Here is a 55,204-nt window from a genome sequence, read left to right as displayed (position 1 = left end):
CGGCTGGAGACCGAGTTCATGGTCGACACTCCGCGGCGGGCCCTGCTCGGCGCCGCCCACGGCGCGGCGCTGCTGGTCATGGGCGCGCGCGGGATCGGCGCCGGACCCCAGACGCTCCTGGGCCCGGTCACCCAGGCCGCGCTGCAGGAAGCGCCCTGCCCGGTGGCGGTGGTGCCCGCGCAGGGCACCGGACGCGGCAGGACGCCCGAGGCCGCGGGCGCTTCGGCGCGCGGCGGGACGGTCTGAAGAGCCCGGACGCGCGTCACGCGGGCCGGGCGATGAGGACCGGGCGGCCGCACCGGTGGATCACCGTGTAGGCGACCGATCCCAGCGGCATGAGCGGGTCCCTGTGGTCATGGGGGCCGACCACGACGAGCTGGGCGCCGGCCGAGACCTGGAGCAGGGCCTTCCTGGGGCTGTCGTTGACCACCTCGGCGGTGACCTGGACCTCGGGGAACCGGGTCCGCCAGTCGGCCAGCGCCTCCTCGATCCGCCGCTCCGCCGCCTGCCGGTGGTGCCGCAGGAGCGCGGCGAGCTCGGCGGAGTGCACCGGATCGGGGACTTGGAAGAACCGGAAGGCGTGGACGACCCGCAGCGGCGCCCGCCAGAGCGCCGCCTCCCGGAAGGCCTCGGCCAGCACCGCCCCGGTGGACGGCCCGTCCACGCCGGCGACGATCTCGGCATGGCCGGTGGTCGGCTCGCGCAGGGCCGGCGCGAGCGCCACCGAGACCGGCGCGTGCGCCGCCACCTTGAAGGCCACGGAGCCGAGGACGAGCCCGGCGAGGCCGCCGCTGCCACGCGTGCCGACGACCACCAGCCCCGCGTCCCGGGCACGCGCGACCAGCGCGCTCGCCGCGTCGTCGACGACCAGTTCGCTCGACGTCTCGACGCCCTCCATCCGCCTGCGCACCCGCTCCTCGGCCTCGTCCAGCAGCCGCCGCGCCGCACCCCACTCGGGCCCCTGCTCGATGTCGGGAGCCGTGCCGCCGCGGACCTGCGGGAGGGCGTGCAGGAGGCGGAGGGCGACCCTGCGGACCCTGGCCTCGGCGGCCGCCCAGTCCAGCGCCCGGGTGCCGGTCTCGGACCCGTCCACCCCCACCAAGATCGGACCGTTCACAACAATCCCCCCAACCGCGGGTCCGCGCCCCGTACCTGCGAGGACACCGCCTCAACGAGATGCTGCCCCGTTCCGCCCCCCGGAAAAGGACCGCGCTCCCCGCGGGCGGGTCGGCCCGCCCCGGCGTGCCGGGGCGGGCTCATGCCGTGTGCTCGGCCGCCCGTTCGAGCAGCCGGGCGGACTCGGCCTCGGAGACCGGCGCGAAGTCCAGGTAGAAGTCGCTCGCGGCGACGAAGAACGTCGGCGAGAGCGGGCAGACCACCTCGTCGGCGACGGTCCACAGGCGGTCGAGCGTGGCGGGCGCCGCCGCGGGCACGGCGAAGACGACCCGCCCGGCGCCCTGCGCCCGGGCGTCGCGGCACGCGGCCTCCGCGGCCAGGCGGGAGGCCGCGCCGTCGTCGACGACGATGACGTCCCGGCCGGCCAGCGGGAGGCGCGGAAGCCCCCCGCGCAGCCGGAGCCCGAGCGCCCGCGCCTCGACGCGGGCGTCCCGTTCCAGCTCCCCGATCCGCCCCTCGCCGGCCGCGGACCGCCGGACGGCGTCCTCGTCCAGGACGCGCGCCCGGCCCTCGCCGACCGCGCCCACGACGCCGGGAATCCCCGGGACGGCGAACTCGCGCACCACCAGCACGTCCAACGCGCAGCCGAGCAGCGCGGCGGCCTCGGCCGCCACGGGGACACCGCCCCCGGCGAGGCCCAGGACCCGGACGTCCCCACCCGTGTACCGCCGCAGGTTCGCAACGAGCTGCCGTCCCGCGTCCCGCCGATCGGAGTACATCGCCCCCACCTCGCTCCTGGCCGTTCACCCACCAGCATCCGGTGCGGGCCTCCGGCGTTCCAGGGCGCATCGGCCCGCCTCGGACCGACCTTCGTCCCGACCCCGCCGAGGGCCCGCGGGCGTCAGGTGCGGCGGGTCAGGTAGGCGACGCAGCCGTCCAGGGTGGCCAGCTCCGGGTAGTCGTCCTCGTCGATGCGCAGGCCCGAGCCGTCGCTCAGCCCCTCGACGAAGCCGAGGAAGTCGAGCGAGTCGAGGCCGAGGTCCTCGCGCAGGTCGGCGTCGCCGCCGACGGTCGCGGCGTCGACGTCGGGGGCCGCCTTCTCCAGCGAGCGGGCGGCCAGGTCGCGTGCCTCTCGGGGTGTCATAGCTCCTCCGGGCTCTGCAGCAGCCGGTCCACGGCCTCCAGGAGGCGGGCGCCCGTGTGGCCGTCGGTGGCCCTGTGGTCGGCGGCCAGCGTGGCGGTGACCACCGGGCGGACGCCCAGCAGCCCGTCCACCGCCCACGGCCGCTGGACGATCCTGCCGAAGCCGAGCAGGGCCACCTGCGGCGGGAAGATGACGCCGGTCACCGACTCCACGCCCCGGTCGCCCAGGTTGGTGACGGTGATCGTCGCGTCGCTCAGCTCGGATCCGCGCAGCCGGCCCGTCCGGGCGCGGACGAGCATCTCCTTCAGGGCGGCCATCAGGTCGTCCAGGGACAGCTCGTCGGCGCCGCGCAGGGTGGGGGTCACCAGCCCGCCGCCGCGCAGCGCGGTGACGATGCCGAGGTGGACGCCGTCTCCGGGGACGAACGCCTCGTCGAGCCAGTGGCCGTTGAGTTCGGGGACCTCCCGCGCCGCCAGCGCGCCGGCCCTGAGCAGCAGCGCGGCCGGGAGGATCCGCCCCGACACCGGGAGTTCGCGGTTGCGCGCCTGGAGCCAGGCCGTCGCGGCGCCCATGTCGATGGTGGTGCCGAGGTAGTAGTGCGGGATCTCGCGCTTGCTCCGGGCCATCAGCTCGCCGATCGCCCGCCGCATCGCGGCCTGCTTGTCCGCCGCCGCGGGCCGTGCGGGGGCCGCCCTCCGCGTTTCGGCGGCCGGGGGCGGTTCGGCGGCGGGGCGCGGTTCGGCGGCCGGGCGCGGGCCGCCCGCGGCGGCGCGGACGTCGTCGGCCCGGATGGCGCCGTGGGCGCCCGATCCGCGCACCCGGTCCAGGTCGACGCCGAGTTCACCGGCGATCCGGCGGGCCAGGGGCGACGCCTTCGGCCGGCCCGCCGGGCGGGTCGCCCTTTCGACGTCGGCGCGGACGACCCTGCCGTCGTGCCCCGTGCCGTGCACCGACGCCAGGTCGACGCCCCGCTCCTCGGCGAGGCGCCGGACGAGCGGGGTCGCCGCCCGCCGGTGCGCGGGAGCACGGGACGGCTTCCTCCGCTCCCGCGCCGGGCCCGCCGCGGGCGCCGCGGCGCCGGACGGCTCGGGAGGGGCGGGAGGGGCGGGAGGGGGCGCGCCGCCCGGCGGCGCCGCCGTCGAGCTCAGCCGGGCGAGCGGGGTCCCGACCGGGACGCTGGCGCCGGGCTCGACGAGGAGGGCGTCGACCACGCCGTCGTCGAAGCACTCGACCTCGATGTCGGCCTTGTCGGTCTCGACGACGGCGACGGTGTCGCCCCTGTGCACCCGGTCGCCGGGCTCGACCAGCCATTCGGTGAGGGTGCCGCGGTCCATGTCGGCGCCGAGGGAGGGCATCGTGAAGTCAGGCATCGCCGCTCACCACCCGGTGCGCGGCGGCGACGACGTCGTCCGGCTGCGGCAGCGCGGCCTCCTCCAGGTGCCGGGGGTAGGGGATGGGGATCTCGGCGCCGCAGACGCGGGCGACGGGCGCGTCGAGGTCGTAGAACACCTGCTCGGTGATGCGGGCGCTGATCTCCGCGGACAGGCTCCCCGACCGCCACGCCTCGTCCACGACCACGGCGCGGTGGGTGCGGCGGACCGAGTCCATGATCGTGGCGTCGTCCAGCGGGCGCAGCGACCGCAGGTCGACGACCTCGGCCTCGACGCCCTCGGCGGCGAGCGTCTCGGCGGCCTCCAGGGTCTTGTGGAGGGTCCCGCCGTAGGTGATCAGGCTGACGTCCGCGCCGGCCCGGCGCACGGCGGCGCGGTCGATGTCCACCGCGCCCGCGTCGGGCGGCAGCTCGCCGGACATCCCGTACAGCGACCCGTGCTCGAAGAGCAGCACGGGGTCGGGGTCCTCCAGCGCGGTCCACAGCATGCCGCGGGCGTCCTCCAGGGTCGCGGGGGCGACGATCCGCAGGCCGGGGATGTGGGTGTACCAGCCTTCGAGGCTGTGCGAGTGCTGGGCGGCCAGCTGCCGGCCCGCCCCGGTGGTCATCCGGATGACCAGCGGGACGCCGAACTGCCCGCCGGACATGTGCGACAGCGTCGCCGCGTTGTTGAGGATCTGGTCCAGCGCGAGCAGGCTGAAGTTGACCGTCATGATCTCCACGACGGGGCGCATCCCGGCGAGGGCCGCGCCGATGCCCGCGCCGACGAACGCCGACTCCGACAGGGGCGTGTCGCGGATCCGCTCGGGCCCGAACTCCTCCAGCAGGCCGAGGCTGACCGCGAAGCAGCCGCCGTAGCGCCCCACGTCTTCGCCCATCAGGAACACGCGCTCGTCCTTCGCCAGCGCCTCGCGCAGGGCCGCTCGCATGGCCTCGCGGTATGTGGTCCCGCCGTGCTCGGCGGGCGCGGGGGCGCCGGACCGCGCCTGGGTGGTGGTCATCACCGCACCGCCTTCTCCGAGTAGACGAAGCGGGCCAGGTCGGCGACCGGCTCCAGCGGCGCCTTCCGCGCCGCCTCCACGGCGCCGTCGATCTCGGCGGCGATCTTCTTGTCCATCGCGGTGAGGTCGTCCTCGCCGAGGTCGCCGTCGGCGCGCAGCCGCGCGGCCAGGGCGTCGATCGGGTCGTGGCGCTTCCACTCCTCGATCTCGGCCTTGGCGCGGTAGCGGTCCGGGTCGTACATCGAGTGGGCGCGGTACCGGTAGGTGCGCATCTCCAGGAAGTGCGGGCCCCCGCCCCACCGCACCGACTCGGCCGCCCGCCGCGCGGCCGCGGCGACCGCGAGCACGTCCATGCCGTCCACGGCCCACGACGCCAGGCCGTAGGACGAGGCGCGCAGGGCCAGGTCGGTCTCGGCGTGCTCACGGGCGAGCGCGGTCCCCATCGCGTACCGGTTGTTCTCGCAGACGAACAGGACCGGCAGCCGCCACAGCGCCGCCAGGTTCAGGCACTCGTGGAACTCGCCCTCGGCGGCGGCCCCGTCCCCGAGGAAGCACGCCGTGACGCGCTCGTCGCCGCGCATCCGGTCGGCGAGCGCCAGCCCGACCGCGAGCGGCAGCCCGCCGGCCACGATGGCGTTGCCGCCGTAGAACCGGGTCGCCGCGTCGAACAGGTGCATCGAGCCGCCGCGGCCGCGGCTGCAGCCGGTGACCCGGCCGAACATCTCCGCCATGACCGCCTCGGCCGGGATCCCGCGCGCGAGGGCGTGCCCGTGCTCGCGGTAGGTGGTGACGACGGCGTCCTGCGGCCCGAGCGCCGGCATCACCCCGGCGGCGACGGCCTCCTCACCGATGTACAGGTGCATGAACCCGCGGATCTCGGCCGCGCTGTACAGCTCGACGCAGCGCTCCTCGAAGCGCCGGATGCGCAGCATCTCGTGCAGCAGGCCGCGGCGCTGCTTCGCCGCCGCCTCCCGCGCCGCCGCCTCCCGCGCCGCCGCGTCCGCCGCCCGGCCGCCGCCCCCTCCGGCGGCGCCGGCCGGCTCGGTCCTCTTCTTCCTGGTCATGGGCTCCGCTCCAGTGTCGACACGTCCCCTTCGGGGAGCCCGAGCTCGCGCGCTTTCAGCAGCCGCCGCATCACCTTGCCCGAGCGGGTGTGCGGGAGGTGCCGGTCGAACGCGATCTCCTTGGGCGCCAGGGACGCCAGCCTGCGGCGGCCGAACGCGATCAGCTCGCGGCGCATCGCCTCGTCCGCCTCGTAGCCCGGCCGCAGGGTCACGAACGCCTTGACGACCTCCCCCGCGACCGGGTCCGGCCTGCCGATGACCCCCGCCTCGGCGACGGCCTCGTGCTCCATCAGCGCGCTCTCGACCTCGAACGGCCCGATGAGGTGCCCGGCCGACTTGATCACGTCGTCCGCGCGGGCGACGAACCAGTAGTAGCCGTCGGCGTCCCGGCGGGCGATGTCCCCGGTGAGGTACCAGCCGCCGGCGAACGCCTTGGCGTAGCGCGCGTCGTCGTGCAGGTAGCCGCGGAACATCGACGGCCATCCGGGCCGCAGCGCGAGCTCTCCTTCGGCCTGCGGACCGCGCGCCACCGCCACCGTTCCGTCGGCCGACACCCGTGCGCGCCCGTCCGGGCCGCGCTCCAGCAGCCCGACCTCCACGCCGGGCACCGGACGCCCCATCGAGCCGGGCCTGATCTCCATCGACGCGTAGTTGCTGATCATGATCGCGCCGGTCTCGGTCTGCCACCAGTTGTCGTGCACGGGCAGCCCGAACGCCGTCACGCCCCACACGACGGCCTCGGGGTTGAGCGGCTCCCCGACACTGGCGACGAACCGCAGGGCGGACAGGTCGTGGGCGCGCGCCGGCTCGGCCCCGTAGCGCATGAGCATCCGCAGCGCCGTCGGTGCCGTGTACCAGACCGAGACCCGCTGCTCCTCCAGGATCCGGTACCAGCGCCGCACGTCGAACTCCGCGGCGTCCACCAGCAGCGTCGCCCCGTGGGTGAGCGGGGCGACGATCCCGTAGGAGGTGCCCGTGACCCACCCCGGGTCGGCCGTGCACCAGAACACGTCCCCCTGCCGCAGATCCAGCGCGAACGCCGCGGTCGCGTGGTGCGCCACGACCGCCTCGTGGACGTGCACCGCGCCCTTGGGCCGCCCCGTGGTGCCGCTGGTGAAGTGCAGCAGCGCCATGTCCTGCGGGTCGGTCGGCGGTATCTCGAAGACCGGGGCGACGTCGTCCATGATCTCCTGGTAGGAGACGGTGCCGGGCGGTGCCTCGTAGCCGCCGACGACCAGCACGTGCTCCAGCCCCGGCAGCTCGTCCCGGATCTGGGCGATCTTCCTCGTGTACAGCTCGGGGCTGGTGACCAGCACTTTCCCGTCGCCGAGCCGGAGCCGGTCGCGGATCGGCTCCGGCCCGAACGCGGGGAACAGCGGCGAGAAGACACTGGTGTTCTTCAGCGTCCCGAGCGCCGCCACGTAGAGCTCCGGGACGCGGCCCAGCAGGGAGAAGACCCGGTCCCCCCGGTGCACCCCGAGCGCGCGCAGCACGTTGGCGAACCGGCAGGTCTCGTCCCGCAGCCGCGCGTAGGTGAGCTCCGTGACCCGGTCGTGGCGGTCCAGGCAGCGCAGCGCCACCCGGTCGGCGAGCGGCCCCTCGGCGTGCCGGTCGACCGCCTCATGGGCGATGTTGAGCCCCCGCCCGCCCGGGAGGCCGTCCATGGCGGCCCGCGCGTCGTCCCAGCGGAAGCGGTCGTAGACCTTGTCGTAGTCGTCCAGGTTCGGTGGGAGGCCCGGGCGGCTGGGCCTGGTGACGGGTTGCCGGCCCATTTCGGCTCACCTCATCGGAAGAGAGCGCGGTCTCGCGGCGTTCACGCGGGCCCTGCGAACTGGGCGATGTCCTTGCTCGCGAGGCCCTGGAGCCGGCCGGCCAGATCGGCCAGCGCCCGGCTGACGGCGAGCTCGTCGCCGATCTCGGGAACCTCGCGGTCGACCGGGTTGCGCCGCGCCTGCCCGCGCCCGGTCGTCTTCTTGTCGCCGCTGAGCAGGACCGCATGCGCGACGGTGTCAGGGCCGTCCTCGGTGATGTAGAGCTCGACGCTCCATTCCTTGGCCTTCATGGCGAACCTCCTTCGCTCGGCCGTTCAACCTCCATCGTTGGAGCGCGGCCGGAGGCGCCCCTAGGGGCGGAAGTCCCGAATCCCGGGGTCGGCGCCCTCCGGAAAGGGACCTTCGGCCCCGCCGGGCGGGACGGACGGAGGCGGGCGGACCGGGCCGGGGCGGGCAGGGTCGAACCCGTACAGCCGCGGACCGACACGCGAGGACTGATCGTATGAGCGGCGGACTGCTGACCGACCTGTACGAGGTGACGATGGCGGCGAGCTATCTGCGCCGCGGTATGACCGGACCGGCCACGTTCAGCCTCTTCGTCCGGAAGCTGCCGCCCGACCGGGGATTCCTGATCTCCGCGGGCCTGGAGGACTGCCTGTCGTTCGTCGAGGACTACGGCTTCTCCGAGGACGACCTCGGCTACCTGGCCGCCGAGCAGGGGCTGGACGACGCCTCGCTCCGGGCGTTCGAGCGCCTGCGTTTCACCGGCGACATCCGGGCCGTGCCCGAGGGGCGTGTCGTCTACCCCGGCGAGCCCCTTCTGGAGGTCACCGCGCCGATCGCGGAGGCCCAGCTGGTGGAGACCGTGCTGCTGAACCACATCACCTTCCAGTCCACGGTCGCCACGAAGGCCGCCCGCTGCGTGCGGGCGGCCGGCGGGGCGGCGGTCATCGACTTCTCCTTCCGCCGGACGCAGGGGGTCGACGCCGCGATGGCCGTCGCGCGGGCCTCCTACCTCGCCGGTTTCGCCGGCACCAGCAACGTCGAGGGCGCCCGGCGGTACGGCATCCCCGCGACCGGCACGATGGCCCACTCCTACGTCGAGGCCTTCCCCGGCGAGGACGAGGCGTTCGCGGCCTTCGCGGCCGACTTCCCCGAGCGCACCACGCTGCTGGTCGACACCTACGACACGCTCGGCGGCGTCGCCGCCGCGATCCGGACGGCCCGCCGGGCCGGGCTGCCGGCCCTGGCGGGGATCCGGCTCGACTCCGGCGATCTCGGCGACCTCGCGGTCAAGGCCCGCTCGATGCTGGACGAGGCCGGCATGACGCGCACGCGGATCGTGGCCAGCGGCGGGCTCGACGAGTACCGGATCGCGGACCTCGCCGCCGCCGGCGCGCCGATCGACGTGTACGGGGTGGGGACGAAGATGGGCGTGTCCGCCGACGCCCCCTACCTCGACAGCGCCTACAAACTCGTCGCCTACGAGGACCGGCCGGTGATGAAGCTGTCCACCGGCAAGATCACCGCACCGTGCGCCAAGCAGGTCTACCGGGGCGCGGACGGGGACGTGGTCGCGCTGCGGGACGAGCCCGCCCCCGAGGGCCTGGAGCCGCTGCTCGTCCCCGTCATGGCGGCCGGACGCCGCGTCGCCGACGCCGAGCCGCTCGACCGCGCACGCGAGCGCTGCGCCGCCGACCTGGCCGCGCTGCCCGACCGGATCAAGCGGCTCCGGGAGCCCGAGACCCGTCCCGTCCGGCTGAGCGCGCGCCTCCAGGCCGCCCGGGACCGGCTCTACCAGGAGCTCGCCGCCGGATACCGGGCCGCCGGGAGCGGCCCGCTCGAAGGCGGGTGACCGAGGGCTGGGCGCCCTAACCGAACCGGCCGACGAGGGCGACCGGGCACTCGGCGTGATGGATCACGCCGTGGCCGACGGAGCCGAGCCGGAAGAGGCCCAGGCGGTGGGGGTGCGCTCCGAGGACGACCAGGTCCGCCGTCCGCGACACCCTGCAGAGCTCGGACACGGGGTGCCCGACGAGGACGTCGTTGACCACGTCCACCAGCGGATACCTGTCGTACAGCGGGGCGTAGGCCTCGATGACGCGGGCCCGCCGCTCGTCGTTGAGGCGCTCCTCGTCGATGGCGTATCCGGCCTCGGCCATGTCCACCGAGAGCTGCCACGCGTGGACCACGCGCAGCCGCGCCCCGCGGGCGGCGGCCGCGTCGAAGGCGTACCTCAGCGCGTCCCCCGGCTCCTCGGCGACGTCGTAGCCCACCACGACCTCGCCGCGGCCGTCGCCCTCCCCTCGGACGACCACCAGGGGGGCGGCGGTGTGCCCGGCCATGCGCAGGGTGGTGGAGCCGAGCAGGAGTCCGGCGAACCCGCCGTGCCCGCGGTGCCCGAGCACCAGCTCGAACGCCTTCTCCGCCTCGTCGCGCAGCGCGTCCTGCGTCGCGTTGACGACCAGGGCGGTCGTCACCCGCAGCTCCGGACGGCGCGCCCGGACGCGGTTCTCGGCCTCCAGCAGCACCGCGTGCCCGGCGGGCGAGACGCGTTCGGCCTCGTCCGGCGGGGCGAAGCGGCGGAGCTGGTACGGCCAGATCTCCGCCACGTGGACGATGTGCAGCGGCCGGTGCCGCAGCGCGGCCTCGTCGGCCGCCCAGTCGACGGCCCGGCCCGCGGGGCCGGACCCGTCGGTCCCCACGACGATCGGTGCGGACATGGCTCCTCCGGCGATCACCCGTCTACTCCCGGCCGGTTTCCAGCCTTGGCCGGACCGGCGGGCGCGGCACAGGGACCAAGGTCCGCCGCGGCCGGGACCTTCGGCGCCCCGGCACCCCCGAACCGACCTCCCGGTTCGCAGGCGTTGGGCTCCGAAGCGCCGGAGCCCCCTCCGCGTGAGCCCTGCCGGGGTGGGCCGTTGGTCCCCGAACGATCCGACCTTCGTCCCTGAAGCCCCCGGGCCGGGCGGCCTGCACTGGTGAGGCAAGGCCCCAACGGCACCAGGCGCCCGCACTGAGCGGTGCGCAGGAGGTGGATCATGTTGCCCCTCGGTCTCGCCCTCACCCCCGTGCTCACGGCGGCGCTGGCGCTCGCTCCCTTCGAGCCGAGCCCGACGCCCACGACGAGCGAACCCACTCCCCCGGCCCCCGCGGCGACCGTCAGCGTCGTCCCGGCCTCGGTCCCCGTCGGCGGCGCCCCGGTGACCGTGGCGGCGGTCTGCGCCGACGGGACGGCCAAGGCCGTCGTCAAGTCCGACGCCTTCGCGGGAGGCGGCGCCTTCAACGGGGCGCCGAAGCTCACGCTGAAGACCTCCGCCGAGGCCAAGGCGGGCAAGTACGCCGTCAACCTGCTCTGCGACGGGACCGCGGTCAGCGCGTCGACCTCGCTCCTGATCACGCAGGCGACGTCGCCCAGCCCGACCCCGACGAGCCCGGCGCCCACGAGTCCCGCCCCGAACCCGACGCCGTCCGGCCCGCCGCAGACCGGTGGCGGCTCGACCTCGGTGTCCGGTCCGTTCCTGCTCGGCGGGGTGCTGCTGATCGGCACCGGTGCCGCGGCGGGCACGTTCGCGCTGCGTCGGCGCCGCCAGGGCGGAGCGTGAGATGCGCCGGTGGGGCGGCGTGTGGCTGCCGCTCGCGGCCGCCGCCGTCGTCATCGGGGTCGTCCTGGTCGTCTTCGGACTCGACCGGGGCGGCCCCCCGGGCGTGCCCGGAGGCGGCTCCGGCGGTTCCTCACCCAACCCGCCCGCGGCCGGCGCGATGCCGCGTTCGGAGCCCGTCCGCATCCGGGTCCCCGCCATCGGCGTCGACGCGCCGGTCCTGTCCCTGGGGCTGAAGCCCGACGGCACCGTCCAGGAGCCGTCGCTGAGTCAGCCGGGGCTCACCAGCTGGTACAACGGCGGCGCGGCGCCGGGCGAGCGCGGCCCGGCCGCCTTCTACGGCCACGTCGACACCCGCGCGTCGGGCCCGGCGGTGTTCTACGACCTCGGCCGCCTCAGGCCGGGGGCGCAGGTCAGGGTGCTGCGCCGGGACGGCCGCACGGCGGTCTTCCGGATCACCTCCGTCGAGCAGGTCCCGAAGTCCAGGTTCCCGACCGAGCGCGTCTACGGTCCGACGGCCGATCCCACGATCCGGCTGATGACCTGCGGCGGCGAGTTCGACCCGGTCAAGCGCAGCTACAAGGACAACATCATCGCCTACGGCGTCCTCGTCGGCTCCGCGGGATGAAGCCTCCCCGGGGCCGGCGGGCGCCGACCCGCGTCCTCCGGGGGCGTGGGCCGTTGGTCCCGGAATCGACGTCGGGACGGCCCTGCCCCCCGGCGCGGCGGGCGGGGACGGTGAGGACATGGCTACGAAGTTCTCGACCCAGACCATCGCCGGCCGCGCGGGCCGGAGCGGGCGGCCGGGACGGGAGGCACCCTCCCCCGCGCCGGCCGTGGTGCCGCGGCTCACGGACCGTGCGTGCTGCTGCCTGGCCAAGCCCGCCGTGGTGGCGGTCCTGCCGATCACCGGCCGCGACCACCGGCCCGTGGACCTGCATCTGTGCGTCCACCACTACCGGCTCTCGCGCAAGACCCTCGACGAGGCGGGGGCCGTCGTCTTCGACGGCGCGGGCCTGCCCGTCACCGACCCCGATGCCGGAAAACTGCTGCGCACGGCGCGCTGACCCGGTCCCCCGCCCTGCCCATGTTCTCGACCGGCCCTGTTCTTGACCGGCCCTGTTCTTGACCATCACTGCGGCATGCGCGGCCCGTCATAAGGGCAGGTCACGGCAGGTGGGGGCAACGAGCGGCGTCGCGCGCGAGACGCTGGCCGAGGAGCGGTTCTTCGCCGGCATGCCGGGCCGCCACCTGGCCGCCCTGGCCGCGACGGCCACGGCGACGGACGTCCCGGCGGGGCACCGCTTCTTCGAGGAGGGGTGGGCCGCCGGGCACTTCTGGCTGCTGCACTCCGGGACGGTGGCCCTCGATCTCCAGGTCCCGGGACGGGGCGCGGTGGTGGTGGAGACGCTGCCGCCCTCCTCCGTGCTGGGATGGTCGTGGATGTTCCCTCCGCACATCTGGAGGTTCGGCGCCGTCTCCCTGGGCCCGGTCCGGGCCCTGCGGTTCGAGGGAGCCGAGGTCCGGGAGCTGTGCGCCGCCGACCTCCGGCTCGGCTACGACCTGACCCTGCGGTTCGGCGCCGTGCTGCTGGACCGCCTCGAAGCCACCCGGGTCCGCGTCCTGGACCTGTACGCGGCCCCGGAGCACCCGGCGTGAACCCGGCCGCCGCGCGCCACCCCGTGGCGCCCGTCCCCTACCGCGTGACGGCCCGGCGGGCGGAGACCGCCGACACGGTGACGCTCGCGCTGGAGCCCGTCGGGGAGCCGATTCCGGAGCCCGCGCCGGGCCAGTTCACGATGACGTACGCGTTCGGCATCGGCGAGGCGCCTATCTCCCTCAGCCGCATAGGGCCGGGCAAGGGGGCGGGCCCCTCGCGGAGAAGCGGAGCGGTGCTGGAGCAGACGGTCCGGGCCGTCGGCGCCGTCACGCGGGCCGTGTGCGGGACGCGGCCCGGCGAGGTCCTCGGGCTGCGCGGCCCCCTCGGCACCGGCTGGGGGCTGGACGGCGCCCGCGGACACGACCTGGTCGTGGCCGGGGGCGGGATCGGCCTGGCCTCGCTGCGGCCGGTGGTGCTGCGGGCCCTGGCCGAGCGGGACTCGTTCGGCCGCGTCGCGGTCCTGGTCGGCGCCCGCACCCCCGGCGACCTGCTGTTCACCGGGGAGCTGGACGCCTGGCGGGCGCGCGGCGCCCAGGTCGAGGTCACCGTGGACCGGCCGGACCCCGGCTGGACCGGCCACGTCGGTGTGATCACCGCACTGGCGGACGCCGCGGACGTCGACCCCGCCCGGACCGCCGCCTTCGTCTGCGGCCCGGAGATCATGATGCGCCTGACCGCGCGGGCGCTCACCGGCCTCGGGGTCCCGCCCGGCAACGTCCGGCTGTCGATGGAGCGCAACATGCGGTGCGGGGTCGGCTGGTGCGGGCACTGCCAGCTCGGCCCGCTGCTGGTCTGCCGGGACGGGCCCGTCGTGCCGTACATGCGCGCCGAACCGCTCATGACCGTCAGGGAGCTGTAGCCATGGGCCGACCGACGCTGGCCGTGTGGAAGTTCGCCTCCTGCGACGGCTGCCAGCTCACCCTGCTGGACTGCGAGGACGAACTGCTCGCCCTCGCCGGCGAGATCGAGATCTCGCACTTCCTGGAGGCGTCGAGCGCCGCCGGTGAGGGGCCGTACGACGTGTCGCTGGTCGAGGGGTCGATCACGACGCCCGCGGACCTGGAGCGCGTCCGGCACGTGCGGGCCGTCTCCCGGAAGCTGGTCACGATCGGCGCGTGCGCGACCGCCGGGGGCGTTCAGGCGCTGCGGAACTTCGCCGACGTCGAGGAGTTCGCCTCCGTCGTCTACGCGCGGCCCGAGTACGTCGACACGCTCGCGACGTCGACGCCCATCGCCGCGCACGTGCGCGTGGACTTCGAGCTGCGCGGATGCCCGATCGACCGCCGCCAGCTGCTGGAGGTGCTGGCGGCGCACCTCGCGGGCCGCCCGCCCGACGTCCCCGTGCACAGCGTCTGCTTCGAGTGCAAGATCCGCGGAAACGTCTGCGTCATGGTCGCCCACGGCACCCCGTGCCTGGGCCCGATCACCCAGGCGGGCTGCGGCGCGATCTGCCCGGCGTACGCGCGGGGCTGCTACGGCTGCTTCGGCCCGGCCCCCGCGTGGAGCGGGGGGCGGCCGAACACGCGCGGCCTGCTGCCGTGGCTCGACATGACCGGCGAGGAGGCGGACCGCCTGCTGTCCACCTTCAACGTCGCCGACTTCCGCGAGGAGGCCCCGCCCGGGGGACGCAGCGATGACGCACCGCAGTGAGAAGGACGGCAGTGAGACGCACGGCAGGGACAGGACGCTGCGCGTCGAGACCCTCGCGCGGGTCGAGGGCCAGGGCGCGATGTACGTCCGGGTGCGGGGCACGGACGTCGAGGAGGTGCGGCTCGACATCTACGAGCCGCCGCGCTTCTTCGAGGCCTTCCTGCGGGGCCGCGCCCACACCGAGCCGCCCGACATCACCGCCCGGATCTGCGGGATCTGCCCGGTCGCCTACCAGATGAGCGCCTGCCAGGCGATCGAGGCCGCCTGCGGCGTGACCGTGGACGGCCCCCTCGGCGAGCTGCGCCGCCTGATCTACTGCGGCGAGTGGATCGAGAGCCACGCCCTGCACATCTACCTGCTGCACGCACCGGACTTCCTCGGCTGTCCCGGCGCGGTGGAGCTGGCCCGCGACCACCGCGCCGCCGTCGAGCGGGGGCTGCGGCTGAAGAAGGCCGGGAACGCGCTCATGGAGTTCCTCGGGGGCCGCGCGATCCACCCGGTGAACGTCCGGGTCGGCGGCTTCCACCGGACCCCGGCGCCCGCCGAGCTGGCCCCGCTCGCCGAGACCCTGCGGGTGGCGCGCGACGACGCCCTGGCCACCGTGGAATGGGCGGCGGGCTTCGAGTTCCCCGACTTCGCCCACGGCCACGAGTTCCTCGCGCTGTCGGCCGACCGCTACCCCCTCGAGGGCGGCATCGTCCGCCGCGGCACGGGGCCCGCGTTCCCCGTCGCCGAGTTCGAGCGGAACGTCGTCGAGGAGCAGGTCCCGCACTCGACCGCGCTGCACGCCCGCTTCACCGGCGGCGGCCGCTACCTGACCGGTCCCCTGGCCCGCTACTCCCTCAACCGCGACCGGCTGTCCCCGCTCGCGCTGGAGGCCGCCGACCGGGCCGGGCTCGGCCCGGAGTGCCGGAATCCGTTCCGCAGCATCCTCGTCCGGGCCGTCGAGGTCGTCTACGCGGCGGACGAGGCGCTGCGGATCATCGACGCCTACGAGCCGCCGCCGCGCCCGGCCGTGCCGGTGCCGCCGCGGGAGGGGACCGGCCACGGCGCCACCGAGGCCCCGCGCGGCCTGCTCTACCACCGCTACGACCTCGGTCCGGACGGCCTCGTCCGGGCGGCCAGGATCATCCCGCCGACGTCGCAGAACCAGGCGGCCATCGAGGACGACCTGCGCCGCTTCGTCGCGGCCCGCCTCCACCTCGACGACGAGGCCCTGACCCGGAGCTGCGAGCAGGCGATCCGCAACCACGACCCCTGCATCTCCTGCGCCACCCACTTCCTCGACCTCACCGTGGAGCGGTCGTGATCACCGTGATCGGGGTGGGCAACGACCTCCGCCGCGACGACGGCGCCGGCCCCGCCGTCGTCGCGGCCCTCCGCGGCCGTACGGAGGCGAGGCTCGCGGTCGCCGGCGGCGAGCCCGCGCGGCTCATCGACCTGTGGGCGGGAGCCGACCTCGCGATCATCGTGGACGCCGTGCGGGCCGACCCGCCCGAGCCCGGCAGGGTCCACGAGCTGGACGCCGGGGCCGCCGCCCTCACGGCGCGGCCGGTCACCGACCACGCCCTCGGCCTCGGCGACGCCGTCGCGCTCGGGTCGGCGGTGGGCCGGATGCCCGCCCGGCTCCGGGTCCTCGCGATCGAGGGGGCCGACTTCGGACTCGGCCGCGGGCTCACGCCGCGGGTCGCCGCCGCGGTCGGCGCGGTCGCCGACCGCCTGGCCGGCGCGCTCGCGTCCCGGCGCGGGACCGCGTTCGCCGCGGCCGACCACGCAGGAAGGAGAAGCTGATGACCGCGCCAGCGCTGGAACTGACGAGTCTGCGCCCGCTGTGCGAGGCGCTGCGCCGGGCCGGCTACACCGTCATCGGGCCGACCGTGCGCGACGACGCGATCGTCCTGGAGGAACTCGACTCGGCCGACCGCCTGCCGCACGGCTGGGGCGTCACGCTCGAAGCCGGCGCCTACCGGCTGCGCCGGCGGGCGGACGGCGCGGCGTTCGCGCACGCGGCGGGGCCGCAGTCCTGGAAGCCGTTCCTGCACCGGTCGAGGGTCAAGCTCTGGGAGGCGGACCGGACGGAGGACGGGTTCCAAGTCAGGGACGGGACACCCGAACCGGCCCGGCTGGCACTGCTCGGCGTCCGGCCCTGCGACCTGCGCGCGATCGCGATCCAGGACCGCGTGCTCCTGGGCGGCCGCCACGTCGACCCCTCCTACGAGGCACGGCGGCATGACAACTTCATCATCGCCGTCAACTGCACCGAGCCCGGCGGGACCTGCTTCTGCGCCTCCATGGGCACCGGCCCGCAGGCGGGCCCCGGCTACGATCTCGCGCTGACCGAACTGGCCGGCGACGACGGCCTCCGCTACGTGGTCGACGTCGCCACCGAGGCGGGCGCCGCCCTCATGGACGACGTGGAATCGGCGCCCGCCGAGCCCGCCGACGTCGACCGGGCGCGCGCGGAGGTGGCGGCGGCGGCCGACCGGATGGGCCGGGAGATGCCCGCCCTGGGACTGCGCGACCTCATGGCCGGCACCCTGGACGCCGACCGCTGGGACGAGGTGTCCGAACGCTGCCTGAGCTGCGGCAACTGCACGATGGTGTGCCCGACCTGCTTCTGCACGAGGGTCAGTGACACCACCGACCTGACCGGCGACCACGCCGAACGGTGGCAGCTCTGGGACTCCTGCTTCGATCCGGACTTCACCCATCTGCACGGGGGCGACGTCCGGGCGTCCCCGAGGAGCCGCTACCGCCAGTGGCTCACCCACAAGCTCGGCACCTGGCACGACCAGTTCGGCTCCTCCGGCTGCGTGGGCTGCGGCCGGTGCATCGTCTGGTGCCCGGTCGGCATCGATCTGACCGTCGAGGTCGCGGCGCTGCGCACCGAGGCCGCCGGGGAGGGCCCGGGGCGGCCCGAGGGGTCGAAAGGCCCACCCGGAGGGGAAGTTCGCCCCTGACCGCCGGACGGAACGCCGCGCGAGCCTGAAGGCATCGGTAGGAGGCTCGTGATGAAGCAGACGTTCAGGTTCGGCACCTTCCGGGGGATCCCGGTCGGGATGCACTGGTCCGTTCTGGTGATCATGCTGTTGATCACCGAGATCCTCGGCCGCTCGGTACTGCCCACCGCCGACCCGGCCGCGTCACCCGGCGTGCGCTGGACGGCGGCCGTCCTGGCGGCGGTGCTGTTCATGGGATCGCTGGCCGCGCACGAGGTCGCGCACGCGGTCGTCGCCCGGCGGCACGGGGTGGGAGTCGCCTCGATCACGCTGTGGGCGCTGGGCGGCCTGGCGGAGCTGGACGGCGAGCCGGCCACCGCCCGCGCCGACCTGCGGATCGCCGGGGTCGGCCCGCTGACCAGCGCGGTCGCCGGCGCGGTGTTCGCCGGGCTCTGGCAGGCCGGGGAGGCGCTCGGCGCCCCCGTGATCGTCTCGGCCTCGCTGAGCTGGCTGGCCGTGACCAACGTCCTCATCGCGGTGTTCAACCTGCTTCCGGGGGCGCCGCTGGACGGCGGGCGCATCCTGCGCGCGCTGCTGTGGGGCAGGAGCGGGGACAAGCCGCGCGCGACGCGCACCGCCCAGCACGCCGGGCTGGCGCTCGGCCGTGTCATGATCGGCGCCGGTCTGCTGATGCTGCTGCTGTGGAGCTGGTGGAACGGGCTGTGGCTGGCCCTCATCGGGTGGTTCATCTCCAGTTCGGCGCGGGCAGAGGAGCGCTGGACGGACCTCCGCGAGGCCGCGAGGGACCTCCGGGTCGCCGACATCATGACCCGCGACCCCGACAACGGCTGGACCTGGCAGGCCGCGGCCCCGTTCATCCGGGACGTGGCGGTGCCGTCCCGCCAGTCGGTGTTCCCGGTCGTGAGCGTGTCCGGCGAGCCCGTCGGCGCCGTCACGTCGGACCGGCTGACCCGCGTCCCGGCCTGGGACACCGGCGCCACGCTCGGCGATCTCAGCGTCCCGCTCGGCTCCGACCGGGTCGTCGACCCCGAGAGGCCCGTGGACGTCCTCCTCCAGATGGCCCCCGTCGCCGGCGACCTCGTCGCGGCCGTCGCCGCCGACCACCACCTGGTCGGGATGGTCACGACCGAGGACCTCCAGCGGATGATGCGCCAGACCCGGCTCCGGCGCGGCAGCCCCGCCGCCGCCTGACCCCCGCCCAAGCGCGGACCCGCGGTTCTCCACCCGGACGACATGGAACATCTGCTGGACACGGAACATCGGCAGCGGCCCCAGGCCGCTGCCGATGTTCCGTCCGGATCAGCCGGCGGGGATGACGGCGACGGGGCACTGCGCGTGGTGGATGACCCCGTGGGAGGTCGACCCGAGCCGGGGAGAGGTCCAGCTCCGGTCGTGGGCGCCGACCACGACCAGGCGGGCGTTCCGCGACGCGTTGGCCAGCGCGGTCACCGGGTGCTCCAGGACGACCTCGTCGGCGACCTCGACACCGGAATGCCTGCTCCGCACGGGCTCGCAGGCCGCGGTGACCTCCTTGCGCAGGTCCTGCTCGATCTGCTCCGCGTCGACGGCGTAGCCGGCCTCGATCAGCGTCGCGAACGTCTGCCACGCGTGGACGACGCGGAGCCGAGCGCCGTGGAGCGCGGCGGCCTCGAAGGCGTACTCGAGCACCGGGCCCGCCTCCTGGGCCAGGTCGATCCCCACGACGACCTCGCCGGTGTCGGAGGCGTCGCCGCGGACGATCACCACCGGCACCGCGGAGTGGCCGGCCAGGCGCAGGCTCGTGGACCCCAGCATCAGGCTGGCGAACCCGCCCCTGCCGCGGCTGGCCACCACCAGCTCGAACGCCTTCTCCGACTGCGCCCGCAGGGCCTGCCACGCCTCCTCGGCGACCAGCTCGGTCGTCGTCTCGAGGTCCGGCCACCGCTCCTTGACGCGCTCGCGCGCCGCCGCCAGGACCATGCGCCCGGCGCGGGTCATGCGCTCGGCGGTCTCGGGCGGCGCGAACAGCGGCGCCTTGTAGGGCCAGCTCTCCACGGCGTGGACGATGTGCAGGGGGCGCTCGCGCAAGGCGGCTTCGGCGGCGGCCCAGTCGAGGGCGCTCGCCGCCTCGTCGGAACCATCGGTGCCGACGACGATCGGCTCGGACATCGCGTCTCCTCACATGCGTTGGCGGCGATCGCCTCCTGCGAGGCGATCCGGCGCGCACAGCGGCACGGCCGCTCCTTTCCACGCTCCCTCGCCTTCCGGCGCGCCCCCTAGGGACGAAGGTCCCCATGTCAGGCACCCCCTCGTCCCCCCGGCCGCGAGCCGACCGCCCCTGGGGCCCCCGCTCGCGGCCTGGGAGCGTGGACGAAAAGGACTCACACAGGCGGCGAGGTGGATGGCGGTCAAGACCGCGTTCGGTCGGAACGCTCACGAACTGCTCTTCGTCCTGACGGCCGGCGGGCTGGCGGCGGGCGCCGCGGTCCGCTGGACGGTGGGCGCCGGCGCCGGAGATCTGATCTGGCTGGTGACGACGGTGGTCGCGCTCTGCCCCGCCGTGTGGTGGGTCGTGGACGGGCTGCGGCACCGCAGGTTCGGCAGCGACGTGATAGCCGTCCTCGCACTGGGCGGGACGATCGCCGTGGACGAGCCCCTCGCCGGCGCCGTCATCGCCGTGATGCTCACCGGGGGGCGGCTGCTGGAGGAGCGTGCCGGCCGGCGGGCCCGCCGCGACCTCAGTGCGCTGCTCGCGCTCGCGCCCCGGGTGGCGCACCGCCGGAGCGAGACCGGGCTGGTGACCGTCGACGTGTCCGAGGTGCGGCCGGGCGAGCTGCTGCTGGTCCGCTCCGGGGAGACCGTGCCCGTGGACGGGCTGGTGGAGAACGGGACGGCGGTGCTGGACGAGTCCACGCTCACCGGGGAGTCCCTGCCGGTGGAGCGTCCCGCCGGGGACGTGGTGCGCGGCGGCACGGTCAACTCCGGAGGCCCCTTCGACCTGCGCGCCACCAACGACGCCCGGTCCAGCACCTACGCCGGGATCGTCCGGCTGGCCGAGGAGGCCGCGGCCGAGAACGCGCCGTTCATCCGGATGGCCGACCGGTACTCGGCCGTCTTCATCCCGGTCACCCTGGTGCTGGCCGGAGCGGCGTGGATCGCCGCCGCGGACCCGGTCCGGGCGGTCGCGGTGCTGGTCGTCGCCACGCCCTGCCCCCTGATCCTCGCGGCGCCCATCGCGTTCGTCTCCGGCCTGTCCCGGTGCGCCCGGCGGGGCGTCGTGGTGAAGGGCGGCAGCACCCTGGAGCGGCTCGCGGGCGCACGGGTCCTGCTGTTCGACAAGACCGGCACGGTCACCACCGGGCGGCCCGCGCTCTCCGAGATCATCCCCGCCGATCCGGCCGGCCGCGAGGATCCGCTGTTCCTCGCGGCGTCGCTGGACCAGGTGTCCCCGCACGTGCTGGCCTCGGCGATCGTCCGCGGCGCCCGCGAGCGCGGGATGCGCCTCGCCGAGCCGTCCGACGTCGAGGAGCGCGCGGGCCGCGGCGTCCGGGGCACCGTCGAGGGGCGCCGGGTGAGCGTCGGCAAGGCGAGCTGGGCCGGCCGCGCCGACGCCGCGTGGCTGGACCGGGTCCGCGGCCGGGCCGCCGCCCGCGGCGCGATCACCGTGTTCGTCGGGGTGGACGGGCGGCTCGCGGCCGTCCTGCTGCTGCGCGACCGCATGCGCCCGGACGCGCCGCGGACGTTCCGGCTGCTCCGCCGGACGGGCATCGGCCGCGCGGTGATGGTGACCGGCGACCGCGCGGACGTCGCCGGGCCGATCGCCGAGCTGGTGGGGGCCGACACCGTGCACGCCGGGCTCTCGCCGGCCGGGAAGGTCGAGGTCGCCAGGGACGAGAGCGCCCGCGCGCCCACCGTGATGGTCGGCGACGGGGTCAACGACGCGCCCGCGCTGGCGGCCGCGGGCGTCGGCGTCGCGCTCGGCGCCCGGGGCGCGACGGCCTCGTCCGAGGCGGCCGACGTGGTGATCACCGTGGACCGGCTGGAGCGGCTGGCCGAGACCCTCGCGATCGCGCGGCGCACCCGGTCGGTCGCGCGCCAGAGCGTCCTCGCCGGGATGGGGCTGTCGCTGGCCGCGATGATCGTCGCGGCGCTCGGTTTCCTGACCCCGGCGGCCGGGGCGCTGCTCCAGGAGGGCATCGACGTGGCGGCGATCCTGTCCGCGCTGCGCGTACTCGGCCCGGGCCGCGACCGGGCGCCGCGCCTTCGCGGGGACGAGGCCGACCTCGTCCGGCGGCTGGACGAGGAGCACCAGGCGCTGTGGCCGCGGATCGAGCGCCTTCCCGCGCTGGCGGACGCCGCCGCGGGCCCCGCCGGGCGGGAGCGGGACACCGCCGCGGAGGCGCTGTCGGGCTTCCTGTCGGACCTCGCGGCCCACGAGCGCAAGGACGAGCGGCTGCTCTATCCGGCGGTCGCGCGCGTCCTCGGCGGCTCCGACCCCACGGGGGCGATGAGCCGCGGGCACACCGAGATCGCCGAGCTGGCCCGGCGGGTCGGCGCGCTGCTGGAGGAGCTCCGCGCCGCGCCGGCGGCCCCGGAGCCCGCGAGCGACCTGAGGCGGACCGTCCAGGAGCTCTACGCCGTCCTCCGGCTGCACTTCGCCCAGGAGGAGGAGAACTATTTCGTGCTCGCCGACGTCCACGGCCCCGCCGAACCCTGACGAGCCGGGGAGCGTGTCCGGCGCCCGCAGGAGGGACCTCCGGCCCCCGCGCGAACGGCCGGTCGCGGGACGTTCGGCCCTGGGGACGAGCGCGGGCAGAACCGAAGCTGAGGGTGAGACACCGCCGGAGGTGAAGAAATGACCATATTGGTGGGCTACGCCACCGCGCACGGCTCCACACGGAGCATCGCCGAACGGATCGGCACGCTGCTGGCCGAGCGCGGTTTCCAGGTGGACGTCCGCTCCATGGCCGAGGTGGAGGACGCCGGCGCCTACGAGGCGTTCGTGCTGGGCAGCGCGATCCACGACCGCGCCTGGCTGCCCGAGGCGGTCGACTTCCTCGAACGCGAACGCGACACCCTGGCCGGCCGGCCGGTGTGGCTCTTCAGCGTCGGGATGCCGGCCGCGCTGCGCGGCCCGTGGCGCAACTTCGGGGCCAAGGAGAAGGGCCTCGTGCAGGACGAGCTCCAGGAGCTGGTCACCGCCCGCGACCACCGCCTGTTCTCGGGGGTCTTCCGCCGCGAGCACACGTCCCTGGTCGGGCACCTGCTCTTCAGGGCGATGGGAAGCCGGTACGGCGACTACCGCGACTGGGCGCGGATCGACGCGTGGGTCTCGACGATCGAGCCGCGGCCGGGGCTCCGCAAGCACAGCCGTCCGGGCACGCGGCCCGTACGGCCCGCACCGGCCGGGCAGGACCGGCCCCAGCGGCCGATCACTCGCCGGTGAGGTCGCGCCGTTCGAACAGCAGATGACCCGCCCCGGCGAGCACCACCGCCAGTGCGGTCATGACGGCGGCGGCGACGGGCTGGAAGGGTTCCGCCGGGACCTGCGCGAGGTGGTGGAACGGGGAGGCGTCCAGGACGGCGTCCGGCCAGCCCAGGGCGGGCCCGATCGTCTCGATCAGATAGCCGGCGACGACCGCCGCGACCGAGCCGGGGACGGTGAGCCGGGGCCGGGCGCCGAACAGCAGTACCGCGAGGCCCGTGGCAAGGGCCACCACCGGGAGCGGGTTGAGGACGGCGGCCAGCGTGTCGGTCAGGCCCACGTCGGCGCCCGTGGCGGCGGCGCCGGCCCACATCGCGGCGGAGGCGGCCAGCGCGAGCAGCAGCGACGACGCCAGGGCCAGCAGGACGTGCCCGCCCAGCCAGCGGCGCCGCGTGACGGGCCGGACGAGGACGTGGTCGAGCCGCCCCGCGGCCTCCTCGGCGCGGGCCGCGCCGATCCGCCAGCACGCGTACAGGGCGATCAGCAGGCCGATCAGGACGCCCATGGCGCCGACGAAGCCGTCGGCGACGTCGCCGGCGTCCCAGCCGATCCGCTCCAGGACGCGCTGGTAGTTCGGGTCGTCGGCGACGAAGTCGAGCACGGTCGCGATGAGGGCGCCGGCGACGAACGCGTACGCGGCGATGCCGAGCAGCCAGCCGGCCAGCATGCCCCGGGTGCTGCGCCAGGCGAACGCCGCGGGGCTTCCGAGCAGCCCGAGCCGCGTCCGGGCGTGGTCCGGCTCGCTGAGCAGCGCGCCCCCGGTGTCGCGGCGGGTCCGCAGCGCGACCGCGACGCCGCCGAGGACGACGGGGGCCGTGAGCGTGACGGCGAGCGCCGCCCAGTTCGGATCGCGGTAGGGGTGCAGCTCGTCCAGCCAGCCGAAGGGGGTGAGCCAGCGCAGCCCGCCGCGGGAGTCGGCGCTGTTCGCGGCCATCCGGAGCAGGAAGAGGGCGCCGAAGGCGGCGGCGGACACGCCGGTCACCCGGCGCCGCGCCGGGAAGAGCTGGGCGGTCACGGCCGCGACCGCCGCGAACGTCGCGGCGAATCCGGCCAGCCCGAGCCCGAACAGCAGCGAGCCCGCCGCACCGGTCCCCAGCACCGCCAGCGGGACGGCCGCCGCCGCGCCCGCGACCACCGCGGCGCCCGCGAGGACGCCCAGCTGCACCGCCGCGGCCCGCGCCGGGCGGATCGGCGCGGCGAGGACCAGCTCGGCGCGCCCCGACTCCTCCTCGCCCCGCAGCAGGCGGCCCGCCACGAGCAGCGCCCAGATGCCGACCACCGCGGCCAGCACCCAGCCCGCGTCCCAGACGACGAAGCCGCCGGTCGTGTCGACGGCGTGCGGGACGCCCTGGAGCATCCGCATCGCGGGGTCGTCCGACAGCGCCGCGAGCCGCTGCCGCGAGGCCCTGTCGGGATACGTCTGCTCGTAGGTGAGGACCTCGACCACGACGTAGAGGGCGACCGCCGCCGCCAGCCAGCCGAGCCCGCGCCGGATCAGGCGCAGGGTCAGCCGGGCGGCGGGGGCGTCCGCCGGGCGGTGTCGCTCCGCGCGCGGACGGGTCACGGTGCGCTGGACCGGGGCGGCCCTGGTCATCTCTCCCCCTCGTAGTAGCTCAGGAAGATCTCCTCCAGCGTCGGCTCGTGGCTGCGGAGCCGGACCAGCGGGCAGGCGCTCAGCCGGGACAGCGCGGCGGACGGGGACCCGGTGACGGACACGCGGACGCCTCCGTCGATGGGCTCCACCCCGGTCACGCCGGGCACCCCGGACAGGTCGGGCACCGGGCCGTCCACGACCGCCTCCAGCACCGTGCCGCCCAGCCCGCGCAGGTCCTCCAGCGCGGCGACCTCGATCAGCCGCCCGTCGCGGAGGATGGCCACCCGGTGGCACACGTCCTGGGCCTCGTCGAGGATGTGGGAGGACAGGAAGACCGTCTGCCCCCGGCCGGCGGCCTCCCTGGCCAGCGCCTGGAACTCGGCCTCCATCAGCGGGTCGAGCCCCGCCGTCGGCTCGTCCAGGAGCAGCACGTCCGGCCGGGTCATCAGCGCCGCGATCAGCGCGAGCTTCTGGCGGTTCCCCTTGGAGTAGGAGCGGGCCCGCTTCCCCGGATCGAACCGCAGCCGTTCGACGAGCTCGTCCCGGAACGGCGCGTCGACGCGTCCGGACAGGCGGCCCAGATAGGTGAGCGTCTCCAGCCCGGTCAACTGCGGCCAGAGCGCGACGTCGCCCGCCACGTAGCCCACGTGGCGGTGGGCCCGCTCGACGTCCCCGGCGGGCACGTCCATGATCCACGCCTGGCCGGCCGTCGGCCGGACGAGCCCGAGCAGCATCCGGATCGTCGTCGACTTCCCCGCGCCGTTCGGCCCCAGGAAGCCGAAGATCTCTCCGCGGCCGACCTCGAGCCGCAGCCCGTCCACCGCGACCACCCGCCCGAAGTGCTTCGTCAGGCCCTCGGTCCGTATCGCCCACGCGTCCACCGCGCACCTCCTCGCCCCCATGCCCGACGGTAGGCGGATGATCAGCGGGCGGCAGCGGCCGAAGGTCCCGAAGGCGGCGCCGATGGCCCCGACCGCGGAGCGCGGAAGGGGCACCGCCCGCGCGCGGTTCCGGGGCGGGCGGGACGGACCTTCGTCCCGGGCCGAGGGGACCCAAGTCCGTAGGGGCCCGGTGGCGGCGGAGCGAGCATGAAGTCGGGCACCCCGGCGGCGGGGACGCAAGGACGCTCCCCGGCGGCGGCGGATGTCCGCGAGCCGAGGGAGGCATCATGAGCGAGATGGAGCGGCGCGAGACGCGCGGGATCTTCCCGGACCTGTTCGACTGGATCGAGTCCCCGCTGGCCATGTTCCGGAGCGGCACCGGCCAGGCCATGCGGGTCGAGGACTACATGGACGACGGCGTCCAGGTGATCCGTGCCGAACTGCCCGGCATCGACCCCGACAAGGACGTCGACATCACCGTCGCCGGCGGCGTGCTGCGGATCCACGCCGAACGCCAGGAGGAGAAGAAGGAGGCGCACCGGTCGGAGTTCCACTACGGCTCCTTCACCCGGTCCTTCACCCTCCCGGCCGACACCAGGGTCGAGGACATCAAGGCGTCCTACGACAAGGGCATCCTCACCGTCCGCGTGCCGGTGTCCGAGGCCGTCAAGGCCGAGGCCAAGCGGATCCCCGTCGAGAGGTAGCACCGGAGCAGAGCAGAGGGCCTCGGATCGAGCACTCGATCCGAGGCCCTCGGCTTTCCGGACGGCGTCCCTCGGACTTCTACCCCTACCCCGTATACGTGCGTCAGATCACCCTTCGAGCACCTCCATGAGCCCTTGCCCTTCCCGATATACCCCCGTAGGGTAAGCCGCACTTTGCAGAAATACCCCCTAGGGGTACATAGGAGGGGACATGTCCACTCGTTCCGCACCCGCCGCCGGCCGCCGCTGGTGGGCGCTGGCGCTCATCGCGGCCGCCCAGTTCATGGTGATCATGGACACCTCGATCATCGGGGTGGCGCTGCCCCGCATCCAGGACGACCTGGACTTCTCCCAGGAGGACCTGTCCTGGGTCTTCAACGCCTACGTCGTCGCCCTCGGCGGACTACTCCTTCTCGGCGGCCGGCTGGCGGACCTGTTCGGCGCCCGGCGGATGTTCTCGGCCGGGTGGGTGGTCCTGCTCGCCGGGTCGGCAGTGGCCGGCGCCGCCGGCACCGTCGCCGTCGAGCTGACCGGCCGCGCCCTGCAGGGCGTCGGCGCCGCGCTCATCGCGCCCGCCGCGCTCACCCTGCTGATGATGCTGTTCGGCTCCGAACCGCGCGAGCTGACCAAGGCGCTGTCCCTCTACGGCGCGGCGGCCCCCGCCGGAGGCACCGCGGGGGTCTTCCTCGGCGGCGTCATCACCGAGTACGCGTCCTGGCCCTGGGTCTTCTACATCAACATTCCGATCGCCGTCCTGGCGCTGGCGGCCGCGCCGGCGCTGATGCCGGGCGGCGGCGGGAGCGCCCGGGGATCGGTGGACGTGGTCGGCGCGCTCACCGTCACCGCCGGGCTCGGGGCCGTCGTCTTCGCCGTCGTCCGCGCCCCCGAGGTCGGCTGGGGCGCGGCCGCGACCTGGGCGGTGCTGGCCGGCGGGCTGGTCCTGCTCGGCGTGTTCCTGGCCGTCCAGGCGTCCCGCCGCAGCCCGCTGATGCCGCTGTCGATCTTCCGCGCGCCGAACCTGGGCGCCGCCAACCTCGCCCAGTTCCTGCTCGGCGGCGCGTGGATCCCGATGTGGTTCTTCCTGAACCTCTACCTGCAGCGGGTCCTCGGCTACAGCGCGTTCCCCTCCGGCGCCGCGCTGGTCCCGATGACGGCACTGATCATGCTGGGGATGATCGTCCTGGCGCCGCGGGCCATCGGCCGCCTCGGTCCGAAGGCCACCACCGTCACCGGGCTTGTCGTGCTGGCCGCCGGGATGGGCTGGCTTGCGCTGATCCGCCCGGACGGGAACTACTGGGTGGACGTCCTGCCCGCGTCGCTGGTCGCCGCGCTGGGCATGTCGCTGGCCTTCATTCCCTCCCTGGGCATCGCTATCTCGGCGGCCCGCCCGGAGGAGGGCGGCCTGGCGTCCGGCATCGTCAACACCGGCTACCAGGTCGGTTCGGCGCTGGGCCTGGCCGCGATGACCGCCATCGCGGCCTCCTTCGGCGCCGGCCGGCTCGGCGACCTGCCCGCGCTCACCGACGGCTTCTCCGCCGCGTTCACCGGGGCGGCGCTGGTCGCGCTGGCCGGCGCGGCGCTGGCCGCCGTCACCCTGCGGACCCCGCGCCCCGAGCCCGAGCCCGAGCCCGCGCCCGCGCCGCGGACGGAGCACGAGAACGCCCCGGGGCACTGACCGGAAGGCTCCGGGAGCCGCGATGCGGCCCCCGGAGCCTTCGGAGGAACCGGGGAGGGATGCCCGTGCCCGCTCAGGTCGCGTGAACGACCGCGACCGGGCAGGGCGCGTGGTGGACCAGGGCGTGGCTGACCGAGCCGAGCAGCAGGCCGCGGAAGCCGCCGAGGCCCCGCGAGCCGACGACGAGCAGGCGCGCCTCCTCCGCGGCGCTCATCAGCACCTCGCGCGGCTGGCCGGTCACGATGTCGGACTGGACCTTCACCTCCGGGTGGAGCTCACGCGCGGGGATCATCATCCTGGCCAGGCGGGCCTGCGCCGCCTCGCGCATCCCGGCCTCGTCCACCAGCGGAGGGTTCACCCTCTCGGGCACCGCCTCCCAGGCGATCACCGCGTGGACGTCCCAGCCGTGCGCGCCGGCCTCGGTGAAGGCCAGCGCCAGCGCCTCCCGGGACGCCGGCGAACCGTCGACGCCCACCACGACGTGGCCGTGCACCTGCTCCGGCGGCGGGACGAGCTCGCCCCGGACGACCACGACCGGGCACGGGGCGTGCGCCGCCACCTGCGCGCCGACCGAGCCGAGCACCAGTCCGGCGAAGCCGCCGAGCCCGCGCGGGCCGAGCACGATCATGTCGGCGGCGCGGCCGGCCTCGATCAGCCTGGCTGCCGCCTGCCCCCGGGCCAGCACCCCCCGCACGCTCAGGTCCGGCGCGACCTCGCGGACGTGCGCGACACCGTTGTTGAGGTTCTCCTCCGCCACGCCCCGCAGGTCGACGACCGGCATGGCGATCGGCCCTCCGACGTAGACGTCCCACACATGGAGCACCGTCAGGGAGAGTCCCCGGGCCTGAGCTTCGCCTGCGGCCCACTCCAGTGCCTGCACACCGCCCGTGGAGCCGTCGTAGCCAACGACCACACCGGTGATCTGCTCGTCGTTCATGAGTGAACTCCCCTTCAGGGTTCCTGCCTTGTCGATCTCAGCCTCTCCTGCGGGGGCGTGCCGCAGGAGAGTCGACGGTCCGGAGGAACAGGGACCTTCGGCCCTCCGGCCGAGGGCCTCTCGCGGGTCGGCCCGCGGCCCCGGGCCCGTCAACCGCCGAAGCGGCACAGCGCGCCGATGCCCTCGATCGGAGCGTGGGGCGTGCCCGGTGGAACGAGCCGGGCGTCGGCTCCGGTGAGCAGCGCGGCCCGCAGAGCGACGTCGATCAGGGGGGCGGCCTCGATCACGGGGGCGCCGTCCGCCGGTGCGCCCGGACGCGTCCAGGCGTCCGGGCTCAGGGCCGTCCGCCCGGACGCCCGGTCGAACCACGCGATGCGCCGGTCCGCCGGGTCGTCGACGACGACCAGGGCGCGGACCCGGCCGTGCGAGAGGGCGTCCAGCGTCGCCGCCGCGCCCTCCGCCACCCAGTCGGCCGACCCGCCCGCCTCGGCGATGCGCGCCAGGAGGCCCCGGTTCCGCTCCGCGACCCAGGCGCGGACGTGCTGGTCGACCGGAGGGGCCAGACGCCGCCCCGAATCCTCGCGGGTGAGGACGCACGGCACATGCCGGACGGAGACCCTGCGCCGCACCCCGCCCGGGATGCGCTTGTCGATGTCGTACACCACGCGGATGTCGCCCGCGAGGAGGAGCAGTTCCGCGGGACTGCGAAGGAGCCCGTCGCAGAGAGCCTCGGCGACCCGGACGGCGTTGCGCTCGTCCGGATCCGCCGGCGAACGGTTGTGCCGCCTTCCGGAGCCCCGGACGGCACGCCTCACGCCGTCGTCCGGGCCTGTGGCGGTGCGCACGATCCGCTGCTGGAGCCCGCCGTGATGGATCTCGATGTCCGCGCCCTCGCGGTCGGCCAGGGCGAGGGCGTAAGGCGGCCTCTCCTGCAGCCAGGCCACGAGCGGGCGCACGTACGGGACGGGTGCGCGGACGAGGACGTCGGACAGCCGCACCCCGGGCATCTCGAACGCGTTCGGCGCCGGTCCGCCCGACACGATCCGGCGCAGGTCCCTCATGCCGCTCTCGGCGTCCGTCCTCATGATCCCAGCGTCCGCCCGCGCCCGCCCCCGAGAAAGGTTCGAAGGTCCGGTCATGTGGGGCCGTTCGGGCAGATCTCAAGAATCGCCGGCGCTCTCCAGCGGGACCACCGCGATGGGGCAGACCGCGTTGTACAGCAGCCATTGGGCCACCGAACCGAACGCGGGGTGCGCGGCCCCGACCACCAGGAGCCGCGCCTCCTGCGCGGCCTCCTGCAGCGCCTCGGGCGGCGGCGCGAGGGGGTTCTCGGGGTGGGTGAGGACGTCCGGGTGCCGCTCCTGGACGACCGCCACGGCCCGCTCCATCGGGTCGTGCGCGGACGAGTGCCGGACCGCGGGGCCCGGCGCCTCCTCGGCCTCGGCACCCGAGTAGACGATCTTCAGGGGCAGCCGGCGCAGCTCCGCCTCGCGCGCGGCGAAGGACAGCGCGCTCTCCGCGGCCGGCGAGCCGTCCACCACGACCACGACCGGCCGCACGTCCTCGGGACGGGGCAGCGCGCCGACTCCCCGGACCACGATGACCGGGCAGCGGGCGTGCATGGCCACGTGCGCGGCGACCGAGCCGACGGGCACGCGTGCGAGCCGGCCGAGCCCGCGCGATCCGAGCACCAGGAGCTCCGCGCCGGCCGACAGCTCCGTGAGCCGCTCCGCCGCCGACCCCTCCTCCGAGACCGGCCGGACCGCGACCCCGGCCGTGCGCTCCCGGGCGCACTCGACGCCGTGGGCCAGCACGTGCTGCGCCGCCTCGTGCAGCGACCGGCGGCCCGCCTCCTCCAGTTCGGGGGCGACTCCCTGGTACGGCCAGTGCCACGCGTGGCACAGCACCAGCGGCGACCCGCGCAGCTCCGCCTCGTCCAGCGCCCAGTCGAGCGCCTGCATGGCGTAGACCGATCCGTCGAAGCCGACGACCACCTCGCGGGCAGTGCCTCCGTCAGACATCGGGCCCCTCCGTCCCCTCCGGCCGCGTCCGCGGACGGTGCGCACGGCCGGTGGCCGGGAGGCGGCGTCCGCGGAACATGGTTGGGGGCGGGAGAAGCCCTCCGCCGCTTAGGCAGCGTTTCGAGATGGACGGTGCGTGGTCTCCCACTTCTCCGTCCCTTCCTCCTCGACTTCTCTCGCCCTACTCCATTCCACCGCCCCGCCGGGGCCCGGGCCAGGGACGAAAGTCCTTCGTTCGCCGCCCGGCCCGCGGCCGCTACCGGAGCGGCCGGAGGTCGGCTCGGCGGGCCGCGCCGGTCTCCGCGCCCTCCGGCCCCGCGGCCGCGCGGCCGGCGACGAGCCGCCGGAGGTTGCGGAACTGCCGCTGCTGCATGACGAAGTGCGCGGGCTCGCCGAAGAGCCAGGCGAACAGCCGGTTCGGTATGGAGGGCTCCCCGCGGCCGCGCGTCCGGACGACCAGCCGCGTGCACCCGTCGGGGAGCGGGCGGAGGTGGAAGGCCCAGATCCCGTCGGAGTACGCCTTGGGCCGCGGCCCGCGCGGGTCGAACGACCGTCCGGACGGCAGCTCCAGGTCGCTGCGCAGCACCAGGGTCCTGCCCGGGTCGAGGACCTCGACCCGGAAGTACGTCTCCCCGCTCGGCACCGCGGGCAGGCGGTCGCCCACCGCCACGTCCTGCCATTCGGGGACGACGCGGTCCGAGCTCGGCCGCCCGCCGTTGTCGAGCAGGTCCCAGCTGTACCAGCCGGCCCGGCCGTTCCCCATCTGCACCAGCCACGGCCAGACCGCCTCCGGCGGCGCGGGCAGCGAGGTGGCCATGGTCGACTGGCTCGTCGCGTTCTCGATCAGATCGTCGCTCGGATACCGGGCGCCCGCCTCCCTGTAGGTGGCCCCCCAGCACAGCAGCGTGGGGCGGAGCGCGAACACATAGGCGGTGGCGGCGCCGCAGGCGAGCGCGGCCCTGCGGACGTTCGTGCTCTTCACGTGCCCTCCCCCTGTCGATGACCGTTCCGTCCCACGCTGCCGGGCGGCGGTGCGCCTCCGCAGAGGCCTTCGCCACCTCGGCCGCGGGACGTTCGTCCCTCCGGTCCCGGGAGGGCCGGCGGACCGGCCGGAAGGGACCTTCGGGTCCGGGGGTGGGGACATCGGTCCGTGGCGCCCGGTGCGCCCCCGAGAAAGGCTGCTGGTGTACGCCGTTCCGGGCGACTTCCGAGGTCGTTCGGGCATCGACCCGGGGAGCAGGCCATGACGCAGACGCGCGCGGACCGCTTGCGGCGCCGCTGCGGGTTCGACGGCAACCCCCTGCGCCGCCGCGTGGACCGGGTCCAGTGGCGGGTCGGGCTGCTCCTGCTCCTGGTCTTCCTGGTCGTCGCCCCGATCGCCTGCGCGCACGCCGTCCGGTCCGTCCACACGGCGGGGGTCCGAGCCGAGCGGTACGAGGCCGCGACGCGCCACCGGGTCGAGGCGACGGTGGTCGGGGTCAGGCCGCTGGAGTCCGGGCGCGACGTGTCCGTGGTCTGGACCGGACCGGACGGTGCGATGCGGACCGGCCACTACACGAGTTGGAAGGCGACGCGGCTCGGCGAGCGGCGCGAACTGTGGGCGGGACCACACGGCGGTCTCGGCGAGACCGGACCGCGGAAGCACGTGCGGACGATCGGCGACGACGCGTCGGCCGGCGCGGCGACCGCGGCGGTGGCGGGGCTGCCGCTGCTCACCCTCTACCTGCTGGTCCGCCGGCGCTGCGACAGGCGCCGCTACCGCCGGTGGGAGGAGGAATGGGCCGACTTCGACCGCCGCTCCCGCTCGGCCTAGCAGGCCGGAGACCGCACGCCGGAGGTGCACGATGCAGCGGATGAACGCGCTGGACGCGGGGATGTTCTTCGCCGAGAACGACACGACGCCGCTCCAGATCGGCACCGTGACGGTGTTCGAGGGCCCCGCCCCCGGCCACGCGGAGCTGGAGCGGGAGATCTTCGCCCGGCTCCGGTTCGCGCCCCGCTGCCGGCAGCGCGTCCGGACGGTCCCGCTCCGCCTCGCGCACCCGGTCTGGGTCGACGACCGCCGCTTCCGGATGGCCGACCACGTCCGGCACGTGGAGGCGCCCGCGCCCGGCGGCCCGGAGGAGCTGCAGGAGCTGGCGGGCGACGTCCTCGGCCGGCGGCTGGACCTCACCCGCTCCCCCTGGGAGGTGTGGCTGGTCGAGGGCCTGCGGGACGGCCGCTGGGCGCTGATCTCCAAGGTGCACCACTGCATGGTCGACGGGCTGGCCGGGATCGACCTGCTGGGCGTGCTGCTCGACGCCGGCCCCGGCTGGTCGCCCGCCGACCCCCGGCTGTGGACGCCCGCGCCGGAGCCGTCCGGGCGGGCGGTCGTCCGCAGCGCCGTGGCGGACCGGCTGAAGGGGCTCGGGCGGCAGGCCGCCCGGCTCTTCGTCCCGGCCCTGCGCGACTCGATCACCGTCGCGAGCGCGGTGCCCGGCTACGCCGCGCGCCTCAGCGGCCCCGGCGCGTCCTCCCTCAACGGCCCGACCGTCCCGCTCCGGCGCTGGTCGCGGACCTCCGCCGGCCTGGACGAGGTGGCCCGGATCAGGCGCGCCTTCGGCGGCTCGGTCAACGACGTCGCGCTCGCCGCGACGGCCTCCGGCTTCCGGACGCTGCTGGCCGCCCGCGGCGAGCTCACCGCGGACTCGACCGTCCGCGCGCTGGTGCCCGTCTCGGTCCGGTCGGCCGACGAGCGCGGGGTCCTGGCGAACCGGGTGTCGGCGGTCCTGGCCGACCTGCCCTGCGGGGAGCCGGACCCCGTGCGCCGCCTGCGGCTGCTGCGCGAGCAGATGGACGGCGCGAAGAGCGCGGACCAGGCCGCCGGACTCGACGCCTTCCTCCAGCTCCTCGGGGGCGCCCCCGGGCTGTTCTCGGTGGCGGCGCACACGGCGCTGCGGCTGCGGCAGCCGCTGGTCCACACGATCGTCACCAACGTCCCCGGCCCCTCCTTCCCGCTGTACGCGATGGGGCGGCGGATGCTGGAGATGGACCCCTACATCCCGATCGTCGCCGGGCTGCGCGTGTCCGTCGGCATCGTCTCCTACGACGGCGTCCTGTCGTTCGGGATCACCGGCGACCACGACGCGCTCCCCGATCTGCGGACCCTGTGCGCGGGGATCCGCGACGGCGTCGACGAGCTCCTCAAGGAAGCGGCGCGGGCCGCGCATCCCACGGTCTGAAACCGCGGGACCGCCCTCCACCGCCCGGGCGGGCGCGTCGGCCCGGGCCCCTGGTCAGCCGGCGCTCGGCGCCGGGACGGCACGGGCGCGGCGGCGGTGGCGGCGGTACTCGTCGGCCGCCCAGACGATGACGGGGAACGCGGCGATGATGCCCAGGACGTCCGGCGGGAGGGCGGCGGTGCCGAAGAGGTGCTGGAAGGGCGGCAGGTAGATCAGGGCGGCGGCGAACAGGACCTCGAAGGCGATGCCGGCCAGCAGGAGCGGGTTGGTGGTGAGCCCCACCTCGCGGAGGGACGCGTGGTCGGTGCGGGAGGCCATGGCGGTGCCGATCTGGCAGGTGACCAGGCCCGCGAACGTCGCGGTGGTGGCGGTCAGGTAGGCGTGGTGGAGGGGGGCGCCCGTGCCGGTCGGGTCGCCGGGATGCCAGCCGGCCCGCCACAGCGTGTAGAAGAACACCGACATGACCAGGACGGCGGAGATCAGGCCGAGGTATCCCCACGCGCGGATCAGCATGTCCCGGGAGATGACGCCCTGGGACGACGGGCGGGGCGGACGGTCCATGATGCCGGGTTCGGCGGGTTCGCGGCCGAGGGCCAGCGCCGGGAGCGTCTCGGTGCCGAGGTCGATCGCGAGGATCTGCAGGACCGTGAGGGGCAGCGGCACCAGGCCGCCGCTGAGCGCGAACACCAGGAACGGGACGATCTCCGGGACGGCGTGGGCGAAGATGTAGAGGATGAACTTGCGGACGTTGTCGTAGACGCGCCGGCCGGATTCGACGGCGGTCACGATCGTGGCGAAGTTGTCGTCGGTCAGGACCATCGTGGACGCCTCGCGGGCGACGTCGGTGCCCGAGCGCCCCATCGCCACGCCGATATGGGCCTGGTGCAGGGCCGGGGCGTCGTTGGCGCCGTCCCCGGTCATCGCCACGATCCGGCCGTGGGCGCGCAGCGCGTCGGCGACCTTGAGCTTGGTCTCCGGCGACGACCGCGCGAAGACGATCTCGTCGTCGCCGGTCAGCAGCTCGTCCAGCTCGTGGTCGTGCACCTTCTCCGACTCGGCGACCACGCGCAGGCGCGGGACGCCGATGCCGGCCTCCGCGGCGACGGCCGCGGCGGTGGCGCCGTTGTCGCCGGTGACGATGTGGACGCGCAGCCCCGCGCCGTGGCAGCGGCGCACGGCGTCCGCGACCTCCGGGCGCGGCGGGTCGTACAGCCCGACGAGCCCGAGGAGGCGCAGCCCGGTCTCGGCGTCCTCCCGCCGTTCCGGCGGGGCGGCGCCGGGCGGCAGGTCCCGGTCGGCGACCGCCAGCACCCGCAGGCCCCGGCGTGCGAGCTCGTCGACGACGTCCATGACCGCGTGCCGGTCCGCGCCGGAGCAGCGGGCCAGCACGGCCTCGGGCGCGCCCTTGGCGTACACGGCCAGGTGGTCGTCGCGCCGGGCGACGACGGACATCATCCGCAGGCGGGCGTCGAACCGGAAGGCGGCCCGGCGCCGGTCGTCGCGCGCCGTGAGGCGGGCGGGCGCGTCGGGGCCGCCGCCCAGGACGAGGGCGATCTCGGTCGGGTCGCCCTGCAGGTCGCCGGCCTCGTCGTAGGAGACCGTGGTGCACTCGGTCATCGCCCGCGCCAGCTCGGCGGGCGGCGGTCGCTCCGGCGCCGTGACCGTGCCGCCGTCCGGGGTCCAGTACGCCTGGAGCCGCATCCGGTTCTGCGTGAGGGTGCCGGTCTTGTCGGTGCAGATGACGTTGGTGGAGCCGAGCGTCTCGACGGCGCTGAGCCGCTTGACGACCGCGCCCTGCCGGGCGAGGACCCGGACCCCGACCGCCAGCGCGAGGGTGATGGTCGGCAGGAGGCCCTCGGGGACGTTGGCGACCAGCAGCCCGATCGCGAACATGAGGGCGTCGGTCAGCGGCAGGCCGACCAGCGCCCCGATCAGCAGGAACACCACGCCCATCCCGACCGCGACCGCGGCGATCAGCCAGGCGACCCTCTTGACCTGGGCCTCCAGCGGGCTCTCCCCGCGGGGCGCGCGCTGGCTGAGCGCGGCGATGCGGCCGAGCTCGGTGTGCCCGCCGGTCGCGAACACGATCGCCCGCGCCTCTCCCCCGGTGCAGGTCGTCCCGGAGAACACCAGGTTGGGCTCGTGGAGCAGGGCGACGCCCTGCTCGGCCGGCGCCGCCACCCTGTCCACGGGCGCCGACTCGCCGGTCAGCATCGACAGGTCGAGTTCCAGGGCCCCTTCGGTGAGCCGGGCGTCGGCGGGGACCTTGTCGCCCTCCTCCAGGAGGATCAGGTCTCCCGGGACGAGGCCGGTGACCTCCACCGCCCGCGCCGTCCCGTCCCTGACGACGTGGGCCTTCTCCGGCAGGTAGGCCGCCAGCGCCTCGACGGCCCGCTCGGCCTGGTGCTCCTGGAGCAGCGCGAACACCGCGTTCACCAGGATCACGGCCAGGATCGCCCAGCCCAGCACCGCCATGCCCGCCACGAACGCCAGCAGGGCCGCGCCCCACAGCAGCAGCGCCAGCGGGTGGAGGAACTGGGCGGACAGCAGCCTGGCCAGGGACCGCTTCTCGCGCCGCCGGACCTGGTTGGCGCCGTAGACCGCCAGCCTGCGGGCCGCCTCGCGCTCGGACAGCCCGCGCTCCCCCGTCCGCAGTTCCTTGCGGAGCCGGGGCAGGGGCTCGCGCGGGTCGGCGGTCGAGACGGCCTCGTCCGCGGCGGTTTCGGGGCCCTGGTGGTGGTGCCGCACGGTCTCCTGGTGATGTCTCACGATCTCGTCCCCTTCAGCGGAGGCGGCGCAGGTAGGGGTCCCAGGCGCGCCGGGGCACGACCTTGACGCGGGCGTCGACGGCCACCACCCCGTCCGGGCGGACGACGGTGGGGTTGAGGTCGAGTTCGGCGATCTCGGGGTGGTCGGCCGCCAGCCTGGACAGCCGCAGCAGGGCCTCGCGCAGGCCGGCGACGTCGCCGGGCGGGCGGGCTGGATGGCCGAGCAGCAGGGCCGACAGGCGCGGCTCGCGGATCAGGTCGTCGGCCTCCTGCGCGGTCAGCGGGGCGAGGCGCGCGGTGCGGTCCGCCAGTGCGTCGGTGTCGATGCCGCCCGCTCCGAAGACCACGACGGCCCCGAAAACCTCTTCCTGGACGGCGCCGCACAGCACCTCGACGCCCTCGTCCACCATGGCCTGGACGACCACGCCCTCCAGGTCGTCGCCGAACCGGCCGGCGAGGCCCCGGAAGGCTTCTCGTACCTCCCGCTCCCCGTCCAGGCCCAGCCGGAGCGCTCCCGCCGCCGTCTTGTGCACGACGCCGGGCACGTGCGCCTTCATCGCCACCGGGACGCCCATCTCGCGGGCCGCCGAGGCGGCCTCGTCCTCGGTCCGCGCCCAGCACCAGGGGGCGAGGGGGAGCCCGTAGGACTCCAGCAGCCGGAAGGCGCCGACGGGCGGCAGCCAGCCGCCCTCCGGCTCCGTCGACAGGAACTCGTCGATGACGGCCGCCGCCTCCACCGGCAGCAGGCCCGGCAGCACGGGGGGCGCGCCGGGAGGCAGGCCCCGCCGCCGCGCGTAGGAGAAGGCGCGTGCGAACGCGCGGACGGCGTTCTCCGGATAGGCGTAGCAGGGGACGCCCATCTCGTTGACCCTGACGGTCTCGGCCTGCCCCAGCACGACGGCGGCGACCGGTTTGCCGCCGCCGCCGAGCGCGCCGCGCAGATCGGCGAGCGCCGTGGGCGCCACGAGCGCCAGGACGGCGTCGACGGACTCGTCCGCGGCGACCGCGTCGAGGGCCTCCCGGAACAGCTCGGCGGAGACCGCGGCCGTGGTGTCGACGGGGTTGGAGACCGCCGCGCAGGGGGGCAGCATCGCGGAGAGGCGGCGCCGGGTGGCCGGCCCGAGGACCGGGACCGTGAGCCCCGCGTCGGCGCAGGCGTCGGCCGCGAGGACCCCCGCCCCGCCCGCGTTGGACACCACCGCGACGCGCGGCCCGGCCGGGAGCGGCTGGGTCGCCAGCAGCGCCGCCGCGTCCACCAGTTCCCCGAGGTCGTCGGTGGCGACGATGCCCGCCTGCCGGAACAGGGCCCGCCGCGTGATCTCCGGGGTGGCGGCGGCCGCGGTGTGGGAGGCCGCCGCCCGCGTGCCGGGCGCCGAACGCCCCGCGAGGACGGTCAGCAGCGGCATCCGGGCCGCCACCCGCCGCGCCGTCCTGGCGAACTTGCGCGGGTTGCCGAACGACTCCACGTGCAGGATCCCCACCCGGGTCGTCTCGTCCGACTCCCACCACATGAGCAGGTCGTTCGCGCTGACGTCGTACTTGTCCCCAACCGAGGCGAATGAGGAGATCCCGATCCCCAGCCGCGACAGTTGCTCCAGCAGCGCGATCCCGACACCGCCCGACTGCACCACGACGCCCGCGCTCCCGGGGACGGGATGCGCGGCGCCGAACGTCGCGTCGAGCGAGATCGCGGTGTTGGCCGTCCCCAGGCAGTTCGGGCCGACCAGCCGCATGCCGTGCTCCCGGCAGACCGCCAGCAGGTCGCGCCCCTGGACGACGGTGAGCCCGGAGCTGACCACCACCAGCGCGCGGGCCCCGCCGCGCCCGCACTCGGCCGCCGCGCGGACCACGGCGCCCGCGGGCACGGTGACGACCGCGAGGTCGGGCCGCTCCGGAAGGTCGGCGGGCGTCGCCACGCAGGGCGCCCCGTGCAGGTCGCCACCGGCGGCGTGCGGGTTCACCGCGTACACGGCGCCCTCGAACCCGGCGGAGAGGATGTTGCGCAGGATCTCGGCCCCGACCGTCCCCGGCCGCCGGGAGGCCCCGACGACCGCGACCGTCCGCGGCCGCAGCAGCGGCTCCAGGCTCGCCACGTCCGCGCGCCGCTCCCGTTCGGCCACCGCGTCCAGGTACGCCTCGTCGGAGACCAGCGGCAGCGTCAGCTCGACCACGTTCCCCGCGGAGCGGCGCCGCGCCGCCATCCCGGCGTCGGCGAAGACGCGCAGCATCGCGGTGTTCTCCGCGAGCGTGTCGGCGCGGAAGGCCACGATCCCCTGGGAGCGGGCCAGGGATCCGAGGTGCTCCAGCAGCAGCGTGCCGACCCCCCGGTGGTGCATCCGGTCGGCGACCGCCATCGCGAACTCGGCCTCGCCCGGCACGTCGGTCGGTTCGTACTCGGCCACGCCGACCAGTTCGCCGTGCAGCCACGCGCCGAGCGCCGCGTGGCCCGCGCCGTCCGCGCGGCAGACCCGCGCCGCGACCTGCTCGGCCACGGCCCGGTTGAGGCCGAAGAACCGCAGGTAGAGGCTCTCTTCCCGCAGCCCGCGGTGCAGGTCGCGCACCGCCTCCCGGTCCGCCTCGCCCAGCCGCCTGATCTCGACCTGCGTTCCATCGGTCAGCAGCGCGAACACGCGCGCGCCGGAAAGGCTCTCGGTCATGCCCCCAGCGTCGGACGGGGCGGCCCGGCGGGTCAGCGCCCCAAGGTCACCGGTCATCGGGACCTTCGTCCCCCGGCCGCGAAGCCTCGCCCGGGGTAGGACGGGAGGGAGTAAGGTGCCCTGCCACCCTGACGAACGGCGCTCTCGTGGATCTCAACGCACCCGATCGCACCCTCCGGATCGGCGGCCGGCCCCTCCCGGTCGTCGGCCCCGCCCGCATGTACGTCTGCGGGATCACCCCCTACGACGCGACCCATCTCGGCCATGCCCGCACCTTCGTCTGGGCCGACGTCGCCGCACGCGTCCTGCGGCACGCCGGCGCCGAGGTGCGCGTGTGCCGCAACGTCACCGACGTCGACGACGTGCTGGACCAGGCGGCGCATCGCGCGGGCAGTCCGTACGACAGCTTCGCCGCCGTCCAGCAGTTCTACTTCGAACGCGACCTGGAGGTGCTCGGCGTCCACGCCGTCGACCTCCAGCCCCGCGCCCACACTCATGTCAGCGAGGTCGTCGCGCTCGCCCAGGGCCTCCTCGCCGCAGGCCTCGCCTACGTCCGGGACGGCGCGGTCCTGTTCCGGGGCGGAGACGTCCCGCAGCGCGCAGGCCTCGAAGCCGGCCAGGCCCACGACCTCCTCGCCGAGTACGGCGACGCACCCGACGATCCCGGCAAGGAGCACCCGTTCGACGTCGCGGTGTGGCGGCCGTCGCGGTCGGGCGAGCCCGCCTGGCCCAGCCCCTGGAGCGCCGGCCGGCCCGGCTGGCACGCCGAGTGCGCCGCGATGGCCATGACGGCGTTCGGCCCGGCTCTGGACCTGCACGCGGGCGGCGCCGACCTGCGGTTCCCCCACCACGCCTACGAGGCCGCCATGGCCGAGGCGTTGACGGGCGTACGGCCGTTCTCCCGAGCCTGGCTGCACGTGGGCATGGTGTGCCGGGACGGCGCCAAGATGGCCAAGTCCACCGGGAACCTGGTGCTGGTCTCCGACCTGGTCCAGGACCACCCGGCCGCGGCCGTCCGGTTCATGCTCCTCACCGAGCCCTGGGCGCGGGAGTGGGACTACACGCCCGGCGCCCTCGACCGCGCCGCGGCGGACCTGGAGCGGCTGCATGTCGCGGCGGGCCGGGGGAACTCCTCCACCGCGGCCGAGGCGGCCGTGGAGCGGGCGCTCCTCGACGACCTCGACGTGCGGACGGCGCTCGGTGTGGCGGAGCAGGAGGGCGGCCGGACCGCCCGCCTGGCCATGCGGATCCTGGCTCTCGGCTGACCCCAGGGCGGTCCTAAGGCCGCGCCCGGAAGGACCAAAGTCCCTGGGGCGCCCCCTGCACGAGCCCAATGCTGGTGTCACCGGCCCGTGCGAATAGGGAGGCCCACGTTGCCCGCCACAGCCCCGAACGAGCTCGACATCCAGTTCGCGACCAGCAATGACGTTTCGCAGGAGGACCTGCGGCGGGCGCGCGAGACCGTCGCCCGAGCGCTGGCTCACGCCCCGCGTCCCGTCCTGTACGCGAAGGCCATGCTCAGCGTTCTCCACGACCCGGCCGTCCCCCGGCCCTACCTGGCCTCGTTCCGGGTCGACCTCAACGGCCTGCCGGTCAACGCCCACGCCGCGGCGGCCTCGATGCCGGAGGCGATCAGTCTGGCCGGCACCCGCCTGCGCGCCCGAGTGGAGAGCACCGCCCAGTACAGGGAGACCCGCCGCAGGGCTCGCGGGCACACCACCGCCACCGGCGAGGGCGCTCCGCTGTAGGAGCACACGGTCGCCGGCGCGCCGCGAGCGCCGGACTCCAGGGCCGGAGCCCCGCTACGGGGCTTCGGCCTTCGAGATCGGGAGCGTCACGCGGAAGATCGTGTGCTCTCCGGCGACGAGTTCGGCGCGGCCGCCGTGGGCGGCGGCCACCGCCTGGACGATGGCCAGCCCGAGGCCCGTGCCGCCCGCGCTGCGCGCCCGGCCCTTGTCGGCGCGGACGAACCGCTGGAAGATCTCTTCGCGCAGCTCGGCCGGGATGCCGGGGCCGTCGTCCTCCACGTCGAGGAGGACGGCGGCTCCCTGGACGGTGAGCCGCACGGTGACGTGCGTGCCGGGGGGCGTGTGGGCGCGCGCGTTGGCGAGCAGGTTGGCGACCAGCTGGTGGAGCCGGCGCGCGTCCCCGGTGACGGTCACCGGTTCCTCCGGCAGCACCAGCTCCCAGCGGTGCCGCGGGCCGACCGCACGGGCGTCGGCGGTGGCGTCGAGCACGATGCGGGTCAGGTCGACCGGGTCCGCCTCCAGCGGGCGGCCGGCGTCCAGGCGGGCGAGCAGCAGCAGGTCGTCGACCAGTTCGGACATCCGGACCGACTCGGCCTCGATGCGCCCCAGCGCGTGCCGCACCTCGTCCGGGACGGGCTCGGGCATGCGCAGGGCGAGCTCGGCGTGGCCGCGGATCGCGGCGACCGGGGTGCGCAGCTCGTGGCTCGCGTCGGCGGCGAACCGCCGGAGCCGCTCCTCGCTGGCGTGCCGCCGGGCCAGCGCGTTCTCGACGTGGCCGAGCATCCGGTTCAGCGCGGCGCCGACCTGCCCGACCTCGGTGCGGGGGTCGGTGTCGGGGACGCGCTCGGGCATCGCCACCTCGCCGCTGGCCAGCGGCAGCTCGGTGACCCGGGACGCGGTCGCGGCGACCCGCCGCAGCGGGCGCAGGGCCAGCCGGACCCAGGCCGCAGCCGCGATCCCGGCCGCGGCGAGCACGGCCGCGAACACGACCGCCTCCACCATGATGAGGCGGTGCAGCGTCTCCTCGGCCGGCCGCAGCGGCAGGCCGGTGACCAGGACGTCCCCGTCGTCGCCGCGCAGCGCCATCACCCGGTACTCCTCCAACGCCGACAGGTCGAGCGAACGCCCCCGGCCGTCGGGCGGGAGGGCGGCCAGGGCGCGCCTGTCGGCGGCGTCGAGCGGCACGGGTTCGTCGGAGCTGTCGTGCACGACCGCGGCCTCCGTCACCGTGCGGCCGAAGAGCCGCGCGCCGAACGTCCCCGGCGCCTGCCCGCGGGTGTCGGGACGGTCGTCGGCGTCCTTGCGCCGCTCGTGCTCCAGGCTCGCCGGGAACCGCCCGCCGGACGCGGTGAGCTGCTCGTCCAGCCGGCCGACGAGGAACCGGTCGAGCGCGGTCGCGGTGGCGATCCCCACGGCGAGGCAGCTCAGCGCCAGCAGGACGAGCAGTCCGGCGGTGAGCCGGGCCCGCAGCGTGCGCGGGCCCCTCACGGAGCCCCCGGCTTCAGGACGTACCCGACCCCGCGCACCGTGTGGATCATCGGCGCGCGGCCCGCGTCGATCTTCTTGCGCAGGTAGCTGATGTACAGCTCGACGACGTGGGCCTGGCCGCCGAAGTCGTAGTCCCAGACGCGGTCGAGGATCTGGGCCTTGCTGAGGACCCGGCGCGGGTTGCGCATCAGGAAGCGCAGCAGCTCGAACTCGGTGGGGGTCAGCTCCACGACCTCGCCGTCGCGGGTCACCTCCCGGGCGTCCTCGTCCATGGCCAGGCCGCCGACGGTGAGCAGCCGCCCGGCGCCCGCCTGCCGGGCCATGCCCGCCCGGCGCAGCAGCCCGCGCAGCCTCGCCAGGACCTCCTCCAGGCTGAACGGCTTGGTCACGTAGTCGTCGCCGCCCGCGGTGATGCCGGCGATGCGGTCCTCGACGGCGTCCTTGGCGGTCAGGAACAGCACGCAGACGTCGGGCGAGTCGGCGCGCAGCCGCCGCAGCACCTGCAGGCCGTCGATGTCGGGGAGCATCACGTCCAGCACGACCGCGTCCGGGCGGAAGTCGCGCGCGGCGGCGAGCGCGCCCGCGCCGTCGCCGGCCGTCCGCACCGCCCAGCCCTCCGAGGCCAGGACGCGCGACAGCACCTCCGCCAGATCCGGTTCGTCGTCGACCACGAGGACCCGTACGGGTGTCCCGTCGGCCCGCTGCAAGCCCGCCACCACGGGTTCGTCGTTCGTCATGGTCCGCTCAGCATCCCTCTCCAACCTCTGCCTTTCTTCTGAAAAGGCTCTGAGATGCGCGTTCTCCCATGGTGTCAGAGGGAACACAGAAAATGCCTTGGCAGGGTGGCCGGCATGACCACGACCAGGTACGACATCATGCGGCCGCCCCAGCAGGCCCGGCGGTCGGCGTGGCGTATCCCGCCCTGGTGGCCGCAGGTGCTGATCTACGCCGGCGCCGTGGCGGTGCTGGCGCTGTGGTGGCGGAGCACCGGCCCGGTCACCGGCCTCGACGGCTGGCTGACGGAGGCGGGGCGCGTCACCGGACTGCTGGCGGGATACGGCTGCGCCGTCCTGCTGGCCCTGATGGCACGCGTGCCGGCGCTGGAGCGCGGGGTCGGCACCGACCGGCTGGCGCGCTGGCACGCGATGGGCGGGCGGTACACCGTCTTCCTCGCGCTGGCGCACGCCCTCCTGATCATCTGGGGGTACGCGGTCACGGCCCAGACCGACGTCGTCCACGAGACGGCGACGGTGGTCATCGACTACCCCGAGATGCTCAAGGGGACGCTCGGGTTCCTGCTCTTCCTCGGCGTCGGCATCACCTCCGCGAGGGCGGCCCGGCGGCGGATGCGCTACGAGACGTGGCACTACCTGCACTTCGCCACCTACCTGGCGATCTTCCTCGCGTTCTCGCACCAGCTCGCCAACGGCGCCCAGTTCGCCGGATCGCCCTGGGCCAAGGCCGCCTGGTACACCCTGTACATCGGCGTCGCCGTCGTCCTCGCCTGGTTCCGGTTCCTGGTGCCCGCGGTGCGCGGGCTCCGGCACGGGCTGCGGGTCACCGACGTCCAGGCCGAGGCGCCCGGGGTCTTCTCGGTCTACATGAGCGGCCGCCACCTCGACGAGCTGCGCGCCGAGCCGGGCCAGTTCTTCCGCTGGCGGTTCCTCGCCCCGGGCCACTGGTGGACGGCCAACCCCTACTCGCTGTCCGAACCGGCCCGCGGGCACCGGCTCCGGATCACCGTCAAGGAGGCCGGGGACCACAGCCGGGCCCTCGCCCGGCTCCGCCCCGGGACGCGGGTGTGGGCGGAGGGGCCCTACGGCGGGCTCACCGGCGCGCGGCCGAGCCACGACCGGGCCCTGCTGATCGCCGGCGGCGTCGGCATCACCCCGCTCCGCACGCTGTTCGAGACCCTGCCCGGCGACGTGACCCTCGTCTACCTCGCCCGGCGCCCCGAGGACCTGGCGCTGCGCGGCGAACTGGACGACATCGCCCGCGTGCGGGGCGCGCAGGCCTACTACTTCGTGGACGAGCCGTCCCAGTACTCCCTGCCGCTGACCGGCCGGGCGCTGCGCGGCCTCGTCCCCGACATCCGGCGCCGGGACGTCTACCTGTGCGGCCCTCCCGGCATGATGACCGCCGCCCACCGCGCACTCAAGCAGGCGGGCGTGCGGCGCCGCCACGTCCGTACCGAATCCTTCGAGTTCTGAGGGGACCCACCACATGCGCCGAGCCGTGTTCACCACGAGCGCGACGATCGCGGGGGTCGTGCTCCTGCTGTCGCTGAAGCCGCACCATCAGCAGGCCCCCGCCACCCCGCCCGCCACCGCGGGCGGCGGGACGGGCACCGGGACGACCGGAGGGTCGAGCGGCGGAGGGGCGAACCTGGCGAACGGGACCTACCGGGGTCAGACCGTCGACACCCGCTACGGCCCGGTCCAGGTCGAGATCAAGATGACCTCGGGCCACCTCACCGGCGTCCGCGTCCTGCGCTCCCCGTCGGAGAACGGCCGCGACCGCGAGATCGCCGCGTTCGCCCTGCCCAAACTGACCAAGGAGGCCCTCGCGGCCGGCAACGCGCGCATCGACTCCGTCTCCGGCGCCACCTACACCAGCGAGGGGTACATCACCTCCTTGCAGAGCGCTCTGGACAAAGCCCGTGCCTGAGGGGATCAGCCATGTCGAGCATGTGATGGGGACGGTGTTCTCCTTCGACATCCGCACACCGCGCTCGCCGGCCGTCACCGCGGGCCTCGCCGAGGCCGTCGCCTGGCTGCACCACGTCGACCGCGTCTTCTCCCCCTACCGCCCCGACAGCCAGATCACGCGGCTGGCGGACGGCCGCGCCGGGCTCGGCGACTGCGACCCCGAGGTCGCCGAGGTCCTGCGCCTCTGCGCGGAGACCGGACGGCTGACCGGCGGCGCGTTCACCTGCGAACCCGGGGGGCGGCTCGATCCCAGCGGCCTGGTCAAGGGCTGGGCGATCGAGCGGGCGTCGACGATCCTGCACGAGGCCGGGGCGCACGACCACTGCGTGAACGGCGGCGGCGACATCCAGGCGCGCGGCGAGGCCCGCCCCGGAGAACCCTGGCGGCTCGGCCTCGCCGACCCGCACGACCGCGACGGGCTCATCGCCGTCGTGTCCGGCGGCGACATCGCCGTCGCGACCTCGGGCACCGCCGAACGCGGGCGGCACATCATCGACCCCCGCACCGGGCGTCCCGCCGCGGGCCTCGCCTCCGTCACGCTGGTCGGACGCCACCTCACCGACGTCGACGCGCTCGCGACCGCGGCCTTCGTCATGGGCGACGCGGCCCAGGCCTGGGCGGAGGCCTGCCCGCTGGTCGAGGCGCTCGGCGTGTCGTCCGAGGGCCGCCTCTGGTGGACGCCCGGCTTCGAGGGCATCGCCCTGCTCGCGGGCGACCGGGCGTGAGGTCCGCGTCCGGAACGCGCGGGGACCGTCGCCGCCGAGGCGGGGACCAAGGTCCCTACGGGCGCGCGGACGCGTGATCGACGCTTGAGTCGGCACCGTTGGCCGCCGTCGGGGCGGCTCGCCGAGGTTAAGGAGCTTCGCGATGGCGAGGCAGATCATTCACGGTTCGTCCGTCCCGGCTCTGGAACACCGCGTCGCGGTGCTGGAGCGGCAGGTCGCCGCGCTGACCGAAGCGGCCCGGCTGCTGGCCGCGGCCCTGGAGGGCACTCCCCTGGACACCCCCGACCGCGGCGGCACGGCGCCGACGGCGCGGCAGGCGCACGAACTGCTCCTGCTTCCGCCGCTCACCCCCACCGCCGGTCGCTGACCCCCGTACCCCCAGGAGAAGCACATGTCCACACAGAGAACGGCCGTCCTCGTCGGAACCGACGGGTCCGCCCCCTCCGACCGCGCCATCGGCTGGGCCGCCGAGGAGGCCGCGCGCCTCGGCAAGGAGCTGCACATCCTGCACGTCCTGGAGACCCCCACGAAGACCGCGCCCGGGAACACCGGCGGCGACGTCGCCTCGCTCGTGGACTCGTGGAACCCGGTGCTGCGCGCCGGACGGGACATCGCCCTGCGCCGGCACCCCGATCTCAAGGTCGAGACCATGCTCGTCCACGACCGGACCGTCGCGGGCGGTCTGCGGCACTACACCGGCGAGGCCGCCGAGGTCGTCGTCGGCCACCGCGGTCGGGGCGGCTTCGCTTCGCTGCTGCTCGGCTCCACCGGCCTGGACCTGGCCGGGCACTACCCGGGCCCGGTGGTCATCGTCCGGGGCCATTCGGACACCCCGCTCGGCGAGGTCGTGGTCGGACTGGACCTGGCCGATGACCCCGCACCGGCGCTCGACCACGCGTTCGCCGCGGCCGCCGCCCGGGACGCCCGGCTGCGCGTGCTGCACGCCTGGCGGCCCGCCGCGCCCCCCGTCGGCTCCGGGGTGGACGTGCAGCTCGCCGCCAACGCCCGCTACGACCGCCTGGCGGCGGCCCTGGCGCCGTGGCGCGAGCGCCGTCCGGACCTCAAGGTCGTCGAGGACGTCGTCATCGGCCACCCCGTGGAGATGCTCGCGCAGGCCTCCGCGGACGCCGACCTGGTCGTGGTCGGGTCCCGGGGCCGGTCGTTCCCGCTCGGGTCGGTCGGCCACGGCGTGGTCCACCACGCCCACTGCCCCGTCGCCGTCGTCCGCCCCTACGCCTGAGCGGCGGCCCGGCCTCTGAACGGAGGAGGCGCTGAACGGAGGAGGCGCCGAGAACGCGCGACCCGCCCGCCGGAGGCCGGGGCCGTTCACGGCCCCGGCCTCCGGCGGGCGGGCGTGGTGGTCGATCGGATCGGGCGCCGATCGGGTCGGGCGCCGGTCTAGCCGGCCTGCCCCAGCGCCTCGGGTGCGGTCCGGGCGAGCCGCGTCTGGGTCGCCTCCAGGCGGCTGACGACCTGCTCGGCGAAGCGGCGCGTCAGCTCGTAGCCCAGCGCCGGGTCGACCGCGCTCAGCGTCCGGACCAGCCGGCCGTCGAACTCGATCGCCCGGACCGGCGTGCTCGCGACGGCTCCGAACCGCCACCGGTGCGGGCGGAACAGCCAGGACCAGCCCACCACCGATCCGGGCCCGAAGGTGTCGATGACCAGCGTCCCGCCCTCGGGGCCGCGCATGTCCACGGCCACGATCCCGTCCAGGAGGAGCCAGAACCGCTCCGCCGGGGCGGCCTCCGCGAACATGCGGCGTCCCGCCGGGATGTCGGTGTGCCGCCCCGCCTTCGCCAGCCTGGACAGGTCCAGGCTCCGCATGCCTTCGAAGAACGGCTCGCGCGCGAGATCCGCCGCGGTCACCATGCCCACTCGACTCGCCTACCTTCGATGTTCCAGGGGTCCCGTCCCCGGCACGGGGACGGGCGCCCGTCCTATCCGACCCGCTGCGGGACGATCGCGACCGTGCAGGGGGCGTGCTTGAGCAGCGCGTCGCTCGTCGCGCCCAGCGTGAGCGGCTGCACCTCGCCGGCCCCGCGCGCGCCCAGCACCGTCATCGTGGCGCCGTCCGCCGCCTCCAGCAGCGCCTCCCGGGGCGGCTCGAGCACCAGCGACGTCGCCGCCTGGACGGTGGGGTACTTGACCAGCCAGGGCGCGACCGCCCGTTCCAGCACCGCTCCGCACACGTGGCGGAGCTTGTCCTCGTCGCCGAACAGCGACAGGTCTCCGTCGGGGGCGGCTCCGGGCTCCCAGCACCCGTACACCGCGCGCAGCCGCCAGCCGCGAAGCGCGGCCTCCTCGAAGGCGAACGCCAGCGCCGCGTCCGCGCCCGCGGAGCCGTCCACGCCGACGACCACCTGGCCGTCGCGCGGCGCGGCCGAGCGCACGACCACGACCGGAGCGCCGGCCTTCGCCGGCACCCGCAGCGACGTCGACCCCACCGGCGTCTCCTCCGGAGGGTGGGACCCGATGACGATGAGCTCGGCATCCGGTCCCTGGTTCACCAGCGCGTCGTAGGGACCCCCGGTGTCGAGCCGCTTGTGCACCTTCAGAGTGGGGGCGAGCTCGTGCGCCAGCGCCACGCCGTGGTCGAGCATGTGCTCGCCCATCCGGCGGACGATGGCCAGGCCCTCGTAGTCCATGTAGCTCACCGGATACGGCCACCGCCAGGCATGGCACACCGTGAGCGGCAGCCGCCGCAGCCGGGCCTCCTCCACCGCCCAGCGCAGAGCCCGCCCGCTCTCCTTCGTTCCGTCGTATCCGACGACCACGTGGCTCATGACGCCCACCTCCTGGGTCCGCCTCCATTGCACCGGCCCGCCCGCGCACGGCCCCAGGGCCGAACGGCCCCTCGCCCGCGGGACCTCTGGCGCCGGCTCAGGCGGCGACCTCGGACTCCAGGCGCACTCCGATGCGCGGGGTGTCGATGATGGAGTTGTTGACGGTGCAGGCCATGGCCGCCTCCATCAGTCCCCCGACCTCCCAGTCGGGCAGACGGACGGGGGGCCGCAGGCGCAGTTCGACGCGCGTCACGCGGGCGGGGCCCTCCGGGCTCATCGTGTAGTCGGCGGTGACCTCCAGCCCGTTCGCGGGCAGGCAGCGCCGCACCAGGTAGGTCCGCGCGTGGTGCGCCGTGCAGGCGGCGAGGGACGCCACGAACAACTCGACCGGGGTCGGTCCGGCGTCCATTCCTCCCAGCATGTACGGCTGGTCCACATGGATGACGTGGTCGCGGACGATCACCGCGAAGGCGTCGTCCTCCCGGTGGACGACCAGCATCTCGCTCATCGGTGCCACCTCCCTCACTGGCGGTTGCCTCGTTTGGGCCCCAGTCTCGATTCGGGGAGTCTTCGCAGGTAGAGGCGAAGGTCCCGCCGGAGGTCCCGGCGAAGGTGAGGTAACTCACCCATGGACACATACCCCTAGGGGTATGGTGGAGGCGGAACGCGGAAACGCGGCAGTTCCGCCCGTCGCCCGGCGAGCGGGCGGGACCCGGTCCGCGATGTCAGCGACAGATACCCGTACGGGTATGAGGAGTGAATGCCGATGGTACACGTCCAGGTGGTCGAGACCTCGTCCCTGGGCGACCGCAGCTACCTGGCCCACGACGGCCGGGTGGCCCTGGTGGTCGACCCGCAGCGCGACATCGACCGCTTCCTCGCCCTGGCCGGGCGGCTGGACGTCCGCATCACGCACGTCCTGGAGACGCACCTGCACAACGACTACGTCTCCGGCGGACTGGCACTGGCCAAGGCGACCGGAGCGGCCTACGTGATCTCGGCCGAGGAGGACGTCGCGTTCGACCGGACCGGCATCTCCGACGGCGACGAGGTCGCCGTCTCCGACGCGCTGGGCCTCCGCGCCGTCGCCACCCCCGGCCACACCTTCCACCACCTGTCCTACATCCTGTCGGGACCCGGCGGGCCGGAAGGGGTCTTCACGGGCGGATCGCTGCTGTTCGGCACCACCGGACGCACCGACCTCCTCGGCGCCGAGCACGCCCACCTGCTGGCCGAACGGCAGCACGCCTCGGCGCGGCGCCTGGCCGACCTGCTGCCCGACGGCGCGCACGTCTGGCCCACGCACGGCTTCGGGAGCTTCTGCTCGGCGGGCCAGTCCGACGCCGCCTCCTCGACGATCGGGCAGGAGAGGCGGGCCAACCCGGCACTGCGCCTGGAGGCCGACGACTTCGTCGCCGAGACCCTCGCGGGGCTCGACGCCTATCCCGCGTACTACGCGCACATGGGCGTCCGCAACAGCGCCGGCGCCGACCTGATCGACCTCACCCCCGCGCGGGTCGCCGACGCCGCCGAGCTGCGCGACCGGGTCGCCGCCGGGGAATGGGTCGTGGACCTGCGCTCCCGCAAGGCCTTCGCCCAGCGGCATCTGGCCGGAACCCTCAGCTTCGGCCTGGACGGGGCTATGTCGACGTGGCTCGGCTGGCTCGCCCCGTGGGGCGAGCCCCTCACCCTGCTCGGCGACAGTCCCGAGCAGATCGCCGACGCCCAGCGGGAACTGGCCCGCATCGGCATCGACCGTCCGGCGGCGGCGGCCTCCGGCACGCCCGAGCAGTGGGCCGGCGGCGACCCCGCCCGGCTGGCGGACACGCCCGTCGCGACGTTCGCCGACCTGGCCGCCGCCCGGTCCGGCAGCGTCCCCCGGCACCTGCCGCCGCCGGACGCCGTGCTGGACGTGCGCCTGACCGGCGAATGGCGGGACGGGCACATCGAGGGCGCCGTCCACCTCCCCCTGCCGGAGCTGCCCGACCGGCTGGACGAGGTGCCCGACGGGACCGTCTGGGTGCACTGCGGCTCCGGGTACCGGGCCGCGGCGGCCACCAGCCTGCTCCGGCGGGCCGGGCGCCGGGCCGTGCACATCGACGACGACTACTCCGAGGCCGGTGCCGCGGGCCTCGCCACCACCGACGACTGACCACCGGCCACCGGCCACCGACACACGGGAGAAGACTTCGTGACCACTCCGCCCTCCGCGTCCACCGTGGACGTCCCCGTCCTGCGCGAGCTCCTGGACTCCGGCGACCGGCCTCGGCTCATCGACGTCCGGACTCCGGGCGAGTTCGAGACCGGCCACATCCCCGGGTCCTACAACGTGCCGCTCGACCTGCTTCGGGAGCACCGCGCGGAGCTGCGCGCCCACCTCGACGAGCAGGTGGTGCTCGTCTGCCGCTCCGGGCAGCGGGCCGACCAGGCCTCGCAGGCGCTGGCGTCCGCGGGCCTGCCCAACCTGCGCGTCCTGCGCGGCGGCATCGGCGCCTGGCAGGCCGCGGGCGAGCAGGTCGCCGCTGGACGCGCCCGCTGGGACCTGGAGCGCCAGGTCCGCCTGGTCGCCGGCTCGATCGTGCTCGGCTCGGTCCTGGCCAGCACGGTCGTCCCGCGCGCCAAGTGGGTCGCGGGGGCCATCGGCGGCGGCCTCACGTTCGCCGCCCTGTCCGACACCTGCGCCATGGGAATGGTCCTGTCCAAGCTGCCCTACAACCGCGGGCCGAAGAGCGACATGTCCGCCATCCTGGACGCCCTCTCCGCGGACCGCCCATGACGCGCCCCCGACGCCCGCCCAGGAGGTGACGGAATGCTGACCGCGCTCGTCCTCGGCGCCCTCATCGGCGTCCTGCTCGGGCTCCTGGGCGGCGGGGGCTCCATCCTCGCCGTCCCCGCCCTCGTCTACGGCGCGGGCCTGCCGCTGGCCTCGGCGGTCCCCGCCTCGCTGCTGGTCGTGGGGATCTCCTCGGCCACGGCCGCGCTCCCCCGCGTCCGCGCCGGGCAGGTGCGATGGCGGATCGCCGGCGTCTTCGGGGCCGCCGGAGCGGTGGCCGCCTTCGGCGGCGCCGCCCTGAACCGGCTCCTGCCCGACCAGGTGGTCCTGCTCGGCTTCGCGGCGCTCATGGTGGCGGCCGGCTGGCGGATGCTGGCCGAGCGGGACCGGCTCGGCGGGTCGTGCGCCCTGCCGGGCGGCGGCGTCGACTGGCGCAGCTGCCTGCCCAAGTCGATCGGCGCGGGCGCGATCGTCGGCGTGCTGACCGGCCTGTTCGGCGTCGGCGGCGGCTTCCTCATCATCCCCGCGCTGGTCGTCGGGCTGGGCCTGCCGATGACCGTCGCGGTCGGCACCTCGCTGGTCATCGTGGTGGTCAACTCGGCCGCCGGCTTCGCCGCGCACGCCGGGGACGGGGCGCTGGACTACGGCATCGTCGCGGCGTTCACCCTGGCGGCCGTCGCCGGGTCGCTCGGCGCCGCCCGGCTCGCCCGGCGCCTGGACGCCGACCGGTTGCGGCGCTGGTTCGCCTACCTGGTCTTCGCCGTCGCGGCCTTCGTCGCCGCACAGGCCGTCTTCAATCCGGGCGCCACCGGATGACCCGCACCGGACGACCCGGCGGCGCCCGGCCGGCCGGTGCCCGGCCCGGGCCGAAGGTCCCGGCCCGGCGGGACGCTCGGCACTGATCCGCGGACCGTCCGCGCGGGATGGTGGGGGTGACTGAGGAGGTCGCCGATGTGGGTCGTGCCCGAACAGCGTTCCGTCGTCGTCGGGGTCGACGGTTCCCCCAACTCCATGGCCGCGCTGCGCCGAGCCGCCCGCGAGGCGTCCGAGCGGCGCGCGCGCCTGGACGTGGTCCGCGTCCTGAAGCCCGGTGAGACCCCCGTGCGGCGCCCGCTGCGCGCCGTCAGGGAGTGGCTGGCGCTCCGAAGCCTGGTCGCCCGCGAGATCCCCCGGTCCCGGCACCTGACCACCAGGCTCCGCGTCGTCTGGGGCGAGCCGGGCGAGGCGCTGGTCGAGGCGGCCGAGCGCGCCGAACTGCTGGTGGTGGGCGCCCGGCTGCACTCCGAGTACGGCAATCCGCTCGGCGGCGACACCGTCCCCGTCGTGCGGGAGCGGGCGCGCTGCGAGGTCGTGATCTGCGCGGACCACAGGGCCGCCGTCGGCGAGAGCCGCTGAGGCCCAGCGAAGCCCGGGAGGAGAGCCATGAAACGCCGCACGGTCGGGGACGTCATGACGAAGAACGTCGTGACGGTCTCCGAGGACACCCCGTTCGTCGAGATCGCCGACGCGCTGGCCGAGCGCCGCATCAGCGCGGTGCCCGTCGTGGACGACGACGGCCGGCTCGCCGGCATCGTCACCGAGGCCGACCTCCTGCGCAAGCAGGAGCGGCCGGCCGGCGCGGAACCGCGCCGCCTCGCGCTGCGGCGGTTCGCCCAGGCGCAGGCCCGGGCGCGGGCCAAGGCCGCCGCCGTCGACGCGCGCGGCCTGATGAGCGCGCCGGTCGTGACCGTCGAGCCGGGCACCCCCGTCGCCGAGGCCGCCCGGCTGCTGAACGCCCACGGGTTCAAGGCCGCGCCCGTCGTGCGCAAGGACGGCCGGCTCGCCGGGATCGTGGCCCGCCGCGACCTGCTCTCGGTGTTCCACCGCTCGGACGCCGCCGTCCGCGACGAGATCATCGACGACGTGCTGGTCTGCAGGCTCTGGCAGGACCCCGCCGAGGTGCACGTCCGCGTCCAGGAGGGGGTCGTCCACCTCACCGGCCGCGTCGAGCAGAAGAGCCTCATCCCGATCATCGTGCGCATGACCGCCGCCACGGAGGGCGTCGTCGACGTCGTCCAGAACCTCGGCTACGACTACGACGACACCCTCCCCACCGCCTATCCGAGGGCGTGAGCCGGTGGAGGGCGCCGCCGTCACCGAGACCCACATCGGCGTGGTCTTCTTCGTCGGGGACCGCGCCTACAAGCTCAAGAAGCCGGTGGACCTGGGGTTCCTGGACTTCAGCACCCGTGAGCTGCGCGAGCGCGCGTGCCACGAGGAGGTCAGGCTGAACCGGCGGTTCGCCCCCGACGTCTACCTCGGCGTCGTCGACGTCCACGGGCCGGACGGCGGCGTCTGCGACCACCTGGTGGTGATGCGGCGGATGCCCGCCGACCGGCGCCTGTCCACCCTGGTCGCGGCCGGCGCGCCGGTGCGGGACGCGCTGCGCGAGACCGCGCGGACCCTGGCCGCCTGGCACGCGAGGGCGCCGCGCGGCCCCGCCATCGCGGCGCAGGAGACCCGCGACGCCGTCCGGGGCCGCTGGCACGACAGCTTCGACCAGGTCAGGCCCTTCCACGGCACCGTCCTGGACGCCGGGGCCGCCGTCGAGACCGAGGACCTCGCGAACGAGTTCCTCGCCGGCCGCGAGGCCCTGTTCGACGCGCGCATCGCCGACGGCCGCGTGGTCGACGGGCACGGCGACCTGCTGGCCGGCGACATCTTCTGCCTCGACGACGGCCCGCGGATCCTCGACTGCCTGGAGTTCGACGAGCGGCTCCGCCGGCTGGACGGTCTGGACGACGCCGCGTTCCTGGCGATGGACCTCGAACGCCTGGGCGCCCCCGAGGACGCGGAGCGCTTCTTCCGCTGGTACGCCGAGTTCGCCGCCGACCCCGCCCCGCCCTCGCTCCGCCACCACTACGTGGCCTACCGCGCCTTCGTCCGCGCCAAGGTGGCGTGCCTGCGGCACGGCCAGGGCGCCGCGGACGCGGCCGCCGAGGCGCGCGCCTACGCCGACGTCGCGCTGCGCCACCTGCGCACGGGCCGCGTCGGCCTGGTCATGGTCGGCGGGCTCCCGGGCACCGGGAAGACGTCCCTGGCCGGGGCGCTGGCCGACCGGCTCGGCTGCACGCTGCTCAGCAGCGACCGGATCCGCAAGGAGCTCGCCGGGCTGGCGCCCACCGCGCCGGCGGCGGCGTCCTACGGCTCCGGCATCTACACCCCGCAGTGGGGCCGGCGCACCTACCGCGAGATGGCCGCGCGCGCCGCCCGGCTGCTGCGCATGGGTGAGACGGTCATCCTGGACGCCTCCTGGACGTCCCAGGAGAACCGGGACCTCGTCGCCGCGGTCGCCGAGCACGAGCACGCCCACCTGGCCTCGCTGCGCTGCGAAGCACCGGAGGCCGTCTGCGCCGAGCGCATGCGGACCCGTCCCCGGGGCCCCTCCGACGCCGACCCCGGCATCGCCGCCGCCATGCGCGCCGACTCCGCGCCCTGGCCCGGATCGATCGCCATCGACACCGGCCGGGAGCTTCCCCACGCGGTCGAGCAGGCCCTCGCCGCCCTCCACCGCCCGGCAGGCCCGCCGGCGCGTTCGCAGGCGGGCCGTTCCGCCTGACGCGCGGCGGCGCCGGCCATTTGATCCGATCCCCCGCTCTCCCGCTCACCGGTTGTCGACGGCCGCGGACACGCGTACGAGGGGCGCTCCTCTCGGAGCG

General features: G+C 75.3%; 54 protein-coding genes (1 of these 54 only partly in view). 31 read left to right on the top strand and 23 right to left on the bottom strand.

Going from position 1 to position 55,204, the window contains the following annotated elements; all coding sequences use genetic code 11:
• On the top strand, positions 1-246 hold the end of the coding sequence (locus tag AB0C21_RS17230) for a universal stress protein (protein ID WP_500205097.1). 693 nt of this gene lie to the left of the window's left edge; the window shows 246 of its 939 coding nt (coding positions 694-939); its start codon lies off the left edge, out of view; the stop codon is at positions 244-246.
• Positions 247-262: 16 nt separating this feature from the next.
• Here AB0C21_RS17230 and AB0C21_RS17225 read toward each other — a convergent pair whose 3' ends face one another.
• From AB0C21_RS17225 to AB0C21_RS17190, 8 genes are all read right to left on the bottom strand, one after another.
• Complete coding sequence (locus AB0C21_RS17225) at positions 263-1,099, bottom strand: universal stress protein (protein ID WP_500205336.1); 837 nt, start codon at positions 1,097-1,099, stop codon at positions 263-265.
• 157 nt (positions 1,100-1,256) lie between these two features.
• Positions 1,257-1,895 carry a phosphoribosyltransferase gene (locus AB0C21_RS17220; RefSeq protein WP_500205096.1) on the bottom strand — a complete coding sequence of 213 codons (639 nt, stop codon included), beginning with the start codon at positions 1,893-1,895 and terminating at the stop codon, positions 1,257-1,259.
• 122 nt (positions 1,896-2,017) lie between these two features.
• Positions 2,018-2,260, bottom strand: coding sequence for an acyl carrier protein (locus AB0C21_RS17215; protein ID WP_149257012.1), 243 nt, complete (start codon positions 2,258-2,260; stop codon positions 2,018-2,020).
• Positions 2,257-3,630, bottom strand: a complete 1,374-nt coding sequence (locus AB0C21_RS17210; protein WP_500205095.1) for a dihydrolipoamide acetyltransferase family protein — start codon at positions 3,628-3,630, stop codon at positions 2,257-2,259. Before AB0C21_RS17210 ends, AB0C21_RS17215 begins: the two co-directional genes overlap by 4 nt.
• Positions 3,623-4,651: an alpha-ketoacid dehydrogenase subunit beta gene (locus AB0C21_RS17205; protein WP_500205094.1), complete on the bottom strand. Its 1,029-nt coding sequence runs from the start codon at positions 4,649-4,651 to the stop codon at positions 3,623-3,625. Before AB0C21_RS17205 ends, AB0C21_RS17210 begins: the two co-directional genes overlap by 8 nt.
• The gene (pdhA, locus tag AB0C21_RS17200) at positions 4,651-5,715 is read right to left on the bottom strand and encodes a pyruvate dehydrogenase (acetyl-transferring) E1 component subunit alpha (RefSeq protein ID WP_500205093.1); all 1,065 of its coding nucleotides are present in this window, start codon (positions 5,713-5,715) and stop codon (positions 4,651-4,653) included. Before pdhA ends, AB0C21_RS17205 begins: the two co-directional genes overlap by 1 nt.
• Complete coding sequence (acsA, locus tag AB0C21_RS17195; RefSeq protein ID WP_500205092.1) at positions 5,712-7,487, bottom strand: acetate--CoA ligase; 1,776 nt, start codon at positions 7,485-7,487, stop codon at positions 5,712-5,714. The genes pdhA and acsA overlap by 4 nt, the downstream gene beginning before the upstream one ends.
• A 41-nt stretch (positions 7,488-7,528) precedes the next feature.
• On the bottom strand, positions 7,529-7,777 hold the full coding sequence (locus AB0C21_RS17190) for a DUF1876 domain-containing protein (protein ID WP_500205091.1): 249 nt from the start codon (positions 7,775-7,777) through the stop codon (positions 7,529-7,531).
• Between the two features lie 212 nt (positions 7,778-7,989).
• Here AB0C21_RS17190 and AB0C21_RS17185 point away from each other — a divergent pair, with 212 nt between their 5' ends.
• On the top strand, positions 7,990-9,342 hold the full coding sequence (locus AB0C21_RS17185; protein ID WP_500205090.1) for a nicotinate phosphoribosyltransferase: 1,353 nt from the start codon (positions 7,990-7,992) through the stop codon (positions 9,340-9,342).
• 16 nt (positions 9,343-9,358) lie between these two features.
• On the opposite strand, the gene AB0C21_RS17180 is transcribed toward AB0C21_RS17185, so the two are convergent.
• Complete coding sequence (locus tag AB0C21_RS17180) at positions 9,359-10,210, bottom strand: universal stress protein (protein ID WP_500205089.1); 852 nt, start codon at positions 10,208-10,210, stop codon at positions 9,359-9,361.
• Positions 10,211-10,528: 318 nt separating this feature from the next.
• On the opposite strand from AB0C21_RS17180, the gene AB0C21_RS17175 reads away from it, so the two are divergent.
• From AB0C21_RS17175 to AB0C21_RS17130, 10 genes are all read left to right on the top strand, one after another.
• Positions 10,529-11,092, top strand: coding sequence for a hypothetical protein (locus tag AB0C21_RS17175; protein WP_500205088.1), 564 nt, complete (start codon positions 10,529-10,531; stop codon positions 11,090-11,092).
• 1 nt (position 11,093) lies between these two features.
• Positions 11,094-11,717 (top strand): class F sortase, encoded by a 624-nt coding sequence (locus AB0C21_RS17170; protein ID WP_500205087.1) that lies wholly within the window; start codon positions 11,094-11,096, stop codon positions 11,715-11,717.
• A gap of 118 nt (positions 11,718-11,835) precedes the next feature.
• On the top strand, positions 11,836-12,156 hold the full coding sequence (locus AB0C21_RS17165) for a hypothetical protein (RefSeq protein WP_500205086.1): 321 nt from the start codon (positions 11,836-11,838) through the stop codon (positions 12,154-12,156).
• 109 nt (positions 12,157-12,265) lie between these two features.
• Complete coding sequence (locus AB0C21_RS17160) at positions 12,266-12,748, top strand: cyclic nucleotide-binding domain-containing protein (protein ID WP_500205085.1); 483 nt, start codon at positions 12,266-12,268, stop codon at positions 12,746-12,748.
• Positions 12,745-13,608 carry an FAD/NAD(P)-binding protein gene (locus tag AB0C21_RS17155; RefSeq protein WP_500205084.1) on the top strand — a complete coding sequence of 288 codons (864 nt, stop codon included), beginning with the start codon at positions 12,745-12,747 and terminating at the stop codon, positions 13,606-13,608. The genes AB0C21_RS17160 and AB0C21_RS17155 overlap by 4 nt, the downstream gene beginning before the upstream one ends.
• 2 nt (positions 13,609-13,610) lie before the next feature.
• The gene (locus AB0C21_RS17150; RefSeq protein WP_500205083.1) at positions 13,611-14,399 is read left to right on the top strand and encodes an NADH-quinone oxidoreductase subunit B family protein; all 789 of its coding nucleotides are present in this window, start codon (positions 13,611-13,613) and stop codon (positions 14,397-14,399) included.
• Positions 14,383-15,708, top strand: a complete 1,326-nt coding sequence (locus AB0C21_RS17145; protein ID WP_500205082.1) for a Ni/Fe hydrogenase subunit alpha — start codon at positions 14,383-14,385, stop codon at positions 15,706-15,708. Before AB0C21_RS17150 ends, AB0C21_RS17145 begins: the two co-directional genes overlap by 17 nt.
• Positions 15,705-16,190, top strand: coding sequence for a hydrogenase maturation protease (locus tag AB0C21_RS17140; protein WP_500205081.1), 486 nt, complete (start codon positions 15,705-15,707; stop codon positions 16,188-16,190). Before AB0C21_RS17145 ends, AB0C21_RS17140 begins: the two co-directional genes overlap by 4 nt.
• On the top strand, positions 16,190-17,359 hold the full coding sequence (locus AB0C21_RS17135) for a 4Fe-4S dicluster domain-containing protein (RefSeq protein WP_500205080.1): 1,170 nt from the start codon (positions 16,190-16,192) through the stop codon (positions 17,357-17,359). Before AB0C21_RS17140 ends, AB0C21_RS17135 begins: the two co-directional genes overlap by 1 nt.
• 51 nt (positions 17,360-17,410) lie before the next feature.
• Positions 17,411-18,550: a site-2 protease family protein gene (locus AB0C21_RS17130; RefSeq protein ID WP_500205079.1), complete on the top strand. Its 1,140-nt coding sequence runs from the start codon at positions 17,411-17,413 to the stop codon at positions 18,548-18,550.
• Between the two features lie 108 nt (positions 18,551-18,658).
• On the opposite strand, the gene AB0C21_RS17125 is transcribed toward AB0C21_RS17130, so the two are convergent.
• Positions 18,659-19,507: a universal stress protein gene (locus AB0C21_RS17125; RefSeq protein ID WP_500205078.1), complete on the bottom strand. Its 849-nt coding sequence runs from the start codon at positions 19,505-19,507 to the stop codon at positions 18,659-18,661.
• 232 nt (positions 19,508-19,739) lie between these two features.
• Between AB0C21_RS17125 and AB0C21_RS17120 the strand changes: the two genes are divergently transcribed.
• Both AB0C21_RS17120 and AB0C21_RS17115 read left to right on the top strand, forming a co-directional pair.
• A complete protein-coding gene (locus AB0C21_RS17120) occupies positions 19,740-22,055 on the top strand; it encodes a heavy metal translocating P-type ATPase (protein WP_500205077.1) in 2,316 nt (771 codons plus the stop codon).
• 138 nt (positions 22,056-22,193) lie between these two features.
• Entirely contained in the window at positions 22,194-22,784 is a 591-nt protein-coding gene (locus AB0C21_RS17115; RefSeq protein ID WP_500205076.1) for a flavodoxin domain-containing protein, read from the top strand.
• Here AB0C21_RS17115 and AB0C21_RS17110 read toward each other — a convergent pair.
• Complete coding sequence (locus tag AB0C21_RS17110) at positions 22,771-24,417, bottom strand: ABC transporter permease (RefSeq protein ID WP_500205075.1); 1,647 nt, start codon at positions 24,415-24,417, stop codon at positions 22,771-22,773. The two genes, AB0C21_RS17115 and AB0C21_RS17110, sit on opposite strands and share 14 nt — an antisense overlap.
• A complete protein-coding gene (locus tag AB0C21_RS17105; protein WP_500205074.1) occupies positions 24,414-25,298 on the bottom strand; it encodes an ABC transporter ATP-binding protein in 885 nt (294 codons plus the stop codon). The genes AB0C21_RS17110 and AB0C21_RS17105 overlap by 4 nt, the downstream gene beginning before the upstream one ends.
• Before the next feature lie 287 nt (positions 25,299-25,585).
• Between AB0C21_RS17105 and AB0C21_RS17100 the strand changes: the two genes are divergently transcribed.
• The gene (locus tag AB0C21_RS17100; protein ID WP_500205073.1) at positions 25,586-26,002 is read left to right on the top strand and encodes an Hsp20/alpha crystallin family protein; all 417 of its coding nucleotides are present in this window, start codon (positions 25,586-25,588) and stop codon (positions 26,000-26,002) included.
• A 211-nt stretch (positions 26,003-26,213) separates the two neighbouring features.
• Complete coding sequence (locus AB0C21_RS17095) at positions 26,214-27,677, top strand: MFS transporter (RefSeq protein WP_500205072.1); 1,464 nt, start codon at positions 26,214-26,216, stop codon at positions 27,675-27,677.
• Between the two features lie 73 nt (positions 27,678-27,750).
• Here AB0C21_RS17095 and AB0C21_RS17090 read toward each other — a convergent pair whose 3' ends face one another.
• The 4 genes from AB0C21_RS17090 to AB0C21_RS17075 all read right to left on the bottom strand — a co-directional run bounded on the left by AB0C21_RS17090 (position 27,751) and on the right by AB0C21_RS17075 (position 31,617).
• Positions 27,751-28,614, bottom strand: a complete 864-nt coding sequence (locus tag AB0C21_RS17090; RefSeq protein WP_500205071.1) for a universal stress protein — start codon at positions 28,612-28,614, stop codon at positions 27,751-27,753.
• A 149-nt stretch (positions 28,615-28,763) separates the two neighbouring features.
• Positions 28,764-29,699 (bottom strand): baeRF2 domain-containing protein, encoded by a 936-nt coding sequence (locus tag AB0C21_RS17085; RefSeq protein ID WP_500205070.1) that lies wholly within the window; start codon positions 29,697-29,699, stop codon positions 28,764-28,766.
• Between the two features lie 75 nt (positions 29,700-29,774).
• Entirely contained in the window at positions 29,775-30,635 is an 861-nt protein-coding gene (locus AB0C21_RS17080; RefSeq protein ID WP_500205069.1) for a universal stress protein, read from the bottom strand.
• A 256-nt stretch (positions 30,636-30,891) separates the two neighbouring features.
• A complete protein-coding gene (locus AB0C21_RS17075) occupies positions 30,892-31,617 on the bottom strand; it encodes a hypothetical protein (RefSeq protein ID WP_500205068.1) in 726 nt (241 codons plus the stop codon).
• Between the two features lie 261 nt (positions 31,618-31,878).
• Between AB0C21_RS17075 and AB0C21_RS17070 the strand changes: the two genes are divergently transcribed.
• Both AB0C21_RS17070 and AB0C21_RS17065 read left to right on the top strand, forming a co-directional pair.
• A complete protein-coding gene (locus AB0C21_RS17070; RefSeq protein ID WP_500205067.1) occupies positions 31,879-32,448 on the top strand; it encodes an Rv1733c family protein in 570 nt (189 codons plus the stop codon).
• Positions 32,449-32,479: 31 nt separating this feature from the next.
• Positions 32,480-33,856 (top strand): wax ester/triacylglycerol synthase family O-acyltransferase, encoded by a 1,377-nt coding sequence (locus AB0C21_RS17065; RefSeq protein WP_500205066.1) that lies wholly within the window; start codon positions 32,480-32,482, stop codon positions 33,854-33,856.
• Between the two features lie 54 nt (positions 33,857-33,910).
• Here AB0C21_RS17065 and AB0C21_RS17060 read toward each other — a convergent pair whose 3' ends face one another.
• Positions 33,911-36,625, bottom strand: a complete 2,715-nt coding sequence (locus AB0C21_RS17060) for a cation-translocating P-type ATPase (protein WP_500205065.1) — start codon at positions 36,623-36,625, stop codon at positions 33,911-33,913.
• A gap of 13 nt (positions 36,626-36,638) precedes the next feature.
• Positions 36,639-39,281 carry a bifunctional acetate--CoA ligase family protein/GNAT family N-acetyltransferase gene (locus AB0C21_RS17055; RefSeq protein ID WP_500205064.1) on the bottom strand — a complete coding sequence of 881 codons (2,643 nt, stop codon included), beginning with the start codon at positions 39,279-39,281 and terminating at the stop codon, positions 36,639-36,641.
• 146 nt (positions 39,282-39,427) lie between these two features.
• Here AB0C21_RS17055 and AB0C21_RS17050 point away from each other — a divergent pair, with 146 nt between their 5' ends.
• Entirely contained in the window at positions 39,428-40,546 is a 1,119-nt protein-coding gene (locus AB0C21_RS17050; protein WP_500205063.1) for a class I tRNA ligase family protein, read from the top strand.
• A 108-nt stretch (positions 40,547-40,654) separates the two neighbouring features.
• Positions 40,655-41,029, top strand: coding sequence for a hypothetical protein (locus AB0C21_RS17045; protein ID WP_500205062.1), 375 nt, complete (start codon positions 40,655-40,657; stop codon positions 41,027-41,029).
• Between the two features lie 54 nt (positions 41,030-41,083).
• Here the strand turns inward: AB0C21_RS17045 and AB0C21_RS17040 are convergent, their stop codons facing one another.
• On the bottom strand, positions 41,084-42,517 hold the full coding sequence (locus tag AB0C21_RS17040) for a sensor histidine kinase (protein WP_500205061.1): 1,434 nt from the start codon (positions 42,515-42,517) through the stop codon (positions 41,084-41,086).
• A complete protein-coding gene (locus AB0C21_RS17035) occupies positions 42,514-43,254 on the bottom strand; it encodes a response regulator transcription factor (protein WP_353818826.1) in 741 nt (246 codons plus the stop codon). The genes AB0C21_RS17040 and AB0C21_RS17035 overlap by 4 nt, the downstream gene beginning before the upstream one ends.
• 114 nt (positions 43,255-43,368) lie before the next feature.
• Here AB0C21_RS17035 and AB0C21_RS17030 point away from each other — a divergent pair, with 114 nt between their 5' ends.
• The 5 genes from AB0C21_RS17030 (at position 43,369) to AB0C21_RS17010 (ending at position 47,190) form a co-directional block, all read left to right on the top strand.
• Positions 43,369-44,727 carry a ferredoxin reductase family protein gene (locus AB0C21_RS17030; protein ID WP_500205060.1) on the top strand — a complete coding sequence of 453 codons (1,359 nt, stop codon included), beginning with the start codon at positions 43,369-43,371 and terminating at the stop codon, positions 44,725-44,727.
• 13 nt (positions 44,728-44,740) lie between these two features.
• Entirely contained in the window at positions 44,741-45,184 is a 444-nt protein-coding gene (locus tag AB0C21_RS17025; RefSeq protein WP_500205059.1) for an FMN-binding protein, read from the top strand.
• Positions 45,177-45,950, top strand: a complete 774-nt coding sequence (locus tag AB0C21_RS17020) for an FAD:protein FMN transferase (protein WP_500205058.1) — start codon at positions 45,177-45,179, stop codon at positions 45,948-45,950. Before AB0C21_RS17025 ends, AB0C21_RS17020 begins: the two co-directional genes overlap by 8 nt.
• A gap of 142 nt (positions 45,951-46,092) precedes the next feature.
• The gene (locus AB0C21_RS17015) at positions 46,093-46,317 is read left to right on the top strand and encodes a hypothetical protein (protein ID WP_149257043.1); all 225 of its coding nucleotides are present in this window, start codon (positions 46,093-46,095) and stop codon (positions 46,315-46,317) included.
• Positions 46,318-46,341: 24 nt separating this feature from the next.
• Positions 46,342-47,190 carry a universal stress protein gene (locus AB0C21_RS17010; protein ID WP_500205057.1) on the top strand — a complete coding sequence of 283 codons (849 nt, stop codon included), beginning with the start codon at positions 46,342-46,344 and terminating at the stop codon, positions 47,188-47,190.
• Positions 47,191-47,348: 158 nt separating this feature from the next.
• On the opposite strand, the gene AB0C21_RS17005 is transcribed toward AB0C21_RS17010, so the two are convergent.
• The 3 genes from AB0C21_RS17005 to AB0C21_RS16995 all read right to left on the bottom strand — a co-directional run bounded on the left by AB0C21_RS17005 (position 47,349) and on the right by AB0C21_RS16995 (position 49,241).
• On the bottom strand, positions 47,349-47,819 hold the full coding sequence (locus tag AB0C21_RS17005; protein WP_500205335.1) for a Crp/Fnr family transcriptional regulator: 471 nt from the start codon (positions 47,817-47,819) through the stop codon (positions 47,349-47,351).
• 68 nt (positions 47,820-47,887) lie between these two features.
• Positions 47,888-48,733 carry a universal stress protein gene (locus AB0C21_RS17000; RefSeq protein ID WP_500205056.1) on the bottom strand — a complete coding sequence of 282 codons (846 nt, stop codon included), beginning with the start codon at positions 48,731-48,733 and terminating at the stop codon, positions 47,888-47,890.
• Between the two features lie 97 nt (positions 48,734-48,830).
• Positions 48,831-49,241 (bottom strand): OsmC family protein, encoded by a 411-nt coding sequence (locus AB0C21_RS16995; protein WP_500205055.1) that lies wholly within the window; start codon positions 49,239-49,241, stop codon positions 48,831-48,833.
• 252 nt (positions 49,242-49,493) lie between these two features.
• On the opposite strand from AB0C21_RS16995, the gene AB0C21_RS16990 reads away from it, so the two are divergent.
• The 6 genes from AB0C21_RS16990 (at position 49,494) to AB0C21_RS16965 (ending at position 55,104) form a co-directional block, all read left to right on the top strand.
• Entirely contained in the window at positions 49,494-50,885 is a 1,392-nt protein-coding gene (locus AB0C21_RS16990) for an MBL fold metallo-hydrolase (RefSeq protein ID WP_500205054.1), read from the top strand.
• A 39-nt stretch (positions 50,886-50,924) separates the two neighbouring features.
• Entirely contained in the window at positions 50,925-51,509 is a 585-nt protein-coding gene (locus AB0C21_RS16985; protein WP_500205053.1) for a rhodanese-like domain-containing protein, read from the top strand.
• Between the two features lie 33 nt (positions 51,510-51,542).
• Entirely contained in the window at positions 51,543-52,322 is a 780-nt protein-coding gene (locus tag AB0C21_RS16980; protein WP_500205052.1) for a sulfite exporter TauE/SafE family protein, read from the top strand.
• A 135-nt stretch (positions 52,323-52,457) separates the two neighbouring features.
• A complete protein-coding gene (locus AB0C21_RS16975; RefSeq protein WP_500205051.1) occupies positions 52,458-52,901 on the top strand; it encodes a universal stress protein in 444 nt (147 codons plus the stop codon).
• 27 nt (positions 52,902-52,928) lie between these two features.
• Positions 52,929-53,618 carry a CBS domain-containing protein gene (locus tag AB0C21_RS16970; protein ID WP_149257050.1) on the top strand — a complete coding sequence of 230 codons (690 nt, stop codon included), beginning with the start codon at positions 52,929-52,931 and terminating at the stop codon, positions 53,616-53,618.
• A gap of 4 nt (positions 53,619-53,622) precedes the next feature.
• A complete protein-coding gene (locus tag AB0C21_RS16965) occupies positions 53,623-55,104 on the top strand; it encodes a bifunctional aminoglycoside phosphotransferase/ATP-binding protein (RefSeq protein WP_500205050.1) in 1,482 nt (493 codons plus the stop codon).
• Positions 55,105-55,204 lie beyond the last annotated feature (100 nt).

Origin of the sequence: Spirillospora sp. NPDC049024 (assembly GCF_040649235.1) — a bacterium.
Taxonomy (GTDB): Bacteria; Actinomycetota; Actinomycetes; order Streptosporangiales; family Streptosporangiaceae; genus Spirillospora.
Note: the sequence above shows the minus strand (reverse complement) of the source record. Positions and strands in the feature narration are given on the sequence as shown.

What these genes read in the sequence shown, in the direction of transcription:
- AB0C21_RS17115 (WP_500205076.1), top strand. Translation starts at nt 22,194, where the DNA reads ATGACCATATTGGTGGGCTACGCCACCGCGCACGGCTCCACACGGAGC.
- AB0C21_RS17080 (WP_500205069.1), bottom strand. Translation starts at nt 30,635, where the DNA reads ATGTCTGACGGAGGCACTGCCCGCGAGGTGGTCGTCGGCTTCGACGGA.
- AB0C21_RS17025 (WP_500205059.1), top strand. Translation starts at nt 44,741, where the DNA reads ATGCGCCGAGCCGTGTTCACCACGAGCGCGACGATCGCGGGGGTCGTG.
- AB0C21_RS16970 (WP_149257050.1), top strand. Translation starts at nt 52,929, where the DNA reads ATGAAACGCCGCACGGTCGGGGACGTCATGACGAAGAACGTCGTGACG.
- AB0C21_RS17165 (WP_500205086.1), top strand. Translation starts at nt 11,836, where the DNA reads ATGGCTACGAAGTTCTCGACCCAGACCATCGCCGGCCGCGCGGGCCGG.
- AB0C21_RS17120 (WP_500205077.1), top strand. Translation starts at nt 19,740, where the DNA reads ATGGCGGTCAAGACCGCGTTCGGTCGGAACGCTCACGAACTGCTCTTC.
- AB0C21_RS17125 (WP_500205078.1), bottom strand. Translation starts at nt 19,507, where the DNA reads ATGTCCGAGCCGATCGTCGTCGGCACCGATGGTTCCGACGAGGCGGCG.
- AB0C21_RS17190 (WP_500205091.1), bottom strand. Translation starts at nt 7,777, where the DNA reads ATGAAGGCCAAGGAATGGAGCGTCGAGCTCTACATCACCGAGGACGGC.
- AB0C21_RS17110 (WP_500205075.1), bottom strand. Translation starts at nt 24,417, where the DNA reads ATGACCAGGGCCGCCCCGGTCCAGCGCACCGTGACCCGTCCGCGCGCG.
- AB0C21_RS17000 (WP_500205056.1), bottom strand. Translation starts at nt 48,733, where the DNA reads ATGAGCCACGTGGTCGTCGGATACGACGGAACGAAGGAGAGCGGGCGG.
- AB0C21_RS17130 (WP_500205079.1), top strand. Translation starts at nt 17,411, where the DNA reads ATGAAGCAGACGTTCAGGTTCGGCACCTTCCGGGGGATCCCGGTCGGG.
- AB0C21_RS17205 (WP_500205094.1), bottom strand. Translation starts at nt 4,651, where the DNA reads ATGACCACCACCCAGGCGCGGTCCGGCGCCCCCGCGCCCGCCGAGCAC.
- AB0C21_RS16980 (WP_500205052.1), top strand. Translation starts at nt 51,543, where the DNA reads ATGCTGACCGCGCTCGTCCTCGGCGCCCTCATCGGCGTCCTGCTCGGG.
- AB0C21_RS17175 (WP_500205088.1), top strand. Translation starts at nt 10,529, where the DNA reads ATGTTGCCCCTCGGTCTCGCCCTCACCCCCGTGCTCACGGCGGCGCTG.
- AB0C21_RS17090 (WP_500205071.1), bottom strand. Translation starts at nt 28,614, where the DNA reads ATGAACGACGAGCAGATCACCGGTGTGGTCGTTGGCTACGACGGCTCC.
- acsA (WP_500205092.1), bottom strand. Translation starts at nt 7,487, where the DNA reads ATGGGCCGGCAACCCGTCACCAGGCCCAGCCGCCCGGGCCTCCCACCG.
- AB0C21_RS17035 (WP_353818826.1), bottom strand. Translation starts at nt 43,254, where the DNA reads ATGACGAACGACGAACCCGTGGTGGCGGGCTTGCAGCGGGCCGACGGG.
- AB0C21_RS17015 (WP_149257043.1), top strand. Translation starts at nt 46,093, where the DNA reads ATGGCGAGGCAGATCATTCACGGTTCGTCCGTCCCGGCTCTGGAACAC.
- pdhA (WP_500205093.1), bottom strand. Translation starts at nt 5,715, where the DNA reads ATGACCAGGAAGAAGAGGACCGAGCCGGCCGGCGCCGCCGGAGGGGGC.
- AB0C21_RS17070 (WP_500205067.1), top strand. Translation starts at nt 31,879, where the DNA reads ATGACGCAGACGCGCGCGGACCGCTTGCGGCGCCGCTGCGGGTTCGAC.
- AB0C21_RS17220 (WP_500205096.1), bottom strand. Translation starts at nt 1,895, where the DNA reads ATGTACTCCGATCGGCGGGACGCGGGACGGCAGCTCGTTGCGAACCTG.
- AB0C21_RS17065 (WP_500205066.1), top strand. Translation starts at nt 32,480, where the DNA reads ATGCAGCGGATGAACGCGCTGGACGCGGGGATGTTCTTCGCCGAGAAC.
- AB0C21_RS17100 (WP_500205073.1), top strand. Translation starts at nt 25,586, where the DNA reads ATGAGCGAGATGGAGCGGCGCGAGACGCGCGGGATCTTCCCGGACCTG.
- AB0C21_RS17185 (WP_500205090.1), top strand. Translation starts at nt 7,990, where the DNA reads ATGAGCGGCGGACTGCTGACCGACCTGTACGAGGTGACGATGGCGGCG.
- AB0C21_RS17095 (WP_500205072.1), top strand. Translation starts at nt 26,214, where the DNA reads ATGTCCACTCGTTCCGCACCCGCCGCCGGCCGCCGCTGGTGGGCGCTG.
- AB0C21_RS17030 (WP_500205060.1), top strand. Translation starts at nt 43,369, where the DNA reads ATGACCACGACCAGGTACGACATCATGCGGCCGCCCCAGCAGGCCCGG.
- AB0C21_RS16995 (WP_500205055.1), bottom strand. Translation starts at nt 49,241, where the DNA reads ATGAGCGAGATGCTGGTCGTCCACCGGGAGGACGACGCCTTCGCGGTG.
- AB0C21_RS17150 (WP_500205083.1), top strand. Translation starts at nt 13,611, where the DNA reads ATGGGCCGACCGACGCTGGCCGTGTGGAAGTTCGCCTCCTGCGACGGC.
- AB0C21_RS17005 (WP_500205335.1), bottom strand. Translation starts at nt 47,819, where the DNA reads ATGGTGACCGCGGCGGATCTCGCGCGCGAGCCGTTCTTCGAAGGCATG.
- AB0C21_RS17135 (WP_500205080.1), top strand. Translation starts at nt 16,190, where the DNA reads ATGACCGCGCCAGCGCTGGAACTGACGAGTCTGCGCCCGCTGTGCGAG.
- AB0C21_RS17055 (WP_500205064.1), bottom strand. Translation starts at nt 39,281, where the DNA reads ATGACCGAGAGCCTTTCCGGCGCGCGCGTGTTCGCGCTGCTGACCGAT.
- AB0C21_RS17085 (WP_500205070.1), bottom strand. Translation starts at nt 29,699, where the DNA reads ATGAGGACGGACGCCGAGAGCGGCATGAGGGACCTGCGCCGGATCGTG.
- AB0C21_RS17180 (WP_500205089.1), bottom strand. Translation starts at nt 10,210, where the DNA reads ATGTCCGCACCGATCGTCGTGGGGACCGACGGGTCCGGCCCCGCGGGC.
- AB0C21_RS17170 (WP_500205087.1), top strand. Translation starts at nt 11,094, where the DNA reads ATGCGCCGGTGGGGCGGCGTGTGGCTGCCGCTCGCGGCCGCCGCCGTC.
- AB0C21_RS17010 (WP_500205057.1), top strand. Translation starts at nt 46,342, where the DNA reads ATGTCCACACAGAGAACGGCCGTCCTCGTCGGAACCGACGGGTCCGCC.
- AB0C21_RS17210 (WP_500205095.1), bottom strand. Translation starts at nt 3,630, where the DNA reads ATGCCTGACTTCACGATGCCCTCCCTCGGCGCCGACATGGACCGCGGC.
- AB0C21_RS16975 (WP_500205051.1), top strand. Translation starts at nt 52,458, where the DNA reads ATGTGGGTCGTGCCCGAACAGCGTTCCGTCGTCGTCGGGGTCGACGGT.
- AB0C21_RS16990 (WP_500205054.1), top strand. Translation starts at nt 49,494, where the DNA reads ATGCCGATGGTACACGTCCAGGTGGTCGAGACCTCGTCCCTGGGCGAC.
- AB0C21_RS17215 (WP_149257012.1), bottom strand. Translation starts at nt 2,260, where the DNA reads ATGACACCCCGAGAGGCACGCGACCTGGCCGCCCGCTCGCTGGAGAAG.
- AB0C21_RS17145 (WP_500205082.1), top strand. Translation starts at nt 14,383, where the DNA reads ATGACGCACCGCAGTGAGAAGGACGGCAGTGAGACGCACGGCAGGGAC.